Below are 57,671 nucleotides of genomic sequence, written 5' to 3'. Positions count from 1 at the left end.
TTTAACTTTGATTGGCTATCCAAATTACCAAATTATCAGGTTGTGAAAAATCCAAAATAGCTTCCGAAATCTCATCTAAATTTTCACCTGATAATTCTTGAGTTTATGACTCTAACTTTGCAGATTTTGATTGTGATATTTCCTCAAAGCCGTGATAATTTCCCCATTCGCTTCTGGAAAGGTAAAATTATCCAATTCATCTAAACTCACCCAACGAATTTCGTCACATTCTATGGCTTGGGGAATACCTGCTAAATGCTGAGAATGATGGACTGTTAAAGTTACTCGTAAATGAGTATAGGTATGATCAATAGTAATTAGATGTTCTCCAACGGCAATTTCTATGCCTAATTCTTCAGAAATTTCTCGTTTAATACATTCTTGAATAGTTTCACCAACTTCAATTTTTCCTCCCGGAAATTCCCACAAACCACCCATTGCACCTGTAGGTAAACGTCTATCAATTAATATCTGTTTTTGGTCATTCCAAATAACAGCAACACCAATAATTTTATGAGGAATAGAAGGAATACTTTTATTCATATAGGGAACAGGGAATAGGGAACAGGGAATAGGGAACAGGGAACAGGGAACAGGGAATAGGAAATAAATTCTTTCCAATTACCAATTACCAATAAACAAAAAAACTCAGCAGACTAATTATATCTCTACTGAGTTGATATTTATAACAACAGTCAAGGTGTTTAGGACATGAATTGTTCGTGTCAACGTACCGTAGGTATTCATGAAACTCTATTCACAACAGATTTTTACTCCTGACTCCCGCTGTATTTTGGTAATTTTTTTACAAAAACATTATTCAACTTCGCTACTATTAGCTTCTGTTGTTTGCATGACCACATCAAAACCCATTCTTTGTTCTGCATTGCGTAAAAAATAGCCACTAATCATAGCTGATGCTAATAAGCGACCTAAGTTTTCCCGACTAGTAGAAATAGTAATCCCGAATTGTTCAGAAGGTAAATTTCCTAAAAGTCCAATGATGTTCCGTTCCATTACCTGCAAAACTTCCGTAGAATTGGGTTTAGATAATTGATTAACTGTTTCTGGACTTAACGATTTAACATATTGCCATAATAAATTACTTGTTTCCGACTCACTATTAAAAAATTCTGATACTCGATTAGATTTGTTACTCACCTTTGACCTCCTGTACTGCCACTAGTAACGACGGTATTTGTGACTGGAATAACTTGTAGTTATTGCTTATTCGATCTAGTTGACTATTATATATATAATTCATGTCAACCAATCTAACAGTTTATTCCTTTCGAGGGAGTCGGTTTAACCGTACTCAAATGGGAGTGGTTTTCACCTATTGAGTGAGTATACCTGAGTTCGACATAAGATAATTTGTGGAAAACTGCCCTAATTATGAGTTTCAAACCCTTATTCTCTCGTTGAAAAAATCATAACTCCGTTCGCGTAACGTCTCCGAACTCCGAACTCAAATGATTATGGGTGGGGAAACTCCACCCACAAAGCAAAAAATAACTGACCATTAACTAATAACAACTGACTAACTTGCAAGATACTCATTCATAGTTGCTTTAGATTTGCGAAGTTTGTTTAGTGCTTCCCGTTCAATTTGGCGGACTCGTTCCCGGCTAATATTCAGGATTTCACCAATTTTAGCCAAAGTTAAAGATTGTCCATCTACTAAACCAAAGCGGAGACTAATCACTTCCTTTTGCTGGGGTGTGAGTTCTGACATCATCCGTTCTAAGTCATAAGACAGGGAAGTTTGCATGACAAAATCTTCCGGTGTTGCCCCTGTGTCTTCTAGCATTTCTCCCAGTTCGGTGTCATAGTTATCTCCCAGACGTAAATCTAGAGATAATGGTAGACGGGCTTTTTCTAGGTACTCTCGCACCTGTTTGGGTGTTAAATCTAGTTCTTGGGATAATTCCGCTACTGTGGGCGCACGTCCTAGTCCTTGGGATAGTTGACGCTGGGCTTTTTTAATTTTGTTGAGTTTTTCCGTAATATGGATAGGTAAGCGAATAGTCCGCGCTTTTTCGGCGATCGCCCGAGTAATGGCTTGACGTATCCACCAATAGGCATACGTAGAAAATCTGTATCCTTTGGTAGGGTCAAATTTCTCTACACCCCGTTGCATACCAATACTGCCCTCTTGAATGAGATCAAGTAAGTCAACATTACGTTTAATGTACTTTTTGGCAACGGAAACGACTAAGCGGAGATTGGCTTCTACCATTTTCCGTTTGGCTATTTCACCAACTGCGATCGCTTGATTTAATTCTGATACTTCTATATCAGAGGCTGCTGCCCATTCTTCTACAGTTGGTTCATGACCTAACTGGGTAGCCAGACCTTCCCGGGTCTCATGCAAGGCAGTAGATCGTTGCACCTGTTTACCATAAAAAATCTCTTCTTCGTGGGTGAGAAGTGGCACACGGCCAATCTCACGCAGGTAAGTCCGCACGAGGTCGGTGGCTGATTGAGCGGTCTTCATGGCGCTACTCTTGGGTAATGGTGGGTTTGCTGATAGGGTCGTTAACGAAATAATGTTTTGAGATTTGTCGCACCCGATAAACTCAGGTTGCCCATATTTGGGTAAATTAGGTACTTCACTGCCAAACGTTACATCTGTCTCCTTGTTTCCACAAGTATCTGTAGTTAGATACACAGTAGCAAGTCAAACATTTTTTGTGTTTTCGGGAATATTAATAATTGTAACATTTATGAGAATAATTTGACTATAGGGAAACCCGCACTTCGGCAGTAATTTGAGATGACTTCAGACTCTGAAATTACTGAATGGCATACATTTCCTTAAACAACGGCTAATCCTCTAGCGGAGAAATAGCTTCCTCATATTTGTTAAAATATCTCAATGATAACGATAATGATTTTTTTGTAACAATTGCTTAATAATGTCGGACTATGATTTTTAGGATTATTTTGATGAAGATGAGGAAAACGTCTGAACTATGATTTTTCTGATTATTTTGGTTAATATGAGGGATTTTCCCGATAAATCCGCAGGATTCATCATAAAAATCATCAAAGGTCTGAACTATGATTCTTGTGATTCTTTTAATTAAGATGATATATCTGTCGTAAAAATCATAGATTTCTGCGAAAAACTAGCCAAATAATCATAAAAATCATCAAAATCACAAAAATCATAGTTTAGACAATTAACTTCTTGGACAGTATTCTTGGATCACCTTGACATCTAAAGTTGTATTTTGCAGAGAACAGATGGCTGCGGCTGTGGCTCTAGCACCTGCAATAGTAGTAATGATGGGGATTTTGTAGCCTAAGGCGGTGCGACGAATTAACTTAGAATCGGCATGAGCTTCTTCTCCAGAAGGTGTGTTGATGATCAGTTGAATGTTGCCATTTTTAATCGCATCCAGGACATGAGGACGACCTTCATGGAGTTTGAGAACTGATTTTACCTCTAACCCTTGTTCTTGCAGGACTTGGCGTGTCCCTTGGGTAGCCATGATTGTAAAGCCTAACTTAATAAACTCCTTAATCACATCTGCTGCGAGAGGTTTGTCTCTGTCACTCATGGAAACAAATACAGTTCCTTGAAGCGGTAATTTTTCCCCTGCGCCTAATTCTGCTTTGGCAAAGGCGCGACCGAAATCGCTGTCAATACCCATTACTTCGCCAGTTGAGCGCATTTCTGGACCCAAAATAGTATCTGTACCAGGGAACTTACTAAATGGTAAAACCGCTTCTTTGACGGCAATATGAGAAGGAATAACTTCTTTGGTAAATTTCACTTCCTCTAAGGTTTTTCCCGACATAATTAAGGATGCGAGTTTGGCTAATTGTACCCCTGTGGCTTTAGATACAAAGGGAACTGTCCGTGATGCTCTGGGGTTAGCTTCTAAAATATACACTTGGGGAGAATAGCCATTTGCACCGACTACGGCAAATTGAATATTCATCAACCCAACTACAGATAGAGCTTGTGCTAGTTGAACCGTCCATAAACGGATTTGGTTGAGGACAGCGGGAGAGAGGGAAATGGAAGGTAAGGAACAAGCTGAGTCACCGGAGTGAATCCCCGCTTGTTCGATGTGTTCCATGATGCCACCAATGACGACATTACCAGTATGATCGGCGATCGCATCTACATCCACTTCAATGGCGTTTTCTAAGAATTTATCAATTAAAATCGGGTGATCTGGTTCTACTTGCACAGCAAAGGTCATGTAACGTTCTAATTCAGTATCGGAATAAACGATTTCCATCGCCCTTCCCCCCAATACATAACTAGGACGAACTACTACAGGATAACCAATGCGCTTGGCAACAATTAAAGCATCTTCATAGCTTCTCGCCATACCATTAGGTGGTTGGGCGATATTTAATTTTTGCAGAATCTTTTCAAACCGTTCCCTGTTTTCTGCCATATCTATAGAATCGGGAGATGTTCCCCAAATCTTGGTGATACTATTAGCTTTTTGTAAATACTCTTGTAGAGGAACGGCTAATTTTAATGGTGTTTGGCCACCGAATTGGACGATGATACCGACGGGGTTTTCGGCTTCGATGATGTTGAGAACGTCTTCTTTAGTTAATGGTTCAAAATACAGGCGATCGCTGGTATCGTAATCTGTAGAAACTGTTTCTGGGTTAGAATTGACCATAATTGTTTCATACCCGGCATCATGTAGAGAATATGCAGCATGACAACAACAATAATCAAACTCAATTCCTTGACCAATGCGGTTTGGACCACCACCCAAAATCATCACCTTGGGTTTATCTGTTGGTAATACTTCCGTTTCTTCTTCGTAGGTAGAATAGTAATATGGAGTCAGGGCTTCAAATTCAGCAGCACAGGTATCAACAGTTTTGTAAACGGGGATAACTTCTAGCTGTTTGCGATATGTGCGAACTTCGTCTTCTTTGGTTTTTGTAGCATAAGCTATTTGGCGATCGCTAAATCCATTTCTTTTCACATCATACATTTGCGCTTTTGTCAACTGTTTTAAGGGCGTGCGCTTGAGAAATTTTTCTATTTCTAAAATTTCTTGCAATTTATCTAAAAACCAAGGGTCAATTGCTGTCAGTTCGTAGATTTCCTCATTACTCATTCCTAGCTGCATAGCATGACGCACAGAAAAGATGCGTTCTGGGTTAGGTGTTCGCAATTGGGCGCGAATTTGTTCCCCACTGGGCAATTTTTCGGCTTTATCACAACCCCAACCAGCGCGTCCGGTTTCCAGAGAACGTAAAGCTTTTTGAAAGGATTCGTTAAATGTCCGGCCAATAGCCATTGCTTCCCCTACAGACTTCATTTGGGTAGTTAAAATCGCTTCTGAACCGGGGAACTTTTCAAACGCAAACCGGGGAATTTTCGTAACCACATAGTCAATTGTCGGTTCAAAGGAAGCGGGGGTTTTTTTGGTGATATCGTTTTGTAGTTCATTCAAAGTATAACCCACAGCTAACTTCGCCGCGATTTTGGCAATGGGGAAACCTGTCGCCTTGGAAGACAAAGCCGAACTGCGGGAGACGCGGGGGTTCATTTCAATTACCACCACATCACCATTCACGGGATTTACCGCAAACTGAATATTAGAACCGCCGGTTTCCACACCAATTTCCCGGATAATTTTAATTGCCATATCCCGTAACCGTTGATATTCTTTATCAGTTAGGGTTTGGGCGGGGGCGACGGTGATAGAATCCCCTGTATGAATCCCCATAGGGTCGAGATTTTCGATAGAACAGATAATGACGACGTTATCGGCTAAATCCCGCATTACTTCTAATTCATACTCTTTCCAACCCAATAAAGATTGGTCAATGAGAATTTGGGAAACCGGACTCGCGTCAATTCCTACTTGTGCCATTTCTTCAAATTCTTCTTGATTGTAGGCGATACCGCCACCAGTCCCCCCCATTGTAAAGGCTGGACGGATAATTAAAGGATATGTGCCAATTTGCAGAGCGATCGCCTTTGATTCGTCTAAAGTAGAAGCTGTACCACTGGGACATACTGCAACCCCAATTTTAGCCATAGCCTCATTAAACAGTTTCCTGTCTTCGGCTTTTTCAATTGCGGGTAATTTTGCACCAATTAACTCGACGTTGTATTTCTCCAAAACGCCATTTTTGGCTAAGGCTACAGCCAAGTTAAGGGCGGTTTGTCCTCCCATTGTTGGCAATAAAGCATCTGGACGTTCTTTGGCAATGACTTTTTCCACTATTTCCGGTGTCAACGGTTCAATATAGGTGCGGTCGGCGGTTTCCGGGTCGGTCATGATTGTCGCTGGGTTGGAGTTTACCAGCACGACTTCATAGCCTTCTTCTCGCAAGGCTTTACAGGCTTGAGTTCCAGAGTAGTCAAATTCACAGGCTTGACCAATCACAATTGGTCCTGAACCTAACAGGAGAATTTTTTTGAGGTCTTGACGACGGGGCATAGTTTTTACCTTAGATTACAAAAATACAAATCTTGACTATTTTAAGGGTCTTTATGCCTCATCATGCCATTCATTATTAACTTTTCCGGGTTTTGATGACGGTAAGGGGAAGGATTTACAGATATGGGGGATTTTTGGTACTGGTTTTTACGTTTTTTCTCGGCGTTGCATAATTTAAGTATGAATTAAGCTCACGCAAAGGCGCAAAGGCGCAAAGGTAAGAGTTTGAAAAATTAAAGCAAGAGAATTTTATGTCTAAATTCTGAGTTTATTTAATTGTTATGGATTATAACAATAAGACTGCACAGATAATTAATTTATCTTTCTTTATCTGCGTTCATCTCCGTTCATCTGCGTTTGATAATTTATTGTTAGATATATGTAATAAAAATAATTGGTTTTAAGTCCTAATATAAAGAATGGCAGAAAGGATAGGTTACACCTCTCTGCCAAAATTATTAATTTTGTAAAATTCTCAATTACTAAAATTTATTTAGTCTTGATTTAGTTGAATCGAGATTATCAAAAGTTTAATTTTCAGCCCGTTGCACAAAACCTAATGTTAAACTATCTTTAGCCAAAAAGTGAGCTAGATGATAAGCTCTCTCTTCAGTTTTTAAGAGAATTTTCTCGTATAAATAGCGTGTACCTCTATCGCCTAAACTTTCAGCCTGTGCAGCTTGGCGGCGAATTACACCAATTAATGCTTGTTCGGCAACTAGGTCATTTTCTACCATCTTTCGGGCAGAAAATACGCCATCTACTTCTGTTTCAAAACAGCATAATTCAGCTAATTTAGTGAAACTTGCTGCGGGGATGCCACCCAAACCATTTAAGCGCTCGCCAATTTCGTGGATGTGATCTTGTACTTCTTTGTAGCTGGCGTTAAAGAATTCATGCAGTGAATTGAATTCTGCACCTTCAACCACAAAATGATGTTTTTGGTATTGTAAATATAATGCCTGAAAACTAGCTAATACGACATTAAATCCTTCGACAACTGGCGCAGTGACACTGTGATCTAGTAAGACGGGATTGTCATAAACCTGACCAAAGTTGTGTAATATAGTTTGCGTATCAGACATGGTTCTCCTCTTTTTTTACAGTTATAATTTTTAACTGCTTACTCCTCACATATTAGCATTTTCAAAATAAAATCAAGGCTACTAAATCTAAAAAACTTTGGCATTATTAGTAATCGTAAGTATCAATTTTTTTTCATATATCTGTGCTTAAAGATATATATTTGGTATTTATATTGACTTCAATCTCAAAGTGTGCGTATCTCTCAACAAAGAAAAAATGAGATTTTTTCTCAAAATTAATGACAATATTTTGCAGTTAGTGTATCCTAATAAAAGAGGCTAAACTCCGACTAAATCACAAATTTAGACGATGAGTTTTTAGTTTTACTGCAACTTTATGGCATTTTGAGGGCTACTCGCTTGAAATCTTTCAGTTCAGACACAGATAGAAAGCACGTTATTGATATAAATTGGGCAGACCGTTGGCAGGTTTATCAACGCTTACAAGAATTAGATATAATTTGTGTTTGTCAGACTAATCAGCCTTTAACCGTAGAAATAAATAACCCTGCCGCAGCTATTCAGCTTTGGAGTGTAATTCAACAATTCACTGCTTCTCGTCAAAACTTGATTGGGAATCTTGAAAATTGTTGGCGTTGTCGTTACCAAAAATTTTAGTGAGAAAAATAGGTTGAAAAATGAATATATCTACTAATTCAGCAGTCACAGAATTTTGTTTTGAAGGCAGATTTCTAGATTTTGTGATCAAGGATGGATATAAGCTGAAAGGATTATTATTAGGGACTTCTGAGGGTGAATTTTATATAAAATTAGCCAAGCATTTACGGAGTGCTTTTGATTTGCGGTTAGCTAAAGGGACCTGGCTGCAAGTTGTGGGGACAAAACAATATAATCCGAAAAAAGATCAGGTAACTCTCGTAGCAGAAAGAGTTATGGCTGCAAGTTCCGATATGGGAATAGTTGCAGCACAGAATCAAATTAAGACGAAACCTGCTAAAACACAAACAATTTTAGTTTGTCAAAAATCTGATTGTATGAAACGTGGTGGTAAAGCTTTATGTCAAGCTTTGGAGTCTGAGTTAATAAACAGCGGGTTAGAAAATTCAGTCACGATTAAAGGTACTGGCTGTATGAAAAACTGTAAATCTGGTCCTAATTTAGTTATGCCTGATAAAACTCGTTATAGTAAAATTCAAGCTGTCCAAGTTCCCGCTTTAATAGATAAGCATTTTTCTGATAAAAGTCAGGACAAAGCAAAAAATATACCAGAAAATATACCCACTCTTGTTAAAGTTTAGTTATCTTGAGGATGCAGTAGGATTGAGGGCGCAGTCCCTGCGCCCCTACAGGTTTTACAATTTGCTTCTGACTCCTTGACAACTACAACTTATTTTTAGTAGGGATAATAATCATCGAGAAGTAAGGTACATCAAGAGGGTCAATTTCGTCAAGAGGTAATATGCGCTGTTGTGTAGTTGTAGCGCGTTCAATGTATCTAGCCCGTGAAGCTAGTCCTAATTCATGGAGAATATCCCTGACTTTGAGAAAATGGCGACCAAGTTTCATAATAGCTGCCGCGTCAGTGGCTAGGAGTTGGCTAATTAAGGCTTCTCTGGGTAATGGTGCAGGTAAAACCGTGAGGACATCATTGTAATAGGTAAATGGTAAACCTAAAGCCACGGGACAAGCCATGAGAGAGGAAACTCCGGGGACGACTTCTGTTTTATACTTATCAGCCAATCTGGTAAAAAGATACATAAAAGAACCATAGAAAAACGGATCTCCTTCACAGATAACCACCACATCCCGACCTGCTGCTAAATGGTCAGCAATGGGTTGAGTTTCTTGGTCATAGATAGATTTAGCCTTTTCTGGTTCTAAGGCGCGAGGAAGATGAAAGGCTACCTCAATCTGACTATGATCCAAGTATGGAGAGACAATTTTTCTGGCGACACTTTCTTTATTTGTTGCTGATTGATAAGCAATCACTGGGGCAGAACGGAGAAGACGCAAGGCTTTTAAGGTGATGAGTTCAGGGTCTCCAGGTCCCACACCAATTCCATAAAGACGACCTCCAGCGTTAGTCATTATTCTTCCTCACTAGCTAAGGCGTTAACAGCAGCAGCAGCGATCGCACTTCCGCCCCGTCTTCCATGTAAAGTTAAAAATGGTACGTTGCGGCTATCTGCGGCTAATGCGGCTTTTGATTCGGCTGCACCCACGAAACCAACAGGAAAGCCCAAGATTAACGCCGGTCGAGGAACTCCCTCGTCTAGCATTTCTAATAACCTAAATAGGGCTGTTGGTGCATTCCCAATCACCACAATTGCCCCTTCTATGTGGAAACGCCAGAATTCTAAAGCTGCTGCTGACCTTGTATTTCTTAATCTTTTGGCTAGTTGTGGTACTTCTGGATCATTGAGGGTGCAAAGAACTTTATTATTTTTGGGTAATCTTTTTTTGGTAACACCTTCGGCTACCATGTAAGAATCACACAAAATCGGTGCGCCGGCAATTAGGGCTTTTTTCCCGGATACTACCGCTGTAGATGAATATTCTAAGTCATTGACAATATCCGTCATTCCACAGGCATGAATCATGCGAACAGCAACTTTTGCTACATCTTCAGGGAATCTTTCGAGATTGGACTCTGACCGAATAATTTCAAAGGAATTACGATATATTTCGCTACCATCACGGATGTAATCAAACATGATATTTTCAGGTTGTAAAGGTTAAATTGGGCGTTGTTTGGCTAAATAGTTGATTTAATTGATGGCTATGACGATCAATAAATTGTCCAAAAGTTTCGTGTAAACTTAGACGTTGTTTTTGATACACTGTCAGCATTTCTTGAATCAAAATCGGAATTTTCGCTATAGTCACATATTCATAAAGTAAATGACCGAGAACATACACTTGATAAGCGGGAAAAGTTCCTTTTGCGGTTTCTGTAATAATACCAAGTAAGGTAATATCAGCTTGAGTGTGTTGAGCGCAAGATTTACTGCAACCACTAAAGTGAATATTCATAGGTGAGTCTAGAATCATAAGATTTTCTAGGTATTTTGCCAAGTTTATGGCATCATCTTTAGTTTCTGTGGCCGCAGCAGCACAACCCTTTTTACCGGAACAAGCTACTAGGAAACTTTTGATGTTGGTTGGTGATGAGTTTAAACCTAAATTGGCAATTTGTTGATCAACTTCGCTAATTTGATTTTGGGGAATATCGGTTAATAGTAAGTTTTGCCAAGGTGTTAACCTGATATTATCATCGCCATATCTTTTGGCAATATTAGCTAAACCCCTAATTTGCGGAGTTTCTAATTTTCCCAGGGGTAAGACTATGCCGATATAATATAATCCGGTTTGACGTTGGGGATAAATACCAATATGAGTTTTTTCTCGCAGAGGCGCAGAGGCGCAGAGAGGAGTTTTTGTAAAGTTCAATATATCTGAGTTGAGGTTTTCTTGGATTTGATGAAGATATTCTTTGACTGTGATCTTGTTGATGATTTCTCGTAAGCGTAGTTTGCGGCGGTTTTTGGTATCTATGTGTTTGAGGTAAGTTTGCGCTAAGGCTGCTAAAGCTGTTGTTGTCTCTTCTGGTTTGAATAAGATTCCTGTATCCTGTGCTGGTTGTCCTTTTTCTCCATAACTGAGATATAACCGCAAATATACATTACGGTTAATTATTTCTGCTGCCAATATAATATCATTGGGTTGATATTTTACAGCAACTTTGCCTCCACCATCAAAGCAAACGCTAAATTTTGCCGATAATTCGGAAAGTTGAGAATGTGCGGTAATATATTTTTCCCAGGCTTTCACTAAGGGACGAGTATCTAGTAATTCTTCAGTATCAATACCCGCTGTGGGATTGGTCATGATGTTGCGGATATGATCTATGTTGATATTGGTGGAGGCTAAACCTAATGCTTGTAATTTTTTCAGAACCTCAGCATTTATGCTGTTTTTAATTTCTCTAATTTGAATATTGGCCCGGTTAGTAATATCAATATAACCATTGCCATAATTATCAGCAATATCTGCGATCGCCTGAAATTGGTGATAATTGATGATTCCCCCTGGTATTCTCAACCGATAAAGCAGACCATCCTGGGCGGCTGTGTTGTAAAATAATCCTGGACAAGCGGTAAATGGAATTTGCAAAATCATGACTCCTTCTCTGTGTGACGCAGAGACAGAACGGAAGTGAACACTTGAGAGTTAGCATTCTGACTTACTCAACTTGGGATTCTGGATTTTTAGTTAAACTCCAATCATCTCTAAATTGCTTTACAGTTGCGGCACAGTCCCGGAATTGAACCGAAGTTTCCTAACTCTAAGATTTAGTAGCTTATCATGAGATGGTATTTTTGGCTATTATCCATGAATTTTGTTTCGCGCAAAGGTGCAAATACAAGAGTTTAATTCCATACTTTACAAATTTAATCAAACCTCTTTGTGAAGAGGTGCGTTGGTAAACGCACCCTAGAAAATATTAACTGTCAGTTTTCATTTTCCAATCTGGTTTGACCACCTGACGACTTCTAGCAATTACCAAAGAATCATCTGGGACATCTTCTGTCACCGTCGAACCTGCGGCTATGTAGACATCATTACCGACAGTAATAGGTGCAACTAACACAGTATTAGAACCGATTTTGCTGCGATCGCCTATAGTTGTTCTATGTTTCTTCACACCGTCATAATTAGCAGTGATTGTCCCCGCACCGACATTGACCTGAGTTCCGGTTGTGGTATCGCCTAAATACGATAAGTGTGCTACATTAGTGCGATCGCCTAATTGGGCATTTTTCAACTCCACAAAATTACCAATTCTGCAACCTATACCCACCTCAGCATGACCACGTAAATGTGCGTAAGGTCCAATTCGAGTTTGAGATTGAATCACACTATCTGTAATTACAGAATAGAGAACTGTGACATTTTCACCCAATTCACTATTCTCAATTAAACTTCCCGGACCAATGCGACTACCAGCTTGAATTACCGTTCTTCCTCGCAAATGAGTTTGCGGTTCAAGAATCACATCCGGCTGTAATTCCACCGTTTCATCAATAGTAATACTTGCCGGATCAATTAACGTCACACCTGCTAACAACCATTTTTCCTTAATCCGTTTTTGTAAAATATCATTAGCAGTTGCTAATTGCAATCTATCATTAATTCCCAAAATTTCTTGATTATCTTTCACATCTACAGCCATTACCTTACCAACTTGAGTAACAGCATCAGTTAGGTAATATTCTTTTTGAGAATTATTAGCTTGCAAATCTGGTAAAATCTTAGCCAAATCAGGCCAATGAAAACAGTAAATACCAGCATTTACCCGATCATTTTCTCTTTGGTTAGGAGTACAATCTTTATCCTCAACTATTTTTTGGACAATACCCTCACTATTCCGAAAAACCCGCCCATAACCTTGAGGATTTGCTAATTGTGCAGTCAAAATAGTACAGGAATTTTGATTTTCTTGGTGAGTTTGTAAGAGGTTTTTTAAAGTTTCTGTCCGTAACAAAGGTACATCACCATTTAAAATCAATAAATCCCCAGTATAACCCTCTAAATGGGGAAGTAATTGTTGAATAGCATGACCTGTGCCTAATTGTACAGCCTGTTCTACAAATTCCACACCATAAATAGAATCCATAGCTGTTTTTACTTCTGTGGACTGATAACCAACAATCACTAACTTACGGTCAGGTGAAAGAGGTTCAGCACTTTCAATAACGCGTTCAACTAAAGATCTTCCACCCAAGGAATGTAAAACCTTGGGTAGATTAGATTTCATTCTTGTGCCTTTTCCAGCGGCGAGAATTGCTACAACAACCATAATTAAATACTTTTTTGATTAACTCCCTTCCACGCCAGATCATATCAGTTAATCATTGCTAACTGTTGGCTGTTCAAGCAAAATCTCCTACGTTGTTGACGATCTTAACCACCTTTTGCGCCACTGTGAACTTGATTCCAATGTAGAGACTTGAATTTCTTCTTGTCGTCGCTTGAGTATCATTCCCGCGGTATCACTCAAATTAGGATCTCGATAAGGAATAGCAGCACGAGTTAATAAATGTTCGGCTTCAGTTTGGGAAAGAGGCGGCAAATAGGATATAGTTGATTCCTCCTCATATTGAGGATATCCCGCAATAGTCCCCGGAGTCCGCCTTCCTATCGGTGGAGTCGAACTGACAATCAAACCCGCAGCTAACAGCGCAGTCCGTACCGCCGCAGCACAGGAATAAGTAGCTAGTAACCCATTCTCCTGCAAGCATTCTGATACTTTTTGTACAAATTCCACCGTCCATAATTGTGGACATTGCGGAGGTGAAAAAGGGTCAAGAAAAATTGCATCTGCTTGAAAGCCTGATTCATGTACTTGGAGAATTAAGTTTCTAGCATCACCAATTAGTAAAGTAGCTTGCAAATAATCTATTTGGATTTGATGTTCAAACGCTATTTGAGTTAAAATTTTTATATATTTGTCGTCCCAACCATTAAATAACTGATGGTTAATTGCCGCTTGGGGGACAATGGGATTTAGTTCTAACCCAATCAATTCCACATGGCAACGAGGATTTACTTGCCAAATTGTCTGTAAAGCTGCCGCTGTGTTGTATCCTAGACCATAACAAATATCTAACAGCCGCACAAATCCTGTTTCGGCTAATATTGGTAATCGAGTCGGAATCGCAAATTTCAGCAAACTTTCCTGTTTTGCCCCATAGTGACTATGAAAGGCTTCATTAAACTCTGTGGAAAAAAAGGTAAAAGAACCATCTTGCGTTTGTTGGGGTGTAAACATTTTAGGGGTCAGGAGTGCAGGATGTAGGGGCGCAGGGCCTGCGCCCAGTCAGGAGAAAGAAGAAAGAAGAAAGAAGAAAGAAGAATAGTTTTCACCAATTACCAATTACCAATTACCAATTACCAATTACCAATGAATAATCAATTTATTGTTTCTCCAGAATGGCTGGTTGAAAATCTGAATAATTCTCAAGTTGTGATTGTTGATTGTCGGTTTTCTTTAGCTGATAGCCAATTAGGAAAACAACAGTATCAAACTAATCATATCCCAGGATCTTATTATTTAGACTTAAATCAAGATTTATCTAGTCCTGTGCAAGAACATGGGGGCAGACATCCTTTACCAAATATCACAGAATTAGCTGAAAAGTTATCAGCAATTGGGGTAAATTCCCAAAAAACTTTAGTAGTGGCCTATGATGATTCTCGCTTGGCTTTTGCCTCTCGTTTATGGTGGTTATTGCGGTATTTAGGACATGAACAAGTAGCTATTTTAGATGGCGGCTTTGACTGCTGGCAAAAAGCGGGTTATGCCGTTACAGATGTTATTCCTACTGCGGAAAGAGGAACATTTATTCCCCAATTACAAGCGGATAAAGTTGTAGATTTTACTTATGTCAAAAATCACAAAGATAGTGAAAATGTGGTTTTAATAGACTCTAGGGAAGGAGAACGTTATCGCGGAGAAAAAGAACCAATTGATAAAATTGCTGGACATATTCCCGGCGCTGTTAATTATCCTTGGCAAGAAGTAACGGACGCTTCTGGGTGCGTAATTCCCCAGTTAGAACAATCTCAACGGTGGCAAAATATAGATACAAATAAAGAAATTTTAGTTTATTGTGGTTCTGGTGTCACAGCTTGTGTAAATTTACTTTCTTTAGCCATAGCTGGAATTCCCACCGCTAAACTTTACGCTGGTAGTTGGAGTGATTGGATTAGTTATTAGTCAATTCTCAGATCCCCGACTTCTTCTTTGATCATGTCAATAAGTGATGAATCAATCCTAGAAGTCGGGATCTGGTTTTATATTTTTAGTTGTCAGCTACGCTAGATTAAATCTAGGCAATCTGACTATATATAGTTCAACAGCCTATTTTTAGTTAAAAAAGTAGAAATTTATGACTTTTGATTACGACTTGTTTGTGATTGGTGCTGGTTCTGGGGGTTTGGCGGCTTCTAAACGGGCGGCTAGTTATGGTGCAAAAGTGGCGATCGCCGAATATGATTTAGTTGGTGGTACTTGCGTAATTCGTGGTTGTGTCCCCAAAAAACTCATGGTTTATGGTTCTCACTTCCCCGCCCAATTCCAAGAAGCCGCCGGTTATGGTTGGACAGTGGGAGATGTAAAATTTGACTGGGAACATTTCATCACATCCATAGATAAAGAAGTTAACAGACTATCAGCACTTCACATCAGCTTTTTAGAAAAAGCCGGAGTAGAATTAATTTCCGGTCGTGCTACCTTCATAGACCCCCACACAGTTGAAGTCAATGGCAAAAAATATACAGCCGAGAAAATTTTAATTGCTGTCGGTGGTCGTCCCATTAAACCAGAAATTCCCGGTATAGAACATGGTATTACTTCCAATGAAATCTTTCACCTGAAAACCCAACCCAAACATATTGCTATTGTTGGTTCTGGTTATATTGGTAGTGAATTTGCCTGTATCATGCGTGGTTTGGGTTCAGAAGTTACCCAGATTATCCGCAAAGAGCAAATTTTGAACGGGTTTGATCAAGATATTCGTACCAGTATCCAAGAAGGAATGACCAATCATGGTATTCGCATTATCCAAAATACTGAAGTAACAGCAATAGAAAAAGTGGATGAAGGGCTAAAATTAACCTTATCTGGAGACCAAGAACCCATCATTGCTGATGTATTTTTAGTAGCCACCGGTCGCAGTCCTAATATTGAAGGATTAGCCTTAGAAAATGCCCAACTCGACTGTGTTCCCAGTTCTGAAGAAGAACCAGGATACAGCACCTCAGATGCTATAGCTGTCAATGAATATAGTCAAACTTGCCAACCCCATATTTATGCTGTTGGTGATGTCACAGACCGCCTAAATTTAACCCCCGTCGCCATTGGTGAAGGACGTGCCTTTGCTGACAGTGAATTTGGCAACAACCGCCGCGAATTTAGTCACGAAACCGTTGCCACAGCCGTATTCACCACCCCAGAAGCGGCAACAGTTGGGTTAACAGAAGCCCACGCTAGGGACAAATTCGGTGATGACAATATCAAAATTTATCGTACCAGCTTCCGCCCCATGTACTACACTTTGGCAGGTAAGCAAGAAAAAACCATGATGAAGCTAATAGTAGATACTAGCACTGATAAAATTTTAGGCGCTCACATGGTGGGAGATAGCGCCGCAGAAATTATTCAAGGTGTCGCTATTGCAGTAAAAATGGGTGCAACCAAAGCTGATTTTGATGCCACTGTAGGTATTCATCCCTCCGCAGCAGAGGAATTTGTGACCATGAGATAATTGTATTTGGTAGGGGTAAAGCAAAAGCTGATATGTGTCAACTTAACGTAAAACCTGTAGCCCGCCGGGGAATGAATTCCCAGTCTAATAGCAGAAGTCATCTGAAGATGACTAAATAACCCGGAAATTTTTGAGTAAACTTTAGTTTACTTTGTTTGACTATTAGCCCGGAAATATGGCTTACGCCACGCTACGCTATCATTTCTGGATGTGGAAGCAAACAGATAAGCCTTTTCTAACTTAAGTTGACACCAATAAGCACTGCTAAACCCCTACAGAGTCCAATCTTCGATCTTGAGTCCTGGAACTTGAGCAAAATCTCGTTAGTTACGGGTAACAACTGTAGCATTTATAGATAGCGCAATCGCTGCAATTCGCATATCTTTTTGGATGCGATTTTTTCGTAATAGTGGATTATCTTTTAATAGTTTCCTGAGACAATTATCCGCTTCTGGTGTAAAGTCCGATATTTCCATAGTTTGGAGATATTTTACAGTAGTCGAAAATTTTGAATAAAGTTGAGGAAGATTATTTACTTGTGAAGGATCGTTAATTCTGTTAACCCAACCATTGAAGAGTTCTTAAACCGTGATAATTGTGACAGCTACCTGATGTTTTGCCGTGTTAGTGATCAGTTGGGGATGATTATAGAGAATTAGTGAAACACAATCTGTATCGAGAATATATAAATCAACCATCACTAACTTCTATAGATAATAGGAAGGATCAATTTCTGATTCATCATCTATAGTGCGTTCTGCGCGAATTGACTCTATAACGGCTGCAAAATCTGTATCATCTTTAAAGACACCAGCAAATTTCACCCAAGCTGGTTCTGAAGTGTTAATTGGTACTTTCCATGATACCGCTTCTATATTTTTTAATCTTTCTAAAAATGTAGCTTGAATTTGGGCGATCGCTGTTTCTCTTGTATCTGCTTGTACTCGACAGTCGGGAAATTCTCTAATAGATGCCACAATTTTTCCAGATGTGAGCGATTCTAGCAGAAGTGTCACATTGAGGTTGGTAAATACATCAGATTCGGCTAACTCTAAGTTGATCATCTTAAATTTTTTGATAGATGAACTATAGGTTTCCAATTGATTATATCATTAATTATGCGATTCCTACGGAGCGCTTCGCTATCGCTTAATTTAAGATCAAGAGCAATTACTGTGGTAGTTGCATAATTTATATGCTTGCTATACTATAAATTGCGTAAATTATACTTAATCACAACTCTTAACCAAGGATAAAACCGAAATCAAAAAATGATCAAATTTATAGACTTATTTAGTGGTACAGGTGGATTTAGATTAGCAATTGAAAAGATTTGTCATATTTATAAAATTCATTCTCAATGTGTTTTTTCCAGTGATATTGATATAAATGCCCAGAAAATCTATTCAGAAAACTTTGAAGAAACACCCATAGGAGATATTACAAAAATTGACGAAAATGATATTCCTGACCATGACATATTATTAGGTGGTTTTCCTTGTCAACCCTTTAGCATTTGTGGAGAACTAAAAGGATTTGAAGATACCAGAGGAACATTATTTTTTGATATTGCCAGAATTATTAAAAATAAACAACCGTCAGCCTTTATATTAGAAAATGTCAAACAATTACAAGGACATCAACAGGGGCAAACATTAAAAATAATTATTAATACCTTAAAAGAATTAGGCTATTATACAGATTATAAAATTCTCAATGCTCTTAATTTCGGTTTACCACAAAAACGAGAAAGAATTTTAATCGTCGGCTTAAAAAATCAGAATCATTATCATAACTTTAATTGGCCATTAATCAAAATGCCCATGCAGCCCTTGTCAGAAATATTAGAAAAATCCGTTGCTGAATTTTATTATGCTTCCGAAAAAATTCGCCAAAATCGGTTACAAAAAGTCAAAACTGAGCAAAAATATGAGCAACCAACAATATGGCATGAAAATAAATCTGGTAATATTAGTATACATCCTTATTCCTGTGCATTAAGAGCAGGAGCATCTTATAATTATTTATTAGTCAATGGCGAAAGAAGATTAACCGAAAGAGAAATGTTGAGGTTGCAAGGTTTTCCAGAATCTTATAAAATAGTGGGCAGTTACCAAACTATGCGAAAATTAACTGGTAATGCGATCGCTATTCCTTGTGTTGCTACTGTGATTGATTCTGTAATTAATGCAATATTAGTAAATCTGAATGTTAAAAAAAATTCTCATTCCCATACTCTGTATGGGAATGAAGTCTAGAAAGCTCTGCCCTGGCTTCATTTTCTCGTTTTTCTCGTTCCCATACTCTGTATGGGAATGAATTATAGAAGGCTCTGCCTTCATTCTCCATAACAGTAGAGGTAGAGCCTCTGTGATAGTATTCCCACTCAGAGACTGGGAACAAGATATATAATCACCAATTATCAATCAATGACAAATGCTTAAATTTATTCGTTCCGATTTATCCCAACTTAATGCTTATAAAGCTCATCCTGGTAGTGATAGTGCTGAACCAGTCGCCATCCAATTTGACAGACTAGATACTAATGAAAGTCCCTTAGATTTACCATCGGAAATCAAAGAAAAATTAGCTTGGACTTATCAACAACTTATTGAAACTAATCGTTATCCCGATGGTGGACACGAATCTCTAAAAAATGCCATTTCCCAGTATGTAAATGAATCAGCAAATCTGGCAAATTCAGCTTTCACCGCTGCGAATATTTCCGTCGGTAATGGTTCAGACGAATTAATTAGATCCCTATTAATTGCTACCTGTTTAGGGGGAGAAGGTTCTATATTAGTCGCCAATCCTACCTTTTCCATGTATGGAATTTTAGCTCAGACTTTAGGCATTCCTGTAGTTACAGTAGGCAGAAATCACAGCAACTTTGAAACTGATTTAACAGCCGCAAAATCGGCAATTTCCCAAACACAAAATCCGCCCATTCGCGTCGTTTTTGTCGTTCACCCCAATTCCCCTACCGCTAATTCTTTAACAGCAGCGGAACTAGAATGGTTAAAAAGTTTACCAGAAGAAATTTTAGTAGTTATTGATGAAGCTTACTTTGAATTTAGTCAAAGGACTTTAGCCGATGAATTATTACAACATCCTAACTGGATTATATTACGCACCTTTTCTAAAGCCTTTCGTCTTGCCGCCATGCGTGTAGGTTATTGTATCGCTCATCCAGAGGCGATCGCAATTTTAGAAAAAGTTCGTCTTCCCTACAATCTTCCCAGTTTTTCCATCGCCACCGCCCTCATGGCATTAGAAAATCGGCAACTTTTGCTAGAGTCAATCCCCCAAACCCTCAGCGAAAGAACCAAAATGATCACAGCCTTATCCGCACACCCAACCCTGGAAATTACACCCAGCAGCACCAACTTTATTTACTTGCGGATTAAAACCGATGACTCTCAATTATCAACCACCGTTTTAACAAATCTCAACCAAAAACTGAGAAATCAAGGGACTCTGATTAGACTTTTACCCAATGGCTTAAGAATCACTATCGGTACACCCGCAGAAAACACCCGCACCCTGGAGCGAATACAAGCATTATTGTAAAAGTAGCAACTAATTACCACTCATTCATATCCGGTATCAATACCTACACGACGAACAATCGTTACAGTTTGTGTTAACACACCCACTAACATTGCAAAAGCCTCATCTGGGATACAAGCCACTATTTCAGACGGGAAAAATACCTCAAACTGATCAAGAATCTTTTGTACTCGTTCTTTAGCAATCGGACTCTCCGTAATTTGTTTAATCAAGCGAATCCATTGTCGCCTAAGCAAATAAGCTTTCTGACGATCTTCATGGGATTCAGGAGTCAACAAAGAAAGATTGCCTATGGGTAAAATCCCTTGGCAATCACTATCATGATCTCCACCAATCGCTGCTCCAGGTCCGGCAAACTCCGCATGATATTCTTTAAAAAGTATTAACCCATTCCTTCTCCGACTATTAACCATAAAAACCTTGCCACCATGAATTAGTGTGAGGAGATTAGAGCCATTAAATTGCCCATTTCCATCTGGCATGATAATTTGGTTAATAACACTGTTTTGAATGTGATAGTTTGATATAAGTAGGTGAACACAATAAAACCAAACTGTGTAAAGAAACGTAAAATCGCCCAAACCCTCTTCACTCTTGCCTCTTGCCTTTTGCCTTGCCATAACGACAATTTTCAACGCCAACCTACTTACTGTTCTCTGATATTACTTGAACAGTATCATTTATTTCAGAAATAAACACGCACTTTTAGTTATTTTAATTATCCTATTCTATGGGATTAATGCTGGATTTCAATCAATCCAGAGTCAATACTCCTCGGTTAAGCCTAAAAAGTCATTATCCGGTAGGTTGAGTTGTGGAACGTATCCCTGACGGGAGGCGTATCCCTGCGAACTGCTTGCAGCAGCGCTTCGCGATCGCCGGAAGCATCAGCCATAACCCAACATTATCAAGGATTTGGTTGGGTTAAGCGACAGCAAAACCCAACCTTGTATCTTAGAGGGTGTTTGAAAAAGTTGTCTGTGAGGGCTAGAAGTATGGCTAACGCCACGCTATCAGGAGGTAGGGGCGCATGGCTTGCGCCCATTCGGGAGTATGGCTAACGCCACGCTACGCTATCAGCAAACCCTACTTAGGCACTTTCATGGAATCCAAAATGTGACTTTCTTCTGCCTTCCTTCTCTCCGACTTCTACTATATACGTTTATGCAGTAATATCTCCCGTGAGCGATTAAGGAAAAGCGCATCCCAGGGAGATTCAACCTTATGTACGCGATATGCTAACTTAAAATAAAGCTGACGGGCATGATGATTATGTTCTAAAACGTGGAGATATAAATCTTGAAATCCCCATTCCTGGGAAATTTGCTCACAGCGAATCAATAAACTAGAGCCTACACCCAGTCTACGGCAACCCGGATCAACAGCTAAATTAGATATATAAGGGAAACCCGGATTTACACCAATCCAAGGATAATTACCCCTAACACTCATTTCTATAGTTCCCATAATTTTCTGATTTTCAGTGGCAGTATCAACAGCAACTAAACAAATATGATGGGGTGTGGGAGAATTGAGCCGATGCCTTAGATCCTCATAAATACCTATACGAAACAAAGGTAAAGCCCAACTCCACAAACCTTCTTGGGAGTGAAAGCTTTCAGCCACAATTTGGGCAATACTTATTAGATCATCAGGTGTAGCTACGCGAATTTGGAGTTTTCCAATAGTTAGAGTCGCAGTTTCTCGGTTTACTGGGGGTTGGGTTGGGTTAAAAAACCAGGATTTCAAAGCTAGTTAGGGATTAATTTGATTGATTGCAGGAATAAGGTTGAAAGCCTTTTGGTGGCTGTTAATCCACAATATACTAGTACAACACGGCATAAATAAACCAACCATTCTAAATCGTTAAAAAGCCTATACTGTCTTCGTTTTGACTTTTGACTTTTGACTTTTGACTTCCGCCCTGCGGTACTAGCCACTCAGCGGCTTGGCTCCCTGAGAGAGTGAGGGTTGACTACATATTTCAGTTTTTTCTGTTCACCTACCTAGTTAGGATAACTTATTAATAACGTAGTAAAATCTATCTAAACTAGATATTTTAGCGGATGGGAGCTAAAAATTTTCCTAATTGAGAACTGGAGAGGCTGATAAGATAAATACTGAGTAGTGGATATGGGAATAATAACCTATAATGATCGCCATGTTCACCAGCCTGAAAGTAAGAAACTTCCGATTAAAAAAATATCCGGCTCTTGCGTCTCTTTTATGGTGATTGAGGATTGATTATCACAAAACCCTTATGGGACAAGGGTTATAAACAATTATCCCCATATTTTTAATAAAATGCCAACGTTGATCAATAATCATTTAAGCGATAGTTCAATTACATCTCAACCATTGAGACGACATAGTGATCCACCTTGGCTATGGACTGTTGTATGTATTGGTTCTGTCTCTCTTCATTTGTTAGTATTTTGGTTAATGCGTTCATCTAATGAATTTCAGGCTTGGTTTCCTCACTCTAACCAAAGTTCGATTCCCATTGATCTTATTGAAATTGCTTCCGAACCAAAATCCACAATTAAACATCAATCAACAACTCCCAAGATTAAACCGCAATCTTCTTTTTCATCTTCACCAAAATCACCACCCACTACACCCAACAATCAAAATGATGGTGAGATAATTTCTAAACTTCATTTAACAGAACAAGATAAAACTCAAAAGCCTGAAGTTAAAAAGCCTGAAGTTAGAAAAATTGAAGTTAAAAAGCCTGAAGTTAGAAAAATTGAAGTTAAAAAGCCTGAAGTTAGAAAAATTGAAGTTAAAAAGCCTGAAGTTAGAAAAATTGAAGTTAAAAAGCCTGAAGTTAGAAAAATTGAAGTTAAAAAGCCTGAAGTTAGAAAAATTGAAGTTAAAAAGCCTGAACCTGAAAAAACCGAAGTTGAAAAATCACGATTTAGACAACAATTCTATCCCACAAACCCAATACCAGAAGCAACACCAGAAGCAACACCAATAATTCCAGATAGTGAACTTCCCTGGAATCGTCGTCAAGAAGTGAAACTAGGAAAGGGAACTCTCCTCCGTCAAGATATTCCTACTGATTCCCCAACTCCCACAGCAGAACCTTCCGTAAATCCTAACCGAGAACCAGAAGCGTCCCCAACCACCAATGGAGGGGGTGCTATAGCTACCGTTAGTCCTCTACTCAAAGAAGAAGTTAGTGAATTAATACAACAAAAACAACTCATAACCGATGCTTTACCAGATGTTATAGCTGAATACAAAGGAAGTACAGAAAAAGATTTAGAGGCTAGTATACTTCCCAGCGATGAGGATCTCAAACCAGCAAATATACTGGCTAGTTTAGTAATTGATAAAAATGGAAAATTTCAACAAGCGATAATCATCACGATTGAACCCGCCGCACTCCGCAGCCAAGCAAATATTTATGAACAAGCACTTAACCAGATATTTGCACAAGAAAGTTTTCTTGCTGCTTATAATCAAGACGGATCAAAACCAGATTTAAGCAATTTATATATTCGTCTCAAAATTAAATTCATAAATTCTCCATAACTACTTGCAATTTTATAAAAGCCATGTTATCTTAATTAAGTCAGAAGCACGCGGGTGTAGTTTAGTGGTAAAACTCCAGCCTTCCAAGCTGATCATGCGGGTTCGATTCCCGCCACCCGCTTCTTGAGAAAAAAATAGTTCGACTGCTCACCTTATGGAGAAATAAGAGGGAACTCTTAAGTAATTGGACAAAAATATTTACAGTCATTGCGAGGGAAGGGAAGCAATCACAACCCTTGGAATTGCTTCATTTCACTTCGTTCCATATGGCTAACGCCACGCTGCGCTAACGCAATAACATTGTGTAATTAATTCTGTCTCACTACTTAGCTGGGAACAGATAAGAAACACTCATTTGCTGAGTTTAAGGCTTCAGTCAAGAAAAAGATGTTTTTAAAAGATGCGTAGCACGAGAAAAAACAGTGTCATTATTTCAATCTCATATTTTTAAACATGAGTTTTTTCTGTTCCCTGTTGCCAGTTCTCTGTTCCCTTTGAATGAATTTTCAATATATAATTGTCATTTTTTTTCTAAGAATTTATAATAAGTAAAATGTCCGCAAGGGCGGACATTATCAGGGCTTCTGTCACTTTTATTGGCTACAATCATGTCTGAAACATGATGTTTTTATTGTTGATGATGAGAATAAAAAAATCAAGTCTTTCTCAGATATAAACTAGACATAATTAAGAGAGTTATATCTTAAAGGAGTCAGGAGAAAGGAAGAAAGAAGAAGGATATTATGTTTAATAGAAAAAACATCATTCCTGAGAATTATATCGGCGGGAAGTATAAACCCAAATATTATGATCTTGCTGGATTTGTCGAGTGTGGGAAGAACCAATAATAATGACAGTTCGCATATCCGCTAATGCTGGTTCTAATTCCTTTAGAGTCGTAACCTGGACTTCTTCTCCCTTTCTTCCTAAATTTCGTCCCAACACAACTGGGGTATCAGGTTTGCGGTGTTCCATTAAAATCTTTTTCGCGGCGGCTAGTTGCCAAGTGCGTTCTTTTGATACAGGGTTATAGAAAGCAATGACAAAATCACTTTTAGCCGCAGCGGTAATTCGTTGAGCGATAATTTCCCAAGGTTTCAAAATGTCAGAGAGAGAAATCACACAGAAATCATGCCCCAAAGGCGCACCAATAGTGGCTGCTGCGGCTTGCATAGCCGAAATACCAGGGGCGACTTGAATATCAATGGTTTGCCATTCTGGTTTATGATATTGCTCTAAAACCTCAAACACTGCCGCTGCCATTGCGTAAATACCGGGGTCGCCAGAAGATACAACTGCTACATATTTTCCCGATGCAGCTAAATCTAGCGCCTGATATGCCCTCTCTGCTTCCACGCGGTTATCTGATTCATGAACACGCTTACCATCTGCGAGATGTCCAATTAAATTAATATAAGTTTTATAACCGACTAAATCCGTCGCTGATGCCAAAATTTCCTTTACCTGGGGTGACATCCATTGAGATGCACCAGGACCTGTACCAATAATCGCTAATTTGCCCTGGGGTTGTCCAATGGTGTCAGGGTTGATAATTTGCGTGGAAATGGCAACAGCTATCTGGGAAAATGGGGATGATACAATTCGACTATCTGCACCTGTAGCCGCCAAAACCAATTCCGTTAATTCATTGGTGGGTAGGAAGCGGGTAGGAACTCCCAAAGTTGTCGCTATAGAGTGAAGTTGGGAATTGTTCGCCAGTTGTAGCGGTGCAAATATTCCTGACACTGCGGCAGGTGCTAAATTAGATGCTGCGAGGATTTGGTGAATTTGAGTGATTGTATCTGGTTCTGGCTTGGTGAGAGCGATCGCAATTTTCCCAGGATGATAAACTAAACAATTAGGATCAGAATTACCCAAATTTTCAGTAATTTGAATAATTAACTCACCATTTTCATCAATAGGTAAATTACTCTCACTCAACCAAGGTGCTATTCCTTGTAATTTAACTTTTCCCCCAGCTAATAAATCAGCAATAAATTTTTTCCCATGTTCTGGGTTAGCTAAATGATATCCAGCAGGAGGAGATAACAAAGCAGTGTGAAAGCGGATATCTCCCGTTGTGGTAATTGCTGGTTGGATATTCAGTGCTGACCCCACCTGACGCGCTAAATCATTTACACCACTTAAACCACCCAAAAGCGGAACAACAGCGCTACCATCTTCAGCTACAGCTAAAACTGGCGGTTCTTGTCCCTTGTCAGTTAACAATGGTGCAATTGTTCTAATTAGAATCCCCGCCGCACAAATACCAATTATCGGTGTACCAGCAGCGAATAATTCTCTTAAAGTTTCGCCAAAATTGGTAAAGCTAATATCAACATCATGAGTCCGATTAACCAAACCGTATAATTTTGCACCAGCTAAGACATTAGTAATTTTTCGCCCCACTGTAACGCTATTTTGACTCAAGACCACAACCGCAGGGCATACCCTAATATTCATAAAAATTTTTAATCTTGTAAATCCTTAAATTTTGGGCGTTGCTGAATATACTCTAAACGGCTTAATCGTTTGATTCTATAGGTAGGGGTAAAGCAAGAGCTTCATTGGTGTCAACTTAAGCTCAAATCCTGATGATATCTCGTTCCCAGTCTCTGACTGGGAATGCTATTACAGAGGCTCTGCCTCTGTTTTCATAGAAGGCAGAGCCTTCTAGAATTCATTCCCATACAGAGTATGGGAACGAGAAAGGGTGAAACTGATATTTTACAAGGCTTTCACGTTAAGTTGACACCAATGAAGCTCTTGCTTTACCCCTACACATCTAGCTTTTTTGTTATTTTGTAAAAATTCAAATCTCCGCCGTTTTTAGTATAACTTTAGATAACATCCTGGCTCAGTCAACGACAAAAACTTAGGAATGTGAATTAAGGGACTTCCAATTAAAAGAATACCCAAAAATTTCTTGTGGTGCAGGACGAATTGCCCGCTAATCATCAAGGACGGGCAGGATGCCCATCCCACAAAATTGGGTAATTTATTTTTTGGTGTTCCCTAAATTAAATAAATTGCAAAAGTAGGGTGTGTTAGCGACAGCGTAACGCACCATTCCCAGTTTAAATCAGAATTGCAGGTTATTAAATTTGCATTCCTAACTATCCATCAGCTTGATCAAAATTGCTTCTAGTCTTTTTAAAGCAGCATTGGTTGATTTTTGATTCTCTGCAAAATTGCTTTGGAGAGTAGCAAGGTTAGTATCTAATCTTCCTACCGTTTCATTTAGTCCTACTACCACATCGTTAAGGATGGCATTTCTCCCCAAAACACTGGTAGCAGTTCCCATAAAGTCATCAACCTTATATATCAGTTCCGTCAGGTTAACTGCTGTAGTTTCCTGTTGAACTGCCACGCGCTCTAATATCGCTTCTATCCGGTCTAATCTATCTACTGGTGGTGTATTCATATTGTTATTGTTGGGTTTCCTTGCGTCAACCCAACCTACTACTAATTTACTCAGAAAGCATTTTCAAGAACTCTTCTGGCAACATTGCCGGCACTAAGGAAGCTACAAAATCAGCTTTATTGCGGGTGACAATTATTTCTAAACCTGCGGACATTGCTGCTGCACTTGTCACCGCATCTTCAAAATCTTTAATTGGACTTTGCAATACTTGGTGAATTACTTGATTTGTAACGCTGGCAATTTGAATATGTTGCAATAAGTTTTCTATTAATTTACGTGCTGCTTCGCTACCAATTTGACGGCGTAAAATATAGAAAATATTAGTAACAGCGTGTCCAGAAACAAAGCCTTGCACCTGTTTTTTCATAACTGTATTTAATGCTTGTGCTGAAGCAACAACAAACGGTTGACGCTGTGCTAATATATCCAGCAAAACATCGCTGTCAAATAATACCTGTTTCAACTATATTTCTCCTCTAGGTAATTAACATAACTTTCCTCTGGATTTTCTGAATCTAAGCGAATTACACCTATTAGGCTTTGTGTCCAGGGGTCAAGTTCAGATAAGGTTTCTAGGGTAGGTTGAGGAGGAATAGAAGATAGTGTTTCTTGTTGAATTGATGCTAGTAAGGTTTGTACAAGAGTCCAGCGTTCTTTGATTGGTAATTCCAATACCTGTTCTTGCAATTCTTGTAATTTAATCATTACTTTGCGGTTAACTTGATTATTCGCCATTATATACTCAAAACGGCTAGAAGCCGGGCTTTTTTATCATACAAAGAACAAGTTCAAAGCCTCTCCCCGTTGCGGGGAGAGGTTTGGAGAGGGGTTTCATATTTGGTTAAACTATTAACCGTTTTCAGTATAACAGGTCAGAAGATACAGCACTTTGTGTTAATCTGTTCCTAGTAAAGAATAAGGAATAATTTGATTTAAAATTTCTCCTAAATTTCTTTTTGCTGCCATTATTTCATAAGCATTTTGCAATCGTAAGAAATAACCATCTGAAAGTCTAAAATAGCGACAAAGGCGTAAATCTATATCTGCTGTCATTTTAAGTTTACCTGTAATAATTCCTTGAATAGTAGGATAAGTTAAACCTAAATTAACAGCTAAAGTATTTTCGCTGATGTCTAATTCTTCTAAAAATTCATATTTTAAAATTTCACCAGCATGGGGATTATGCAGTAAGTTATTTTCCATGACATTTTCTCCTAATGGTAATCCACTATTTCTACATTATAAGCATTTCCATTTTCCCAAAAGATCCCCGACTTCTTTTCAAGATTTTTCTATTCAACAAATAATTAATCTTAGAAGTCGGGGATCTGAAAAATGATGTTGGGTTTCCTTGCGTCAACCCAACCTACAAATATATAGTTAGTTAATTGCCACAAAAGACGGAATAAGTGATGATAAAAATTCTATTATTTCTTGTATTAATGAATGTTGTTGTAATATCTTAATTTCTTCATCATTGATATTGCTAAATATTTTCTCACTAATTGATTGTTCTTTACCTAAAACTGTCTCTAAAAATTCTTTAGGTTTACTTTGCGCTAGTTGCCATTCTAAATCATTAAATTCACGTTGGGTGATTTTTTCAATTAATAGTTTATTTTGGAGAAATATAATTTCTATTTCGGGAATAGCTAAAGATACTTGAAAAGGGGTTTTAGCCGCAGCACGACGTAATAAATAATTAACTAAATCCCTTTTTTCAAATACTTGAGATTCGTTATCTGTATTAGCATCTAAAATTAATATTACAGGAATATGTCTAGTAGCAATCAGGGAACTTGCTAATGATCTTACTTCATACTGACTTTCACCTACTACTATTTTCACATCTTGAATTAAATTTTTGGGCAGTAATTTTTCTAGGATTTCTTGGTTTTTATTACCTTCTAATACTATATAAGATAAAGTCATGATAGAACCTCTGTTTTAATGTTGTAATTAGCTAGTCCTTGTTCAACACAAATACGATATTTTTTGATTAATGCTCTACGTATACACTCATTTTCTAAAGAATATTGGCTCTTGCGTCTCTTTTATGGTGATTGAGGATTGATGATAACAAAACCCTTACGGGACAAGGGTTATAAACAATTATTTCCATATTTTCAATGAAATGCCTACACAATAGGGCTTTCAATGATTTTGAACCAGGGTTTCCATAAAAATAACCGAAGAACCAGAATATTTAATTTCTTCTCCTCCCCACAATAGAATAGTTTGAGGTGCAACAAATCCAGCTAAGGTTTCCGATGCTTCTGTAAATCCACTACGACTAAATATACTCCCAATAGTTGCTGCTGGTCTGCGTAATAGTTGATTTCTTAACTTGGCTATAGGTTCAATTTTAACAGGTTTTGCTGTATCTTTACATTCTATTATACAAGATAAGCCATCTGCATAAACTACTCCGTCAATTTGTTCTATTTCTTCTCCATCTAAATACACGCTGTAAGGCCAGGTTACTTCAGATTTATTAAGTTGAAATGCTCGTAAAATGAGATATTATAATGCTTTACCTGCATCCCAATTTGGTGTATTACCTGATTCAATTTCTGACCATAATTTGATTAAATCATCCCAGTTATAGGTAGTAATTCTTGCTTTATATTCTGCATTTGTGGTCATGATTCTATCTGAAGTTTCGTATGTTGTAGCTTATTATCATTAATTTTACGTTACGCTGTTATTGATTATTGTTGGGTTTCCTTGCGTCAACCCAACCTACTAAATTACAAAAGCCTAATTACCAAGTAATTCTCTTCTACGTTGCTCCCGTTCCTGTTGCTGAACCCTTGCGCGGGTTTCTTGATATTTGTCTACTGCTTTTTCAGATTCATCATATAGTGAAAATCTCAATTTATCATTTCCTAAAAGAGAAATTACTTCTCTTCTTTGTGGTTTATCAAGTTTAAGAAACCATTCGATAAAAGCTTTTAAAATTACATCTCTTGAACCTGATACTTCCTTGTAAGCCATAACACAAGAAGGGCAAACATATATTTTAACCTCTTATTAGAATTTTAAAATCAGGTTTTTAAGCCTCTCCAATATTAAATGTTATTCCTCTCCTCTTAGAAGGTGTTTGAAAAGTCATGATTGCTGTATCGAATATTTTACCCCTCCCTAACCCTCCACTTATAAAGGCTATCGTGTACACACAAGTTAAATTACCCCCCTTATAAAGGGGGGATTAAGGAAAAATTAGTTCCCTCCCCAAAGCATCGGGGAGGGTTAGGGTGGGGTAAGTAATTGGACAAAAATATTTACAGTCATTGCGAGGGAAGGGAAGCAATCACAACCCTGGCGATTGCTTCATTTCACTTCGTTCCATATGGCTAACGCCACGCAACGCTTACGCAATGACATTGTGTAATTAATTCTGTCTCACTACTTAATTTGAGGAATAATGGTGATTCGATAACTTGTGTGTACACCGTAGCCTTGTAAAGGGGAAAGGGGGTAACAATGTGATGAAAATTACGGGATACCACTTTTCAAACATCCTCTTAGGGACTTCCAAATAAAAAAATACTCAACCACCTAACGCAAAAATCTCTCAAACCCTTATTCCTCTGTGTCCTCTGCGCCTCTGTGGTTCGTTAATCAGGATAATTTATTTCTTGGAAGTCCCTTAGAAGAGGGTTAGGGAGAGGTTCACCAGAGGGGTTAAAAATTATTGGTCGAACCCACGTTTATTTAATTAAAAGCATAAGTGCTTATGCACAAAAGATAATTCTTCACATGTGATGAAAATTACGGGATACCACTTTTCAAACATCCTCTTAGGGACTTCCAAATAAAAAAATACTCAACCACCTAACGCAAAAATCTCTCAAACCCTTATTCCTCTGTGTCCTCTGCGCCTCTGTGGTTCGTTAATCAGGATAATTTACTTCTTGGAAGTCCCTTAGAAGAGGGTTAGGGAGAGGTTCACCAGAGGGGTTAAAAATTATTGGTCGAACCCACGTTCATTTAATTAAAGGCATAAGTGCTTATGCACAGAAGATAATTCTTCACCCCGACTTCTAGCCATAACGAAAAGACTTTTTTAACAAACCCTACTTAGTAATTTTACCCATATAATTACCCCAAAGTTGTGCCGCTTGGCCGCTGCTGCCGGAAGTAGGTGAATTATTATCATTTCCTAGCCAAATGCCGGTGACAAGTTGACGACTAGGAATAAAACCAATAAACCAGAGGTCAACATTATCATTTGTGGTTCCGGTTTTACCTGCTTCGCCTAAACCAATAGCCGCGCTACGACCTGTACCACTGGTAATTACTCCCCGCATCATAGTAGTCATTTGATTGGCAACTGCTGGTTTTAGCACTTGTTTAGAACCATTTGGATCTGTATCGAAGGAGTAAATCACCCGACAGGTTTCAAAATCTTTAAGATCCTTGCAATCACTACTGTCACGGATTTTACTAATAGCATGAGGGGGATTCCAGACTCCACGATTACCAATTGCCCCAAATGCCCCGGTCATTTCTAACACATTAACCACACTTTGACCTAATACCAAACCGGGTACTGCCTCAAGATTGGATTTAACACCCAACCGCTGCGCCATATCTACGACTTTATTCAAACCAATTTCCTTGGCTACCCGCAAAGCAATGGGGTTTTCTGACATTGCCAAACCAGTGGCTATGTCTAAACTACCACCAGCACCAGCCCGACAGGGTTTATAGGTAAAACCTTGCCAAGTTAAAGGACTGCAAGAATAACTTCTATAGGTCGAAAACCCTTTTTCTATAGCCGCAGCGTAGGCAAAAATTTTAAAGGTAGAACCTGGTTGTCTTTGGGCTTGAACGGTGCGATTAAACTGGCTTTTTTTGTAATCAGTCCCGCCTACCATAGCCACAATACTCCCGGTTTTTGAGTCCAGAGTTACCATTCCTCCTTGGGAAAAGCCAAAATTTGAGCCGGCTTTGGTGACGGAATTTTTTAACTCAGCTTCGGCTTTGGCTTGGATAGTTGGATCAAGTTGGGTTTCGATGATATAGTTACCCTCTCTAGCTGCTGCTGGACCTAGCCTTGATGTGAGTTCTTGAAAGACATAATCATAGAAATAGGGGGCAATGGTTTTGGCTTGCCTTTCGCAAACTTTGGGGCTAACTTGAACGGTAGAACGGCGAGCGCGGTTGGCTTCTTCTTGGGTAATTTTGCCCATTTCTAGCAGTCGTTTAATGACTCGATTGCGGTAGTCGGCTGCACCGAGTTTCCGGGGACCACTGCCACAAAAATCGAAGGCATTGGGGGCGGGTAAAATCCCTACTAAGGTGGCTGCTTCCGCTAGGGTTAATTCTTTGGCGGATTTGTTAAAATAATATTTGGCTGCATCTTCAAAGCCGGAAGTGTCTGCACCTAAAAATACCCGATTTAAGTAAGTTAGTAAAATATCGTCTTTGCTGTAAAAGGTTTCTAGTTTGAGGGAGACGACGGCTTCCTTAACTTTCCGTCCTAAAGAGTCTTGACTGCCTACATATTCCCGGAATAAACTTCGAGCTACTTGTTGGGTAACTGTACTTGCCCCCTGTTGAACGTCACCGCTACGACTGTTGATAAGTACGGCTCGCAATACACCCAAGGGGTCTACCCCAAAGTGCCAGTAGTAGCGACTATCTTCCGAGGCTACGACCGCAGCAGCTAAATATGGTCCAAAGTCTGATAATTGTTTCAGGTCTACGTGGGCGATATTACGGGGTTCACGGAGTGGGGTTGAGCCATCACGGGCATAGACAACGACAGGGGCGCGAGTGGCTGTAGGTAGGGGTCTAACGGAAAATTTCAGCCATTCTGCACCTATGGCTAAGGCAATTAAAGCCGTGACACCACCGACTCCATAGGCTGTCCAGGTGGCAGCTTTGACATACCAGGCTGGTGGGTCTATGTATTGAATACTCACAGCATCAGCTAGATCCTGTGGTCCTAAGTTAATGATATCTCCATGACGCAGTTCTAGGGTATTTATCCGCCTTTTGCCAAGATAAATACCGTTGGTGGAGTTTTCGTCTTTGATTGTGAAAACGGGGGTGTTTTGGGTGGAGTCCCGCGATAATGAGAGGTGAACTGTGCTGACAAGTGGATTACGGACGACGATATCACAGGATTTTGAACTCCGTCCTAGTATATAGCGATCGCCTAATAAATCATATTCTTCTTCTTGGTTCCCGCCGGCATCATGGACGAATAGTTTTGGTACTTTAGCATTGGGTTTGAGCTTCATGGAGAAGTTGACTCTAGCATGAATGGTGCTGACCGCTTGAGTTACTTGACCAATTATAGTTTTTGGCTTTTGAGGAGGTTGGGGAAAACTCATAAACAATTGCAAGTTAAAAGTTAAAAATTAACGGGAAAGTAGGGGAATTTCCAAAAGAAGAATTAAATTTTTTAATTACTTGGTGTTTTTTTCCATGAGGCAATTAACAAGCAGACTATACCAATACTAATAAAAGAATCAGCCATATTAAACACGGCAAAATTAATTAACCGAAAATCAAGAAAGTCAATGACATACCCTAGTATAAATCTATCAATACCATTGCCCATTGCTCCCCCTAAAATCAAACCATAACCCATTTGCTCCCAAAAACTTAACAATGGTCCAGTTAATGCAATGGTTATCAATACTAAACTAACACCCAAAGATAGCCAGCGTAACCATTCTACTTTGCCACTTAATAAACTAAAGGCTGCACCTGTATTAGTCACATAGGTAAAATGAAATATCCCGCTTAACAGTGGTAGTGTTTGTCCTGGGTTAAAGGTCTTCACTACCCAGTATTTTGTCAGTTGGTCTAATAGAAATGCTATCAGAGCGGCAATCCAGAAGAAGCGATTTTTTATACGCATGATAAATTTGTTGGGTGTCAGTTGTTCTTTGTCAGTTGTCAGTTGTTTTTTCTTGCTACTGACCAATGACCACTGACCAATGACCACTGACCAATGACCAATGACCAATGACTAATAAAACATTATATGTCGCAGCACATAAGCTACTATGGTAACGGCACAAACAACCACTAGTTGTCCTGGCAGTGCAAAGCAGGAGTATTTAAGAATAGCTTGAATCAGTGATAGATTGTCTGTTCCTCTCCAGGGTAAGATATAACTGATGATTAAATAAGCAATACCGCAGACGTGAACGGTGAATAAGCCACAAAGACAACTAAAAGCTAGAGTTTCTAGCCGAGGTCGAGCTTTAAAGGCTAAATATCCACAAATCCAAGCTCCGGGAATAAATCCCAGTAAATAGCCAAACTGAGATAGTTTAACATAACCGATACCGCCTCCTTCGGCAAATACAGGTAATAAGGTTAATCCCATGACTAAATAGGCAATTTGCGAGAGCGCACCAGCATTTCGACCTCCTAAACAGCCTACCAGTAGGACTGCACCAATTTGATAGCTGACACCTAGTGAAAGGGTTTGAATTCCGTGCTGACTCCAGTTCCAAGGTGAGGTAACACCATAAGCTTCCAGGAAAGTACCACCCATTGTGAGGAGCAAGCCTATCATAGACCATAGCAGTTGATTCGAGGCAGCAAACATTGATTAGGCGCAAGGGTTAATTAACAGTAGGTGCAAGGTCAAGAAGTTTACAATTACACCGTCATTCTCGCAAAGGAGAAAAACGGAAATGATCATGCTTTTTGTCCTCTTTTTCAGGGCTGTCTTTCTCAAGGAGATACTTTTGAAGAAGCGATCGCTAATATAACAGAAATTGTCAAATTATACATTGAAATTCTCCTAAGTAGGGTTTGCTGAATAAGTTGCCTGTGAAGGCAGGGAACAGGGAACAGGGAATAGGCAATAGGCAAGAGGCAAGAGGTAATAGGCAATAGGCAATAGGCAATAGTAAAGACGTTTTCAGCGATTTTACGTTTCTTTACACAGTTTGGTTTTATTGTGTTCACCTACTTAGGGACTTCCAATTAAAAAAATACCCAAAAATTTCTTGTGGTGCGGGACGAAAAGCCCGCTAATCATCAAGGACGGGCAGGATGCCCATCCCACGAAATTGGGTAATTTATTTTTTGGTGTTCCCTTAATGGATAATCAACCTATCTTTAAGAGGATGTTTGACAAGTTTTTAGTGAATATAATGAAATCCCAGATGCACTGACCCGAACTGGAGGCTTGATCAACTCAAATAGGATTGCTCTACTTAAAATCAGTTTCATGAAAAATCATCGCCTGATAGTTGCAATATCTGTATTAACAGTAGTAATTAGTCTATCAGCTTGTGGAGAAACTAACTCAAAGAATCCAACTATAAGTGAGTCTCCTGGTAAAACGACAAATACAACTACTGCCAATTCTAGGAAACTAGATTTAGGAGGTAATATGGAATTAATAGGTGCGGGTGCTTCTTTTCCTGCCCCACTTTATCAAACTTGGTTTACAGAGTTAAACAAAAAATATCCCAATTTAAAAGTTAATTATCAGTCTGTGGGTAGTGGTGCGGGTGTTGAGCAGTTTACCCAAGGAACATTAGACTTTGGCGCTAGTGATGTAGCAATGAAGGATGAAGAAATTAACAAAGTTCCGGCAGAAAAAGGTGTGCTACTATTACCTCTAACTGCGGGTAGTATTGTCCTCGCTTATAATTTGCCAGAAGTTCCTCAACTCCAGTTATCACGAGCAGTTTACACTGATATTTTCTTAGGTAAAATTAAATTTTGGGATGATCCGGCGATCGCTAAAATCAATCCTAATGTAAAATTACCAAAAGAGGAAATCAAAGTTATTTATCGGGCTGATGGTAGTGGAACTACGGGCGTTTTCACCAAACATCTTAGTGCCATTAGTCCAGAATGGAAAACTCAGGTAGGTGAAGGTAAAAGTGTAAAATGGCCGATAGGAGTTGGTGCTAAAGGTAATGAAGGTGTCACCGCCCAAATTCAACAAACTCAAGGTTCTATTGGTTATGTAGAATATGGCTATGCTAAGGAAAGTAAACTCAAATTTGCATCTTTAGAAAATAAATCCAACCAGTTTGTTTTAGCTTCTGAAGAATCAGCATCTAAAACTCTAGCATCAGTAACTTTACCAGAAAATCTTCGTGCTTTTATTGCCGACCCTGAAGGGGCAGAATCCTACCCAATAGTAACTTATACTTGGATTCTCGCCTATAAAAAATATACTGATGCCGGCAAAGCTAAAGCAATGGAAGCAACTATTGAATATGCTTTAACTGATGGACAAAAGATAGCTAGTGAATTAGGATATGTCCCCTTACCAGCCAATGTAATTAATAAAGTCGCAGCAGCGGCTGATCAAATTAGTCCTGATTATCATATTTCTGTTGGTGCTAATTCTCAAGGTAAGAGGTAGGGGCGCAGGGCCTGCGCCCTTGGTCAGGAGTCAGGAGTCAGGAGAATGACTATAAACTTTCCAGAAGATCCATTAACCACGAAAAACCGTTCAGAAATAGATAGAAATCTAGATCAGAGTTTTATTTGGATAACCCGAATTTTTGCCCTAGCGATCGCTGCTATTCTATTATGGATTGCCTTGCAAATTACTACTAGTGCTTTACCAGCTATCCAAAAATTCGGGATTAATTTCTTTTTTACCAGCAGTTGGAACCCTGTTAATAATGAATATGGGGTACTCCCAGCAATTTACGGAACTCTCATCAGTTCTTTAATTGGACTGATTTTAGCCCTCCCTATTGGTGTAGGAACAGCAATTTTATTGAGTGAGAATTTCCTCCCCCCCCAGGTAAATTTAGTCCTGGTATTTTTAGTAGAACTCCTAGCGGCTATTCCCAGTGTTGTTTATGGAGTCTGGGGAATTTTTGTGTTAATCCCTGTGTTAAAAAATCTAGGCACATGGCTACATACTTATCTAGGCTGGTTGCCAATTTTTAGTTCTGCACCCACTGGACCAGGGATGTTACCAGCAGGAGTAATATTAGCAATTATGATTTTGCCAATTATCACGGCTATCTCTCGTGATGCCTTGATTTCTGTGCCTTCAAGTTTGCGTCAAGCCGCTCTAGGAATAGGTGCAACCCGTTGGGAAACCATTTTTCAAGTTATTATCCCTGCTGCCTTTTCTGGCATTGTCAGTGCGGTAATGTTGGCACTTGGGAGGGCAATGGGTGAAACAATGGCTGTGACAATGTTAATAGGTAATGCTAACAATATTCATATCTCTCTCTTAGCACCATCAAATACGATTTCTTCTTTATTGGCAAATCAATTTGCGGAAGCTAATGGGTTACAAGTTGCTGCTTTAATGTATGCAGCTTTAGTTTTATTTATCTTAACAATGATCGTCAATATTCTGGCGGATTTTATTGTGGCACGAGTGGGGCGAATTTAGAATGCATAAGATCCCCGACTTCTTTTATTTATTGTGTCCAGAAACTATAAATTGATGTTAGAAGTCGGGGATCTGAGGATAAACGCAGATAATTTTGTGTTTTATGAAATTAGTAAAAGTTATATTGGTTAAATTATGAATTCTTTGTTTCCGCAAGGAAGCCTAACTCGTTCTCTTTCGTCTCCTCGAACATTGGTTAATATGGTCATGACTGGATTAGCTTTTGTCTGTGGAGTTTTGGCACTGATTCCTTTATTGGCAGTGCTTTATTATGTAGTAATTAGAGGGTTTAGTAGTTTAGACATCCATATTTTTACACAGTTGCCACCTCCTCCCTTTGGTAAAAATGGCGGCTTTGGGAATGCCATTTTGGGAACATTATTAATGGTAGGAATTGCTGCTATAATTAGTGTTCCTGTTGGTGTGTTGGCGGCAATTTATTTAAGTGAGTTTAGTTCTCAAAGAATTGCCAGATGGATACGTTTCGCTACTAATGTTCTCAGTGGAGTTCCCTCGATCATTGCTGGGGTATTTGCCTATGGAATTGTGGTTTTAACCTTGGTAAAGCTGAATTTAGGCTCTTACTCAGCCCTGGGTGGTGGAGTCGCCCTAGCAATTTTGATGTTACCGATTATTGTGCGAACTACAGACGAGGCATTGCAATTAGTGTCTCAAGATTTACGGCAAGCATCTATTGGACTAGGAAGCACTAATTTGCAAACTGTGATCTTGGTGGTATTACCAACTGCATTACCTGCAATTGTCACTGGTTCTATTTTAGCGATCGCTCGTGCGGCTGGAGAAACTGCACCATTAATATTTACGGCTCTTTTTTCTTCTTTTTGGCCAGATAGTATCCTCAAACCAACTGCTTCTCTAGCAGTTTTAGTATACAATTTTGCCACTTCTCCCTATCAAACTTGGCAATCTTTAGCTTGGGCTGCGTCTTTAATTCTTGTATTCATGGTTTTAATTACTAGTATTATTGCTCGCTGGGTTACTAGAAAAAAAGATTTAATTTAGCTATCACCAAAAAAACTTTTCCATCAAGCCCGATTTTATGAATACTATCATTAGCACAATTAATGGAACTGAATCGGTTTTACGCACAGAAAACTTAAATATCTATTATGGCAATTTTTTGGCTTTACAAAATGTTTGGTTAGATATTCCTAAAAATCGAGTCACCGCTTTTATCGGTCCTTCCGGTTGTGGTAAAACTACCTTATTGCGATGTTATAATCGGCTAAATGATTTAATTGACTCATTTAGACCCGAAGGTAAAGTTTATTTCTACGACAAAAATATCTATGCACAGAATATTGATCCTGTAGAAGTGCGAAGACGCATTGGTATGGTATTTCAAAAACCCAACCCCTTCCCCAAGTCAATTTATGAAAATATTGCCTTTGGTGCGAGAATCAATGGCTACAGAGGTGATATGAATGAATTGGTGGAACGGAGTTTGCGACAAGCAGCTTTGTGGGATGAAGTCAAGGATAAATTGCGACAAAATGGTTTATCCTTATCCGGTGGACAACAACAGCGTTTATGTATTGCGCGGGCGATCGCTGTGCAACCAGAAGTTATCCTGATGGATGAACCATGTTCTGCCCTTGATCCTATTTCTACTGCACGGATAGAAGAACTAATTCACGAACTCAAAGAACAATATACCATCGTCATTGTCACCCACAATATGCACCAAGCATCACGAGTATCTGATAAAACCGCGTTTTTTAACGTTAAAGCTTCCGAAACAGGTGGACGTAGTGGCTACTTAGTAGAGTACAACTCAACTGAGATGATTTTCAGTGATCCTCAACAGGAAGACACCAAAGCTTACATTAACGGTAAATTTGGTTAATTCTTTTATCTAAAATTAACTTAAATTGAGCATCTATGTTAACCTTGTGGCTGTAATCCTTGATTTAAGGTGATTTAGAAGTTATTAGATACTAACTTGTTACCAAACGTGATTTTAATAGCAGATTAATTGTGATGAATATAGCTAATTTCCCGTGGCTGACGACGATTATTTTATTTCCCATAGCCGCATCACTACTCCTTCCCATTATCCCAGATAAAGATGGAAAAACCGTGCGCTGGTATTCTCTCATTGTCGGGTTGATAGATTTTGTCCTCATTGTCTGCGCTTTTTATACTGGATACGATTTCTCTAATCCCGATTTGCAACTGGTGGAAAGTTATCCCTGGGTTCCGCAATTGGGCTTAAATTGGTCTTTAGGGGTTGATGGCTTATCCATGCCCTGGTTCTATTAACAGGATTCATTACCACCCTGGCAATCTTAGCAGCTTGGCCTGTAACACTAAAGCCGAAATTGTTTTATTTCCTAATTTTGGCAATGTATGGCGGTCAAATTGCCGTTTTTGCCGTCCAGGATATGCTGTTATTTTTCCTGGTGTGGGAACTGGAACTTGTCCCCATATACTTCCTCCTGTCAATTTGGGGAGGGAAAAAGCGTCAATATGCAGCGACTAAATTTATTTTGTACACCGCTGGCGGTTCGCTGTTTATTTTGCTGTCTTCCTTGACAATGGGGTTTTATGGCGATACAGTGACATTCGATATGCGATCGCTCGCATTAAAGGATTTTGGACTCAATTTACAACTTTTACTCTACGCCGGCTTCCTGATTGCCTACGCTGTCAAGCTGCCCATTATCCCCCTCCATACCTGGCTACCAGATGCCCACGGTGAGGCTACAGCCCCAGTGCATATGTTACTAGCAGGTATTTTGTTAAAAATGGGTGGTTATGCCTTAATTCGCATGAATGCCCAAATGCTACCCGATGCCCACGCTTACGTTGCACCAGTGTTAGTGGTTTTGGGGGTAGTAAATATCATCTACGCTGCCCTAACTTCCTTTGCCCAAAGGAATTTAAAACGGAAAATTGCCTACTCTTCAATTTCCCACATGGGCTTTGTTCTCATTGGGATTGCCTCTTTCACCGACTTGGGTTTAAGTGGCGCAGTTTTACAAATGGTTTCTCACGGCTTAATTGGGGCAAGTTTGTTCTTTTTAGTCGGTGCAACTTACGATCGCACACACACCCTCATGTTAGATGAAATGGGTGGTGTCGGTAAGAAAATGCAAAAGATTTTCGCCATGTTTACAACTTGTTCAATGGCTTCTTTAGCATTACCAGGAATGAGCGGTTTTGTCGCCGAATTAATGGTATTTGTCGGCTTTGCCACTAGCGATGCTTATAACTCGACATTTAAAGTTATTGTCATTTTCTTGATGGCTGTTGGTGTGATTTTAACGCCAATTTATCTCCTTTCAATGTTGCGCGAAATTTTCTACGGACAAGAAAATGAAGAGTTAGTTTCTCATCAGAATTTGATAGATGCTGAACCCCGTGAAGTCTTTATCATTGCTTGTTTGTTGATACCTATTATTGGTATTGGTTTTTATCCCAAATTGCTAACCCAAATGTACGACGCTACAACTGTACAATTAACAGCAAGATTGCGTGATTCTGTACCAACCTTAGCCGCAGCCAAAGCAGTACAAAATGTCTCTTTGAGTGCGCCGATAATTGGTAATTAATTTGTAATTGCAACTGGGGTGGGTTTGATACCTAAACCCCCTGTGGTTGCCCCAAATACCGGGGTAGGCACGGGGGCGATACCCCTACATCTAAATCTAAGTAGGTTAGCATTGAAAATCGTCGTTATGGCAAGGCAAAAGGCAAGAGTGAAGAGGGTTGAGGCGATTTTACTTTTGTTTACACAGATTTGTTTTATTGTGTTCACCTACTTAGGGACTTCCAATTAAAAAAATACCCAAAAATTTCTTGTGGTGCGGGCATCTTGCCCGCTAATCATCAAGGACGGGCAGGATGCCCATCCCACAAAATTGGGTAATTTATTTTTTGGTGTTCCCTTAAACCAATTAATTTTAATTCTCGCCAGAAGTTGACCAAATTATTAATTCACCTTGTTCACCACCAGCGGCTAATAATTGTCCTTGGGGATGCCAAGATAGAGTAGAAACTCCGGCTTCAGTGTCAGTAAAAATCTGTGAAACTTCTTTGTTCTCATTCCACAAACATAGCCAACCGTCAGCACCAGCAGAAGCGAGAATAAAACTTTGGGGTGCAAAAGCGATCGCATTAATGATATCCAGGTGATTAGTTAATACTTGCGCTTCCCAGCCTACAGATTCATCTACCGACTTCTCCCATGCTACTATGCCATCAACGCTAGAAACAGCCAAAATGGGCGCATCTGTGGGAGTTTTTATGTCTGACCAAGCTAGATGACGAATTTTCCCTGGAAAACCCCGCATCACCCAAGGATCAGGATGTTCCCATTGTAAAACAGTCAGAGTCCGGTCCATATTTCCAGATGCCAAATACTTACCATCATCAGACCAAGCCATTGCTGTACTGACGGTAGACAGAGGAAGAATAAATGGTTCATCATCCCAATCTTGAGTAGACCAGATTTTTATGCCTTTATATCCATTAATAGCCAAATATTTGCCATCTTTACGCCAATCAATTCCCAAAATAGAGGAATCATTAAAGTTAAGAGTTGTAACAACTTCTAATGTGTCTGCATCCCAAATTTGCACATAACGACCTAGACTAAAAGCTAATTGGTTATCGGTGTGACTCCATGCTAATTGGTCAACCCAAATCGGGGCATTTTCTAAAGTGCTAATTAATTTATTTCCGCACCAAATTTTCACTTTTCCATCTTGTCCACCAATAGCTAAATATTTACCGTCGTGGGAAAAAGCCAAACAATTTACCGCTTTATCTGTCGCTGTTTGTAAAGTAGTTAATTCGCCATTTTCCCATAAAACAACTTCTCCAGCAGCCGAACTAGCTGCAAGTATTTCACCGTCAGCAGACCAAGCCAAAGCAGTCACATAATCTGCAAGTTTTGTAGAATAATGTTTTGTAAATTCTGGAGATTTATTAATTGTTAAGTTCATAGTTGTGATATTTTATTTTTACAGCAATTCGCCAAACCTTTAGGGGCGAGGAAACCCCGCCTCCATTAGACATCTGGTGAAAATTAAATATGCGTGACATGAAACCCCTGTAGAGACTTTCCATGGAACGTCTCTACAATCTTTACCGGAGATGTCTATTGTATTACTAACTCATACAAGCAAAAAAGTCTGCTTTTAATTTGGCTTCATCTAAATTTCTACCAATAAATACAAGTTCATTTTTGCGAGTTTCATTGACTTTCCAAGGTCTATCCGCTTTACCATCAAATATCATGTGTACACCTTGGAAAACAAAGCGATTATCTTCATTTTCAATATTTAAAATTCCTTTCATTCTGAAAATATCTAGACCTTGATTTCTGAGTAATTCTGTCATCCAGGCATTTAATTTTTCACCGTTAATTGTCCCTTCTGATACTATCGCTACAGAATAGACGCTTTCATCATGGACGTGAGCATCTTCTCCTAAGAAATTAGGATCAATTTCTAAAGCATGATCTAAATCAAATGCTTGCACTCCCAATAAAGCTGACATGGCTAATTCAGAATTATGGGTGCGGTAGATTTTTGCCATTGCATTCATTGAGCGAATGCGAGTTTCTAATTCATCTAAGACTTCCGGTGTTACTAAATCAGTTTTATTCAACAAAATTACATCTGCAAAAGCAATTTGCTCTTGAGCCTCGTCCGCTTCCCAATGTTGCCAAATATGTTTAGAATCAACAACTGTGACTACTGCATCTAATGACAACTGACTTTGTAAATCTTCATCAACAAAAAACGTTTGAATTACAGGTGCAGGATCTGCTAAACCGGTAGTTTCAATGACTAAATGATCAAATTTATCTCGGCGTTTCATTAAATTGCCAATAATGCGAATTAAATCACCGCGAACTGTACAACAAATACAGCCATTATTCATTTCAAAGATTTCTTCATCTGCATCAATTACCAATTGATTATCAATACCTACCTCGCCAAATTCGTTAACAATAACGGCAACTTTTTTACCGTGTTCGTAGGTAAGAATATGATTTAATAATGTAGTTTTACCCGCGCCTAAATAGCCAGTCAAAACGGTTACTGGTACTGAATTGAATGTTTCTGAAATCATCATAGTCTATCCGTTTACTTATTTTAGGAACAGAGTATTAACGCAAGACGGAATGCAAAAGGCGTACAGGGTAAGTTTTACAGTTATTCGCCGTCTTGTAGTGTCCAAATAATAGCTTAGAAGTCACCAAGATTGAATGTCAAGAGAAAAATGTTTGGCTTTCGGTACTTATTATAAGTAGTGAGACAGAATTAATTACACAATGTCATTGCGTAAGCGTTGCGTGGCGTTAGCCATATGGAACGAAGTAAAATGAAGCAATCGCCAGGGTTGTGATTGCTTCCCTTCCCTCGCAATGACTGTAAATATTTTTGTCCAATTACTTACTCAACATGGTTGGGACATGGACTTTTAAGAATTACGAAAAACCTAGATTTGTAGGGGTAAAGCATGAGCTTATTGGTGTCAACTTAACGTAAAACCCATAGCCCGCCTGGGAATGAATTCCCAGTCTCATAGCAGAAGTCATCTGAAGATGACTAAAAATCCCCATAAATCTTTGACTATTAGCCCTTTTTCTAAAATCGCTAAATCATCTAATAAAATAATTTGATAATCTTGTCCAATCTTATTAGAAATTTCTGTTTGTTTAGGGGAATTAATAGCTAGTAAACCTCTCTTGATTTCAAAATAGGTATACAACTTCAGATAAGTTATTAAATTGTTCTTTGGTTAGGTTTTGCTGAACGATATGATATATACTAAACACGGTTGAGACATGGACTTTTACAAAATCACGAAAAACCTAGATTTGTAGGGGTTTAGCACTGCTAAACCCCTACCCACAGAATCAAATTATTAAGCCGTGTTGAGTATAAATGTTCAACCATTTCTCTTGGATTAAGTTCTTCTTTAAACAAAGGACGTTCTTCCATTAAAATAGCCACAATTTTCTCAATTCTGTTGATCATGAATTCTTGTTGAAGTTCTGTTGATAACATAATATTTCCTCCAGGGAAATGTAAATGATATTTATGGAGGTTATCTATTGTAGCATTTTTTAGTTTTGTGATGTCTGTTTATTAGTCCAGTGTTAATTTATGAGTAATAGATTGTGTCAGATTTTGAAGTTAATTGTTTAACTATTAAGTTTTGTATATGATGCCGTTTTAGTTTAGTATAATATTGAAGTGGGTAATTTTTACCTTGTAATTACAAATAAAACAATGCCAGCAAAGGATACTTACCATGATGCGGTTAAAAATGCTTTAATTAAGGCTGGTTGGACGATTACCGCTGATCCTTATCCGATTAAGTATGAAGAAATCAGACTTATCGCTGATTTAGCTGGTGAAAAAACGATTGCTGCGACAAAAGAGAGTGAACAAATTGTTATTGAAGTTAAAAGTTTTTTGAGTCGTTCTCCCATGCGTGAATTTGAAACAGCTTTAGGTCAATACCTGATTTATCAAACTTTTCTTTTGGCTACTCATCCTGAATATAAAGTATTTTTAGCAATCGGTAAAAATATTTATGAAAAGTTTTTTGAACAAGTTGCTATTCAACTGATTTTACAAAAATATCAAGTTTCACTATTAGTTATTGATATTAATCAAGAAGAGGTTATCAAATGGACAAGCTAACTCATTATCAAAACTTAATCAAACAAATTTTAACTGAATATGAAAAAATCTCATCACAAGTAATTGATCCTGATATAGATGAGGTGTTAATGTTTGATGATCAAAGAAGTCAATATCTTTGGTTTAATATTGGTTGGAAAAATGATAAACGAGTAAAAACAATTTCTGTTTATATTCGCATTAAAAATGAGAAAATTTACATTGAGGAAGATTGGACTGAAGAGGGAATAGCTACGGATTTATTAAGAGAAGGTGTACCGAAAGAAGATATTGTTTTAGCTTTTTATGATCCAGAAACTCGGAAATTAACCGAGTTTGCTTTTGCTTAATTCTCCAAATAACTATTTTTTAGTACAATTATAGCAAATGAATATCTAGATTTTCTGGTGTTGTACATTGTAGCATTTTTTAGTTTTGTGATGTTTGTTGATTGTTACAGTGTTAATTTATGAGTAATAGATTGTGTCATAAATTAAACTTGCTGTTTGTATTAAATTCTTGTATAACTAAAAGTTGAAATTGTCCGTTCTCAACTTTATAACAGAAAGTATCAAGCCTCTACCTGTGTGTTATAATTTTTCTAGTCTGTGTTAACAGGAGGATCTCAATGAGCTTAGTCATTTCCGAAGATATTGTCCAAGCTAGTGGACTATCAGAAAAAGAATTAGTTTTAGAATTGATTATTCTATTATTTCAAAGGAAAAAGATTAGTATCGGTAAAGCATCTCAACTGGCTAAAATGCCTTTACTGCAATTTCAAAATGAATTAGCTATGAGAAACATTAATATTCATTATGATGAAACTGATTTAGAGGTTGATTTAAAAAACTTGGGAATTATCTAAAATTTATGATCATAGTTAGCAATACTTCACCTATTACTAATCTATCAGCTATAGGAAAAATTCAATTATTAGAACAACTTTATGGAGAAATTATCATATCATCAGCCGTTTTTCAAGAATTAACACAATGGGGAGATTCAATACCAGGAGCAAAAGAAGTCAAAACTTATGACTGGATTATTGTAAAACCTGTTAATAATGTTAGTTTAGTACAATCTTGATTATCTCATTAATGCTTGAAAACTAGCTTGAATAAAATGCTTATCAAAAGTTAAAGCTTGAGTAACTTTATTTTGTTTCATTACCACAAAAGAAACACAATCAACTAACCCCCAGGACTTATCTTGATGTTGTTTGTATAAATTTAATGCTTCCTCAAATAATTCAGGATTTAACCGGATAACTTCTATATCATCAGAATTTAAAAAAGTTTCCATTAATTCAACTGCTTCACTTTTATAATTACTCGATAAAGCATTACCAACTTCTAATAAAATTGCATCAGTGGTTATCAAAGGATAATTTTCAAATTTTTGAGCTAATTCTAAAGCTTTGAGATGATATTGATCCCGTTTGTTTATTAAGGCTACAATAAACAGCGTATCAATAAAAATTTTATCCCTCACTTACATCTCTCCCTAAACTAACACTAACTTGAATCGAGAAATCTTCAGGAGCATCAATTTTAATTTTGCGTAATTTGGACATGAAACTAGGTTTTTTAACAGCATTTTCTGCATCGCTTAACTGTTCAATAATCCCATAAACTTGATTAAGTTGTTCTTCTGTTAAATTTTTGAGTTTCTCTTGAATCATTTGTTTTGTAATCATAGTAACTTACCGAAAATAACTATTCTTAAGCACAATTATAGCAAATGACTATCTAAATTTTCTGGTTTTGTACATTGTAGCATTTTTTAGTTTTGTGATGTCTGTGTATTACTCTAGTGTTAATATCTGAGTAATAGATTGTGTCATAGGATACTTCACAAATCTATAATTGTATATTTAATACTTAATTAAAAAAATTTGACATTCCTAGACACACTTAAAAATGCCTGTTATATTTATAATTGTATCTATTTTCTATTGTGCTGTTAAAGGATGCGAAGATATGATGGGTTGGTTGTTTGGGGACGTTGCTAAAAAAAATCGGTAAAATTCTATTGGTGTATGTATTTTCAGATTGCGTACAAGTAATATATAGTAGTCCTAAGTATTTGCAAACTAAAACCTCTAAAAAATCCATGAAAACATTCAAAAAAATATTAGCAGGTTCATTTCTCACAATCGGTCTAGCTATCCTCTTATTAGGCACTCTAGGCTTAATTGATACTAATGCTCCCAAAGAAGGGGCATTAGCAGCCCTAATTATATTAGGTTTACCATCAACAGCTATAGGAACATGGATTTTCTGGAGTTTACGCCAACAACATGAAAGGCAACTTAAGGAATTAAATTTAGCTAAAGAACAACTATTTCTGCGCTTAGTAAAACAAGCAGAAGGAGAAATTACAGTGCCAAAATTTGCTTTATCTGCTCAAATATCTATAGCAGAAGCCAAACTATATTTAGACGAAAAAGCCAAACAACTCAATGGTAATTTTGAAATAAGTGATCAAGAAGGAATTATTTATAAGTTTCCTGGATAAATGCCCGCATTTCTCACAAACAATGGAATCGCAATCTATATAATCCTTATAGAGAGACGGTTTCGGGCATTTTTCATGGGGTTGATTTTTGATGCAGTGTGAAAACCCAGAATCCAAATTTTATAAGGGTTTGAGGATTTTGGTGAGAAATCCGGGATAGAGGTTATCGGCATCCGGTTTGTCCTATTCACGATTTTCAGAAAGTTTATCTAAAATTAACTCTGCCTCAACTATCAGCACAAAATCGGGTAAAATAGCCTGTATTCTGGCATTGGAGGCAGAGCCTCCTGGTAGGTATTCCCAGTCAGAGACTGGGAACAAGTAATAAGTAATTGTCGCTTTTATCTGTATAAATACATCTATTAAAAATAATATTCCATAAATTATGCAAAAACCGCAACTACTCTATTCGTTTTTCGCATAATAACCTAAATTTAGTAACCTACTATACGAATCGTTATGAAAAATCACACTAACGTAACAATATCGAAACTGTTACACCACCAACCAGGAAACTACTATCAGTTATTTCCCCAAAGTGGCAAGTACAAAACCGATAAGAACACGGATACACAGTTAATTCAGTCCTGTTTCCCCAAAAAAAGCATAATGATAGAAACAGCAACTACCACAGACAAACTCAATAAATTCGAGAAATTCAAAGCCGAAAAAGACGGACTCGCAGTTAAAAACGAAATAGAGAATTTTGCCCAAATCGGTTGGGAAGCAATGGACGAAAACGACCTCAACCATCGCCTAAAATGGTTAGGTGTATTTTTCCGTCCAGTCACTCCCGGTAAATTCATGATGCGAATGCGTCTACCCAACGGCATTCTCAACAGCAATCAAATGTCTACTTTCGCAGAAGTGGTACAGCGTTACGGTGAAAATGGCAGCGCTGATATTACCACCAGACAGAATATACAACTACGCGGGATCAATTTGGCAGATATTCCCGATATCTTTAATAAATTTCACAAAGTCGGATTGACTACTATCCAATCGGGGATGGATAACGTCCGTAATATTACAGGTGATCCTGTCGCGGGTTTGGATGCGGATGAGTTTTATGATACCAGAGAATTAGTCCAGCAAATCCAAGATATGCTGACTAATAATGGTGAAGGTAATCCAGAATTTAGCAATCTTCCCCGGAAATTTAATATTGCAATTACTGGAGGAAGAGATAATTCAGTTCACGCAGAAATTAATGATTTAGCCTTTATTCCCGCTTTTTGGGGAAATGAAGATCAAGTTCCAATCTTTGGTTTTAACGTCATTGTCGGTGGTTTATTTTCCGCCAAACGTTGTGAAGCAGCCATTCCTCTGAATGTTTGGGTATTGCCCGCCCAAGTTGTATTATTATCCAAAGTCATTGTCGAGATATTTCGAGATCATGGCTTACGCGCAAATAGACTAAAAGCCCGGCTAATGTGGCTACTTGATGAATGGGGGATAGAAAAATTCCGCGCCGAAGTAGAAAAACGTTTTGGTCAATCATTATTACCCGCAGTAGATAAAGATCAAATTGACTGGGAAAAACGGGATCATGTGGGCATATATAAACAAAAACAATCTGGATTTAACTACGCAGGTTTAAATATTCCCGTGGGAAGATTGTCTGCTGATGATATGTTTGAAATTGCCCGATTGTCTGAAGTTTATGGAAGTGGAGAAATCCGGTTTACCGTTGAACAAAATATCATTATCCCAAATATTCCTGATTCCAGTTTAACAGCATTTTTCACAGAATCAGTATTAGAGAAATTTTCAGTTAATCCTGGCTTATTAATGCGATCGCTAGTATCATGTACAGGCGCACAATTTTGCAACTTTGCCTTGATAGAAACCAAAAATCGTGCCTTAGCAATGATAAAATCATTGGAATCTGAACTAACTTTATCACGTCCTGTGCGAATTCATTGGACAGGATGCCCTAACTCCTGTGGACAGCCCCAAGTAGCAGATATTGGCTTAATGGGAACTAAAGTGCGTAAAAATGGACAAATGTTAGAAGGTGTGGATATTTATATGGGTGGAACAGTCGGGAAAGATGCACATTTAGGAACTTGTGTTAAAAAAAGTATTCCCTGCGAAGACTTACAACCCATATTAAGAGATTTACTTATTCATAAATTTGGTGCAAAACTTAAGTAACAGGCTTTGATTCCTCCTTAAATTAATTTAATCGCCAAAATCCAGAGATAACTGCAAACCCAAATTAAAATTAATCAAGAGTTTCCCATGAGCAATATTTCTCGCAGAAAATTTATTATTACCTCAAGTGTAGCAACCGTAACTTCTATCTTGGCGCACGGCTGTTCATCTAGTAACTCTGATTCAGTAAAAACAGATAGTGCTTCTTCCAATAGCAAACTAGCTAATAATTCCAAAGTTAGTAATGCCCCAAAAGTTGAAACAACCACAGCCAAATTAGGATTTATTGCTTTAACAGATTCCGCACCTTTAATTATTGCTAAAGAAAAAGGTTTCTTTACTAAATATGGTATGACTGATGTAGAAGTCAGCAAACAAAAATCCTGGCCAGTCACCCGCGATAACTTAAAAATTGGCTCATCTGGTGGTGGTATTGATGGCGCACATATTCTTACCCCTATGCCCTATCTGTTGACCATGAATGATAAAGTGCCAATGTATCTTTTGGCGCGGTTAAATATCAATGGTCAAGCGATTTCAGTTGCTGAAAAATTCAAAGATTTGAAAGTTGGTTTACAAAGTAAATTACTGAAAGAGTCTGTAAATAAAGCCAAAGCCGATAAAAAATCTATAAAAGTTGCTATGACTTTTCCCGGTGGTACTCATGATTTATGGATGCGCTATTGGTTAGCAGCAGGGGGTATTAATCCTGATCAAGATGTAATTTTGCAAGCAGTACCACCACCACAAATGGTAGCAAATATGAAAGTTGGAACTGTTGATGCTTTTTGTGTAGGAGAACCTTGGAATGCTCAATTGGTAAGTCAAAAATTAGGTTATACAGCTTTATCTACAGGTGAACTATGGAATAACCATCCAGAAAAAGCCTTTGCTATGCGTCAAGATTGGGTTGATAAAAATCCCAATGCTACACAAGCATTATTAATGGCAATTATGGAAGCACAACAATGGTGTGATCAGGCAGAAAACAAAGAAGAAATGTGTAAAATCTGCGCTGATAGGAAATACTTTAATGTCGCCGTAGCTGATATTTTAGAACGGGCTAAAGGTAATATTGATTATGGTGATGGACGCAAAGAGCAAAACTTTGCATATCGCATGAAATATTGGGAAGATAATGCTTCTTATCCCTATAAAAGTCATGATACTTGGTTCTTAACTGAAGAAATTCGTTGGGGTTATTTACCTAAAGATACAAAAGTGAAGGAAATTGTTGATCAGGTCAATAGAGAAGATATATGGAAACAAGCTGCTAAGGCTTTGGGTGTGGCTGCTGCGGAAATTCCAGCAAGTTCTTCTCGCGGTGTGGAAACATTTTTTGATGGGGTTAAATTTGACCCTGAAAAACCAGAGGAATATTTAAAGAGTTTGCAAATTAAGAAGGTGTGATTTAAATTTGGGTTGAGCAAAAGTGTAACCCAAGAAAATTTAGTAAATTAATTAGATTTTTGAGGCTCACGCAAAGACGCTCCAGGTGCAAAGAAGAGAAGGAAAAGAGATTCTTACTGAGGAGAAATAAATGGCTGCTATTGTTGGAAGTCGTAGGGTTAGTAGTAAACAGCAGAAGGTAATTAATAAGTTTTTGATTAACAAGGTTATACCGCCGCTGTTTGGATTATTTATTTTTCTGATGTTGTGGGAACTACTTTGTTTAATTCCTAGTTTTCAATTACCTGGACCGATAGAAACAATTCGGGAAACTTGGGACCCTTTTGTTATCCATCCTTTTTTCGATAATGGTGACAGTGATAAGGGTTTAGGCTGGCAAATATTGACAAGTTTAGGACGGGTTGCTTTAGGTTTTTCTCTAGCAGCAGTTGTCGGGGTTGTTTTAGGAATATTAATTGGTTCTAATACTTTTCTTTATAATGCTGTAGATCCGATTTTTCAGGTATTAAGAACTATCCCTCCCTTAGCTTGGTTACCAATTTCTTTAGCGGCTTTCCAACAAGCTAATCCTTCGGCAATTTTCGTGATTTTTATTACTTCGATTTGGCCGATTGTGATTAATACAACTGTGGGCGTGCAGAATATTCCTCAAGATTATGTAAATGTCGCTCGTGTTTTGCGTTTGCAGAAGAGCAGTTATTTCTTGAAGATTGTGTTTCCGGCAACTGTTCCTTATATTTTTACCGGGTTAAGGATTGGCATAGGTTTATCTTGGTTGGCAATTGTCGCGGCGGAAATGTTAGTTGGTGGTGTGGGTATTGGTTCGTTTATTTGGGATGCCTATAACACAACTACCGAAACTAATATGAGCGAGATTATTATCGCCTTGGTATATGTCGGTTTAGTGGGATTAGTTTTAGATAGAATGGTGGCTTTTGTTGCTAATAAAGTTGTCACAACAGAACAAAAATAATTCTTAGTTCGTCGTAATTTCTGAGATTGCCAATTATCCATTACCATTCATCATGAATACTTTTTTAGAGATTGACCATGTAGACCGAATATTTGACCTCCCCAATGGTGGTAAATATATTGCTTTAAAAAATATTGAATTAAAAATTTCTGAAGGTGAATTTGTTTCTTTAATTGGACATTCTGGTTGTGGTAAATCCACCTTACTAAATATTATTGCTGGCTTAGATCAAGCTAGTATTGGTGGTGTAACTTTGGCAGGTCGGGAAGTGAGAGAACCAGGTCCTGATAGAATGGTGGTTTTTCAAAATTACTCCTTACTTCCTTGGCTAACTGTAAGGGAAAACATCGCCTTGGCTGTAGATGAAGTCCATCAAAATCTACCTAAAGGAGAACGTCGGGGAATAATAGAAGAACATATTGATATGGTGGGTTTACGACGGGCAACTAATAAGCGTCCTAGTGAATTATCCGGGGGAATGAAACAGCGAGTTGCGATCGCTCGTGCCTTAGCTACCCGTCCCAAGTTATTATTGTTAGATGAACCTTTTGGTGCTTTGGATGCATTGACAAGGGGCAATTTACAAGCACAATTAATGACAATATGTAATCAACACAGAATTACCTGTGTGATGGTGACCCATGATGTAGATGAAGCTTTATTATTAAGCGATCGCATTGTGATGTTGACCAATGGACCAGAAGCACACATTGGCCAAATTATCGAAGTACCTATTCCCCGTCCCCGTCACCGTTTAGAAGTAGTTAACAATCCTTTTTACTATAACTTACGGAACGAAATAATTTACTTTCTCAATCAACAAAAAAAAGCAAAAAAACGCCAGAAACAACCTACTGCACCTGCTATTATTTCTAACAACAACTTAGAAAAAGTTCATTTGGAAATTGGCTATATTCCCCTGACTCAAGCTGCACCCTTAATAATTGCAAAAGAAAAAGGTTTCTTTGCCAAATATGGTTTAGAAGTCAACCTAAACAGCGAAACTAGCTGGAAAGACATAGGGAAAGGTGTAGTAACTGGTAGACTTGATGCCGCCCAGATGGTTGCAGGTATGCCCCTAGCCCTGACATTAGGTGCAGGAGGTAAAAATCCGGTGTCAATGGTAACAGCCATGACCCTTTCTCGCAACGGTAGCGCCATTACTTTCAGCCAAGAATTATTCAACAGTGGAGTAAAAAACTTAACAGACTTTCAAGCCATTATTAAGGCTGACTTAGACAAAACCCATACTTTGGGAATTGTCCATCCCGCATCCATGCAAAACCTATTATTGCGCTATTGGTTAGCAGCAAGTGGAATTAAACCTGATGTAGATGTTAGTTTGATGGTAATTCCACCACAAGAGATGGTAACTGCCCTCCAAGAAGCAAAAATTGATGGTTACTGTGTCGGTGAACCTTGGAACTCTCACGCAGTTGATCAGAATTTGGGTTTTATTATTGCTATCACCTCAGAACTTTGGCATGGACATCCAGACAAAGTATTAGGAGTAAGAGAAAATTGGGCGCTGGAAAATCCCCAAACACATCTAGCATTAGTCAAAGCCCTATTAGCAGCTTGTGAATATTGCGACGATATTCGCAACCGGGAAGAAGTTCTCAAATTAATTTCTCAACCTGACTATCTTGGCAGTAATTCCCTTCATCTTCCTCCAGGTTTAATAGACAATTACAAGCATGGTAATCACAACCAACCCCAAACTTCCCATCAGTTTTATTTCAACAAAGCCAACTATCCGGATCGTCATGAAATGCTATGGATTTTAACTCAATTAGCCCGTTGGGGTGTAGTAGCTTTCCCTAAAAACTGGGTAGAAGTCATTGACAGAGTTTGCCGTCCAGATATATTTGGTGCAGCCGCACGAGAAAGAGGCATTTTAGATATTGGCAGGGAAGAAATAATTCAATTATTTGATGGCAAAGTCTTTAATCCTTCTGAACCAATAGAATATCTAAAAAGTTTGGAAATTAAACGCCAGCTTCGAGTAGAAGAAGTATTTATCTAGTCATACCAATTCTGTATAAAGATGCGCCAAATTTAAAAAGGAACGAACCGCAGAGGCGCAGAGGACACAGAGAAGAAAAAGATAAGGTTACAAAATTAAGCGTAGCCTCATAAAGAAATGGTATCAGTTGTCAATTCTCAATTGTTATTACCAATTATCCATTCCCTATTACCAAAAATATCATGACAACAGTAAACTATAATAACAAAACTCAACAGTTACAAACCCAGAAAAAGGAAGACTTCTTAGTAATTGATGGTGTCAACAAAATTTACCCCACTGATAAAGGATCATACACCGTCCTAGATGACATTAATCTCAAAGTTAGTGAAGGTGAATTTATTTGTTTAATTGGCCATTCCGGCTGTGGAAAATCAACACTGCTCAACATGGTTTCTGGATTTAATAAACCTACCAACGGGGTCGTGTGGTTACAAGGTCAACCCATAACTGAACCCGGTCCAGACCGAATGATGGTATTTCAAAACTATTGTTTACTACCTTGGTTAAATGTTTTTGATAATGTTTATTTAGGTGTTGATTCCGTATTTCCTCACAAAAGCAAATCGGAAAAACGGGCAATAGTCAGAGAACATTTAGCAATGGTAGGACTAACAGAAGCAGCCCAAAAGAAACCCAGTCAAATATCTGGAGGAATGAAACAAAGAGTAGCTATAGCCCGTGCCTTAGCCATCCGTCCCCAACTCCTGATTTTAGATGAACCATTCGGTGCTTTAGATGCCATCACAAAAGAAGAATTACAAGAAGAACTCCTGCAAATTTGGTCAGAACATCAAATCACAGTTTTGATGATCACCCATGATATTGATGAAGCACTTTTCCTCGCAGATAAATTAGTGATGATGACAAATGGACCAGCAGCAAATATTGGCGAAATATTAGAAATACCCTTTTCTCGTCCTCGTAACCGTCGCCGAATTATGGAAAATCCAGAATATTACAACCTACGAAACTATACCTTAGACTTCCTCTATCGTCGCTGCGCTCATGTTGATGAGTAATTGGCATAATACGTAATTGGGAAAAGTCCCCAAAGAACCATTTGTATCTGATAAAGAAAATGAAGCCGAAATAATTAATCCTCAACCGATTTTAATAGCAGAAAAATAAATATCTCACGCAAAGGCAAGAATACAAAAAACCAGAAATTAAAAATATTTCTCCTCTTATGAAATTATCTCTGAGTCCTCTGCGGTTCGTTTCTCATAAAAAATTTTGCACAATAGTGTGAAATCCCATAAATATCATGAATGAATTCACAAAAACACTTTGTCCTTATTGCGGTGTTGGTTGCGGTTTAGAAGTTTCTGCACCAGCCCAATATGGAAAAGCCACAAATCGAGATAGTGAAGGAATTCCTATTTGGCGAGTTAGGGGTGATAAATCTCATCCTTCTAGTCAAGGAATGGTATGTGTTAAAGGTGCAACTATTGCTGAATCTTTGGATAAAAGTAGATTGCATCATCCAATGGTACGCGATTCGTTAGATGCAGAATTTCGGCGTGTGAGTTGGAATGAAGCCTTTGATATTATTACCCAACGGATTCAAACATTGCGCTTGAATCAAGCCACAGATTCTATCTGTATGTATGGTTCTGGACAATTTCAAACTGAAGATTATTATATTGCTCAAAAGTTACTCAAAGGTTGTTTAGGAACTAATAATTTCGATGCTAATTCCCGGTTGTGTATGTCTAGTGCGGTATCTGGGTACATTCAAAGTTTTGGTGCTGATGGGCCTCCTTGCTGTTACGATGATTTAGAATTAACTGATTGTGCTTTTTTAATTGGTACAAATACGGCGGAATGTCATCCCATTATTTTTAATCGGTTAGCAAAATATCATAAAAAAAATCGCCATGTTAAAATGGTTGTGGTTGACCCTCGGCGTACCCCAACAGCCGAAGCAGCAGATTTACATTTAGCTATTCGTCCAGGTACAGATATTGATTTGTTAAATGGTATTGCCTATTTATTAATGAAATGGAATTATGTTGATCTAGCTTTTATTGATGATTGTACTAGCAATTTTCCGGCTTATGCTGAGGTAATTCGGCATTATTCGCCGGAGGTAGTGGCGAGTCGTTGTGGTATTAGTATTGAAGATTTAGAAACGGCTGCTAAATATTGGGGAAAATCTAAATCTGTACTTTCTTTATGGTCAATGGGTGTTAATCAATCTTCTGAAGGTACGGCTAAAGTTAGAACTATTATTAATTTACATTTAATGACGGGACAAATCGGTAAACCTGGTGCAGGTCCTTTTTCTTTGACTGGTCAACCTAATGCTATGGGTGGCAGAGAAGCGGGAGGTTTATCCCATTTGCTACCGGGTTATCGGTTGGTAAAAAATGCCCAACATCGGGCGGAAGTTGAGAATTTTTGGGGTTTAGAAAAAGGACAAATTTCCCCTGTTCCTGGTTTAACTGCTTGGGAAATGATCACTGGTTTGGAAACTGGAAATGTAGGTTTATTATGGATTGCTGCGACTAATCCGGCTGTGAGTATGCCAGATTTGGAAAGAACGAAAAAGGCGTTATTAAAATCTCCTTTTACTATTTATCAAGATGCTTATTACCCAACAGAAACATCAGCTTATGCTCATGTTTTATTACCTGCGGCGCAGTGGGGTGAAAAAACTGGGATTATGACTAATTCGGAAAGAAGGGTAACTCTATGTTCGGCTTTTCGGGAACCACCAAGAGAAGCAAAACCTGATTGGGAAATCTTCGCGGAAGTAGGAAAAAGATTAGGTTTTACTGATAAGTTTACTTTTAATAATTCTGCGGAAGTTTATGCTGAATTTGTTCAATTAACTCGTCAGCGTCCTTGTGATATGTCGGGTTTAAGTCATGGGTTTTTAGCCGCACAAGGTCCAACTCATTGGCCTTATCCACAAGGTAGTAATTCAGAAATTAAGCGTCTATATACTAATTTACGCTTTCACACAAATGATGGACGCGCCCAGTTTGGTGCATATTATTCAAGAGGACTTGCTGAACCACCTGATGATAATTATCCTTTTATATTAACTACTGGTAGATTGTATGGTCATTGGCATACACAAACACGCACCGGCAGAATTGAGAAAATTCGCAAACTGCACCCGCAACCATTTATCGAGATTCATCCCCGTGATGCTGCTGCTTTAGGTATTGTTGATAATCAGTGGTTAGAAGTGCGATCGC

Annotated in this window: 57 protein-coding genes, 1 tRNA gene and 1 pseudogene (1 of these 59 cut by a window edge); 26 read left to right on the top strand and 33 right to left on the bottom strand. The window is 38.4% G+C overall.

Going from position 1 to position 57,671, the window contains the following annotated elements; all coding sequences use genetic code 11:
- Window position 1: 1 nt before the first annotated feature.
- From NG743_RS26790 to dpsA, 6 genes are all read right to left on the bottom strand, one after another.
- Window positions 2-70 carry a hypothetical protein gene (locus NG743_RS26790; RefSeq protein WP_071992861.1) on the bottom strand — a complete coding sequence of 23 codons (69 nt, stop codon included), beginning with the start codon at window positions 68-70 and terminating at the stop codon, window positions 2-4.
- Window positions 71-111: 41 nt separating this feature from the next.
- Complete coding sequence (mutT, locus tag NG743_RS02825; RefSeq protein ID WP_027404957.1) at window positions 112-543, bottom strand: 8-oxo-dGTP diphosphatase MutT; 432 nt, start codon at window positions 541-543, stop codon at window positions 112-114.
- Between the two features lie 273 nt (window positions 544-816).
- Window positions 817-1,161: a DUF760 domain-containing protein gene (locus tag NG743_RS02820; RefSeq protein ID WP_257121490.1), complete on the bottom strand. Its 345-nt coding sequence runs from the start codon at window positions 1,159-1,161 to the stop codon at window positions 817-819.
- 379 nt (window positions 1,162-1,540) lie between these two features.
- A complete protein-coding gene (locus NG743_RS02815) occupies window positions 1,541-2,497 on the bottom strand; it encodes an RNA polymerase sigma factor, RpoD/SigA family (RefSeq protein WP_027404959.1) in 957 nt (318 codons plus the stop codon).
- 688 nt (window positions 2,498-3,185) lie between these two features.
- Window positions 3,186-6,440: a carbamoyl-phosphate synthase large subunit gene (gene carB / locus NG743_RS02810; protein ID WP_257121489.1), complete on the bottom strand. Its 3,255-nt coding sequence runs from the start codon at window positions 6,438-6,440 to the stop codon at window positions 3,186-3,188.
- A 530-nt stretch (window positions 6,441-6,970) separates the two neighbouring features.
- Window positions 6,971-7,525, bottom strand: a complete 555-nt coding sequence (gene dpsA / locus NG743_RS02805; RefSeq protein WP_027404961.1) for a DNA starvation/stress protection protein DpsA — start codon at window positions 7,523-7,525, stop codon at window positions 6,971-6,973.
- Window positions 7,526-7,885: 360 nt separating this feature from the next.
- Here dpsA and NG743_RS02800 point away from each other — a divergent pair, with 360 nt between their 5' ends.
- On the top strand, window positions 7,886-8,143 hold the full coding sequence (locus NG743_RS02800; protein WP_027404962.1) for an Asr1405/Asl0597 family protein: 258 nt from the start codon (window positions 7,886-7,888) through the stop codon (window positions 8,141-8,143).
- Window positions 8,144-8,163: 20 nt separating this feature from the next.
- A complete protein-coding gene (locus NG743_RS02795) occupies window positions 8,164-8,784 on the top strand; it encodes a (2Fe-2S) ferredoxin domain-containing protein (RefSeq protein WP_027404963.1) in 621 nt (206 codons plus the stop codon).
- An 82-nt stretch (window positions 8,785-8,866) separates the two neighbouring features.
- Here the strand turns inward: NG743_RS02795 and NG743_RS02790 are convergent, their stop codons facing one another.
- From NG743_RS02790 to NG743_RS02770, 5 genes are all read right to left on the bottom strand, one after another.
- Window positions 8,867-9,574, bottom strand: a complete 708-nt coding sequence (locus NG743_RS02790) for a precorrin-2 C(20)-methyltransferase (protein ID WP_257121488.1) — start codon at window positions 9,572-9,574, stop codon at window positions 8,867-8,869.
- A complete protein-coding gene (locus NG743_RS02785; protein WP_027404965.1) occupies window positions 9,574-10,200 on the bottom strand; it encodes a precorrin-8X methylmutase in 627 nt (208 codons plus the stop codon). Before NG743_RS02785 ends, NG743_RS02790 begins: the two co-directional genes overlap by 1 nt.
- 7 nt (window positions 10,201-10,207) lie before the next feature.
- Entirely contained in the window at window positions 10,208-11,665 is a 1,458-nt protein-coding gene (gene cobG, locus NG743_RS02780; RefSeq protein WP_257121487.1) for a precorrin-3B synthase, read from the bottom strand.
- A 325-nt stretch (window positions 11,666-11,990) separates the two neighbouring features.
- On the bottom strand, window positions 11,991-13,346 hold the full coding sequence (glmU, locus tag NG743_RS02775; RefSeq protein WP_027404966.1) for a bifunctional UDP-N-acetylglucosamine diphosphorylase/glucosamine-1-phosphate N-acetyltransferase GlmU: 1,356 nt from the start codon (window positions 13,344-13,346) through the stop codon (window positions 11,991-11,993).
- Window positions 13,347-13,433: 87 nt separating this feature from the next.
- Window positions 13,434-14,318: a tRNA (5-methylaminomethyl-2-thiouridine)(34)-methyltransferase MnmD gene (locus tag NG743_RS02770; protein ID WP_027404967.1), complete on the bottom strand. Its 885-nt coding sequence runs from the start codon at window positions 14,316-14,318 to the stop codon at window positions 13,434-13,436.
- A gap of 132 nt (window positions 14,319-14,450) precedes the next feature.
- Here NG743_RS02770 and NG743_RS02765 point away from each other — a divergent pair, with 132 nt between their 5' ends.
- Window positions 14,451-15,266 carry a sulfurtransferase gene (locus tag NG743_RS02765; protein WP_027404968.1) on the top strand — a complete coding sequence of 272 codons (816 nt, stop codon included), beginning with the start codon at window positions 14,451-14,453 and terminating at the stop codon, window positions 15,264-15,266.
- 172 nt (window positions 15,267-15,438) lie between these two features.
- Complete coding sequence (gene gor, locus NG743_RS02760; protein ID WP_257121486.1) at window positions 15,439-16,815, top strand: glutathione-disulfide reductase; 1,377 nt, start codon at window positions 15,439-15,441, stop codon at window positions 16,813-16,815.
- Between the two features lie 323 nt (window positions 16,816-17,138).
- Here gor and NG743_RS02755 read toward each other — a convergent pair whose 3' ends face one another.
- Together NG743_RS02755 and NG743_RS02750 are read right to left on the bottom strand one after the other, a co-directional pair.
- Window positions 17,139-17,291, bottom strand: coding sequence for a hypothetical protein (locus tag NG743_RS02755; protein WP_257121485.1), 153 nt, complete (start codon window positions 17,289-17,291; stop codon window positions 17,139-17,141).
- Window positions 17,292-17,522: 231 nt separating this feature from the next.
- Complete coding sequence (locus NG743_RS02750) at window positions 17,523-17,879, bottom strand: hypothetical protein (protein WP_027400637.1); 357 nt, start codon at window positions 17,877-17,879, stop codon at window positions 17,523-17,525.
- Window positions 17,880-18,086: 207 nt separating this feature from the next.
- Here NG743_RS02750 and dcm point away from each other — a divergent pair, with 207 nt between their 5' ends.
- Window positions 18,087-19,073, top strand: a complete 987-nt coding sequence (gene dcm / locus NG743_RS02745; RefSeq protein ID WP_257121484.1) for a DNA (cytosine-5-)-methyltransferase — start codon at window positions 18,087-18,089, stop codon at window positions 19,071-19,073.
- 178 nt (window positions 19,074-19,251) lie between these two features.
- The gene (locus tag NG743_RS02740; protein WP_257121483.1) at window positions 19,252-20,385 is read left to right on the top strand and encodes a histidinol-phosphate transaminase; all 1,134 of its coding nucleotides are present in this window, start codon (window positions 19,252-19,254) and stop codon (window positions 20,383-20,385) included.
- A 20-nt stretch (window positions 20,386-20,405) separates the two neighbouring features.
- Here the strand turns inward: NG743_RS02740 and NG743_RS02735 are convergent, their stop codons facing one another.
- Window positions 20,406-20,912 carry a hypothetical protein gene (locus NG743_RS02735; protein ID WP_371316525.1) on the bottom strand — a complete coding sequence of 169 codons (507 nt, stop codon included), beginning with the start codon at window positions 20,910-20,912 and terminating at the stop codon, window positions 20,406-20,408.
- 285 nt (window positions 20,913-21,197) lie between these two features.
- Here NG743_RS02735 and NG743_RS02730 point away from each other — a divergent pair, with 285 nt between their 5' ends.
- A complete protein-coding gene (locus tag NG743_RS02730) occupies window positions 21,198-21,446 on the top strand; it encodes a hypothetical protein (RefSeq protein ID WP_257121481.1) in 249 nt (82 codons plus the stop codon).
- A gap of 91 nt (window positions 21,447-21,537) precedes the next feature.
- Here NG743_RS02730 and NG743_RS02725 read toward each other — a convergent pair whose 3' ends face one another.
- Complete coding sequence (locus NG743_RS02725; protein WP_027400639.1) at window positions 21,538-22,134, bottom strand: GNAT family N-acetyltransferase; 597 nt, start codon at window positions 22,132-22,134, stop codon at window positions 21,538-21,540.
- A gap of 555 nt (window positions 22,135-22,689) precedes the next feature.
- On the opposite strand from NG743_RS02725, the gene NG743_RS02720 reads away from it, so the two are divergent.
- Together NG743_RS02720 and NG743_RS02715 are read left to right on the top strand one after the other, a co-directional pair.
- On the top strand, window positions 22,690-23,928 hold the full coding sequence (locus NG743_RS02720; protein ID WP_257121479.1) for a hypothetical protein: 1,239 nt from the start codon (window positions 22,690-22,692) through the stop codon (window positions 23,926-23,928).
- 50 nt (window positions 23,929-23,978) lie between these two features.
- Window positions 23,979-24,049: transfer RNA gene (locus NG743_RS02715), tRNA-Gly, on the top strand.
- Between the two features lie 641 nt (window positions 24,050-24,690).
- Here the strand turns inward: NG743_RS02715 and cobJ are convergent.
- The 12 genes from cobJ to NG743_RS02655 all read right to left on the bottom strand — a co-directional run bounded on the left by cobJ (window position 24,691) and on the right by NG743_RS02655 (window position 34,931).
- Window positions 24,691-26,391, bottom strand: coding sequence for a precorrin-3B C(17)-methyltransferase (gene cobJ, locus NG743_RS02710; protein ID WP_257121478.1), 1,701 nt, complete (start codon window positions 26,389-26,391; stop codon window positions 24,691-24,693).
- A gap of 649 nt (window positions 26,392-27,040) precedes the next feature.
- Window positions 27,041-27,352 (bottom strand): hypothetical protein, encoded by a 312-nt coding sequence (locus tag NG743_RS02705; protein ID WP_027400642.1) that lies wholly within the window; start codon window positions 27,350-27,352, stop codon window positions 27,041-27,043.
- 46 nt (window positions 27,353-27,398) lie between these two features.
- Window positions 27,399-27,815, bottom strand: a complete 417-nt coding sequence (locus NG743_RS02700; protein ID WP_257121477.1) for a PIN domain-containing protein — start codon at window positions 27,813-27,815, stop codon at window positions 27,399-27,401.
- Entirely contained in the window at window positions 27,812-28,087 is a 276-nt protein-coding gene (locus NG743_RS02695) for a hypothetical protein (RefSeq protein WP_080683807.1), read from the bottom strand. Before NG743_RS02695 ends, NG743_RS02700 begins: the two co-directional genes overlap by 4 nt.
- Window positions 28,088-28,246: 159 nt before the next feature.
- On the bottom strand, window positions 28,247-28,555 hold the full coding sequence (locus NG743_RS02690; protein WP_027400645.1) for a HigA family addiction module antitoxin: 309 nt from the start codon (window positions 28,553-28,555) through the stop codon (window positions 28,247-28,249).
- A gap of 177 nt (window positions 28,556-28,732) precedes the next feature.
- Complete coding sequence (locus tag NG743_RS02685) at window positions 28,733-29,284, bottom strand: hypothetical protein (RefSeq protein ID WP_257121475.1); 552 nt, start codon at window positions 29,282-29,284, stop codon at window positions 28,733-28,735.
- Window positions 29,285-29,506: 222 nt separating this feature from the next.
- Window positions 29,507-29,818 (bottom strand): restriction endonuclease, encoded by a 312-nt coding sequence (locus NG743_RS02680; protein WP_236630438.1) that lies wholly within the window; start codon window positions 29,816-29,818, stop codon window positions 29,507-29,509.
- Window positions 29,819-29,875: 57 nt separating this feature from the next.
- A complete protein-coding gene (locus tag NG743_RS02675) occupies window positions 29,876-29,998 on the bottom strand; it encodes a hypothetical protein (protein WP_257121474.1) in 123 nt (40 codons plus the stop codon).
- Between the two features lie 114 nt (window positions 29,999-30,112).
- Window positions 30,113-30,349, bottom strand: a complete 237-nt coding sequence (locus NG743_RS02670; protein WP_027400647.1) for a hypothetical protein — start codon at window positions 30,347-30,349, stop codon at window positions 30,113-30,115.
- Window positions 30,350-31,431: 1,082 nt separating this feature from the next.
- Window positions 31,432-33,699 carry a transglycosylase domain-containing protein gene (locus NG743_RS02665; protein ID WP_257121473.1) on the bottom strand — a complete coding sequence of 756 codons (2,268 nt, stop codon included), beginning with the start codon at window positions 33,697-33,699 and terminating at the stop codon, window positions 31,432-31,434.
- Window positions 33,700-33,770: 71 nt separating this feature from the next.
- The gene (gene lspA, locus NG743_RS02660; RefSeq protein ID WP_027400649.1) at window positions 33,771-34,232 is read right to left on the bottom strand and encodes a signal peptidase II; all 462 of its coding nucleotides are present in this window, start codon (window positions 34,230-34,232) and stop codon (window positions 33,771-33,773) included.
- A gap of 111 nt (window positions 34,233-34,343) precedes the next feature.
- Complete coding sequence (locus NG743_RS02655) at window positions 34,344-34,931, bottom strand: biotin transporter BioY (protein ID WP_027400650.1); 588 nt, start codon at window positions 34,929-34,931, stop codon at window positions 34,344-34,346.
- Window positions 34,932-34,961: 30 nt separating this feature from the next.
- On the opposite strand from NG743_RS02655, the gene NG743_RS02650 reads away from it, so the two are divergent.
- The 6 genes and pseudogenes from NG743_RS02650 (at window position 34,962) to NG743_RS02625 (ending at window position 41,287) form a co-directional block, all read left to right on the top strand.
- Entirely contained in the window at window positions 34,962-35,147 is a 186-nt protein-coding gene (locus NG743_RS02650) for a type II toxin-antitoxin system HicB family antitoxin (protein WP_035081131.1), read from the top strand.
- A 414-nt stretch (window positions 35,148-35,561) separates the two neighbouring features.
- Window positions 35,562-36,716 carry a phosphate ABC transporter substrate-binding protein PstS gene (gene pstS, locus NG743_RS02645; RefSeq protein ID WP_193962748.1) on the top strand — a complete coding sequence of 385 codons (1,155 nt, stop codon included), beginning with the start codon at window positions 35,562-35,564 and terminating at the stop codon, window positions 36,714-36,716.
- A 45-nt stretch (window positions 36,717-36,761) separates the two neighbouring features.
- Window positions 36,762-37,712: a phosphate ABC transporter permease subunit PstC gene (gene pstC / locus NG743_RS02640; RefSeq protein WP_193962749.1), complete on the top strand. Its 951-nt coding sequence runs from the start codon at window positions 36,762-36,764 to the stop codon at window positions 37,710-37,712.
- Between the two features lie 135 nt (window positions 37,713-37,847).
- On the top strand, window positions 37,848-38,735 hold the full coding sequence (gene pstA / locus NG743_RS02635; RefSeq protein WP_257121471.1) for a phosphate ABC transporter permease PstA: 888 nt from the start codon (window positions 37,848-37,850) through the stop codon (window positions 38,733-38,735).
- A gap of 37 nt (window positions 38,736-38,772) precedes the next feature.
- On the top strand, window positions 38,773-39,579 hold the full coding sequence (gene pstB / locus NG743_RS02630) for a phosphate ABC transporter ATP-binding protein PstB (protein WP_027400654.1): 807 nt from the start codon (window positions 38,773-38,775) through the stop codon (window positions 39,577-39,579).
- 134 nt (window positions 39,580-39,713) lie between these two features.
- Window positions 39,714-41,287 (top strand): annotated as a pseudogene (locus NG743_RS02625) (NAD(P)H-quinone oxidoreductase subunit 4).
- A gap of 351 nt (window positions 41,288-41,638) precedes the next feature.
- Here the strand turns inward: NG743_RS02625 and NG743_RS02620 are convergent.
- From NG743_RS02620 to NG743_RS02605, 4 genes are all read right to left on the bottom strand, one after another.
- Window positions 41,639-42,682 (bottom strand): WD40 repeat domain-containing protein, encoded by a 1,044-nt coding sequence (locus NG743_RS02620; RefSeq protein WP_027400656.1) that lies wholly within the window; start codon window positions 42,680-42,682, stop codon window positions 41,639-41,641.
- 166 nt (window positions 42,683-42,848) lie between these two features.
- The gene (locus NG743_RS02615) at window positions 42,849-43,820 is read right to left on the bottom strand and encodes a CobW family GTP-binding protein (protein ID WP_027400657.1); all 972 of its coding nucleotides are present in this window, start codon (window positions 43,818-43,820) and stop codon (window positions 42,849-42,851) included.
- Between the two features lie 462 nt (window positions 43,821-44,282).
- Window positions 44,283-44,459: a PIN domain-containing protein gene (locus NG743_RS02610; RefSeq protein WP_199924434.1), complete on the bottom strand. Its 177-nt coding sequence runs from the start codon at window positions 44,457-44,459 to the stop codon at window positions 44,283-44,285.
- A 128-nt stretch (window positions 44,460-44,587) separates the two neighbouring features.
- Window positions 44,588-44,758 (bottom strand): hypothetical protein, encoded by a 171-nt coding sequence (locus NG743_RS02605; RefSeq protein WP_257121467.1) that lies wholly within the window; start codon window positions 44,756-44,758, stop codon window positions 44,588-44,590.
- A gap of 225 nt (window positions 44,759-44,983) precedes the next feature.
- Between NG743_RS02605 and NG743_RS02600 the strand changes: the two genes are divergently transcribed.
- The 4 genes from NG743_RS02600 to NG743_RS02585 all read left to right on the top strand — a co-directional run bounded on the left by NG743_RS02600 (window position 44,984) and on the right by NG743_RS02585 (window position 46,465).
- The gene (locus NG743_RS02600) at window positions 44,984-45,400 is read left to right on the top strand and encodes a XisH family protein (protein ID WP_257121466.1); all 417 of its coding nucleotides are present in this window, start codon (window positions 44,984-44,986) and stop codon (window positions 45,398-45,400) included.
- On the top strand, window positions 45,388-45,729 hold the full coding sequence (locus NG743_RS02595) for a XisI protein (RefSeq protein WP_053539158.1): 342 nt from the start codon (window positions 45,388-45,390) through the stop codon (window positions 45,727-45,729). The genes NG743_RS02600 and NG743_RS02595 overlap by 13 nt, the downstream gene beginning before the upstream one ends.
- A 278-nt stretch (window positions 45,730-46,007) precedes the next feature.
- A complete protein-coding gene (locus NG743_RS02590) occupies window positions 46,008-46,244 on the top strand; it encodes a UPF0175 family protein (protein WP_027400660.1) in 237 nt (78 codons plus the stop codon).
- A 5-nt stretch (window positions 46,245-46,249) separates the two neighbouring features.
- Window positions 46,250-46,465 carry a PIN domain-containing protein gene (locus tag NG743_RS02585; RefSeq protein WP_257121465.1) on the top strand — a complete coding sequence of 72 codons (216 nt, stop codon included), beginning with the start codon at window positions 46,250-46,252 and terminating at the stop codon, window positions 46,463-46,465.
- On the opposite strand, the gene NG743_RS02580 is transcribed toward NG743_RS02585, so the two are convergent.
- Together NG743_RS02580 and NG743_RS02575 are read right to left on the bottom strand one after the other, a co-directional pair.
- Entirely contained in the window at window positions 46,466-46,870 is a 405-nt protein-coding gene (locus NG743_RS02580; RefSeq protein ID WP_257121463.1) for a type II toxin-antitoxin system VapC family toxin, read from the bottom strand.
- Complete coding sequence (locus NG743_RS02575; protein WP_257121462.1) at window positions 46,860-47,075, bottom strand: hypothetical protein; 216 nt, start codon at window positions 47,073-47,075, stop codon at window positions 46,860-46,862. Before NG743_RS02575 ends, NG743_RS02580 begins: the two co-directional genes overlap by 11 nt.
- A 416-nt stretch (window positions 47,076-47,491) precedes the next feature.
- Here NG743_RS02575 and NG743_RS02570 point away from each other — a divergent pair, with 416 nt between their 5' ends.
- From NG743_RS02570 to NG743_RS02540, 7 genes are all read left to right on the top strand, one after another.
- A complete protein-coding gene (locus tag NG743_RS02570) occupies window positions 47,492-47,896 on the top strand; it encodes a hypothetical protein (RefSeq protein ID WP_257121460.1) in 405 nt (134 codons plus the stop codon).
- 609 nt (window positions 47,897-48,505) lie between these two features.
- On the top strand, window positions 48,506-50,053 hold the full coding sequence (locus tag NG743_RS02565) for a ferredoxin--nitrite reductase (RefSeq protein ID WP_257122114.1): 1,548 nt from the start codon (window positions 48,506-48,508) through the stop codon (window positions 50,051-50,053).
- Window positions 50,054-50,140: 87 nt separating this feature from the next.
- Complete coding sequence (locus NG743_RS02560) at window positions 50,141-51,463, top strand: CmpA/NrtA family ABC transporter substrate-binding protein (protein WP_053539151.1); 1,323 nt, start codon at window positions 50,141-50,143, stop codon at window positions 51,461-51,463.
- Window positions 51,464-51,593: 130 nt separating this feature from the next.
- Window positions 51,594-52,436, top strand: a complete 843-nt coding sequence (gene ntrB / locus NG743_RS02555; RefSeq protein WP_027400665.1) for a nitrate ABC transporter permease — start codon at window positions 51,594-51,596, stop codon at window positions 52,434-52,436.
- Between the two features lie 52 nt (window positions 52,437-52,488).
- Window positions 52,489-54,462 (top strand): ABC transporter ATP-binding/substrate-binding protein, encoded by a 1,974-nt coding sequence (locus NG743_RS02550; RefSeq protein WP_257121458.1) that lies wholly within the window; start codon window positions 52,489-52,491, stop codon window positions 54,460-54,462.
- Window positions 54,463-54,644: 182 nt separating this feature from the next.
- On the top strand, window positions 54,645-55,484 hold the full coding sequence (locus NG743_RS02545) for a nitrate ABC transporter ATP-binding protein (protein ID WP_027400667.1): 840 nt from the start codon (window positions 54,645-54,647) through the stop codon (window positions 55,482-55,484).
- 245 nt (window positions 55,485-55,729) lie between these two features.
- Window positions 55,730-57,671: the 5' portion of a molybdopterin oxidoreductase family protein gene (locus NG743_RS02540; protein ID WP_257121456.1), read on the top strand. Its footprint extends 239 nt past the window's final position; only the first 1,942 of its 2,181 coding nucleotides appear in the window; its start codon is at window positions 55,730-55,732; the stop codon falls past the right edge of the window.

It is taken from the genome of Dolichospermum heterosporum TAC447, from assembly GCF_024584745.1.
Classification (GTDB): Bacteria; Cyanobacteriota; Cyanobacteriia; order Cyanobacteriales; family Nostocaceae; genus Dolichospermum; species Dolichospermum heterosporum.
The sequence above is the reverse complement of the archived record's forward strand: the minus strand, read 5'-3'. Positions and strand labels throughout refer to the sequence as shown.

What these genes read in the sequence shown, in the direction of transcription:
- mutT (WP_027404957.1), bottom strand. Translation starts at nt 543, where the DNA reads ATGAATAAAAGTATTCCTTCTATTCCTCATAAAATTATTGGTGTTGCT.
- NG743_RS02815 (WP_027404959.1), bottom strand. Translation starts at nt 2,497, where the DNA reads ATGAAGACCGCTCAATCAGCCACCGACCTCGTGCGGACTTACCTGCGT.
- carB (WP_257121489.1), bottom strand. Translation starts at nt 6,440, where the DNA reads ATGCCCCGTCGTCAAGACCTCAAAAAAATTCTCCTGTTAGGTTCAGGA.
- dpsA (WP_027404961.1), bottom strand. Translation starts at nt 7,525, where the DNA reads ATGTCTGATACGCAAACTATATTACACAACTTTGGTCAGGTTTATGAC.
- NG743_RS02795 (WP_027404963.1), top strand. Translation starts at nt 8,164, where the DNA reads ATGAATATATCTACTAATTCAGCAGTCACAGAATTTTGTTTTGAAGGC.
- NG743_RS02790 (WP_257121488.1), bottom strand. Translation starts at nt 9,574, where the DNA reads ATGACTAACGCTGGAGGTCGTCTTTATGGAATTGGTGTGGGACCTGGA.
- NG743_RS02785 (WP_027404965.1), bottom strand. Translation starts at nt 10,200, where the DNA reads ATGTTTGATTACATCCGTGATGGTAGCGAAATATATCGTAATTCCTTT.
- cobG (WP_257121487.1), bottom strand. Translation starts at nt 11,665, where the DNA reads ATGATTTTGCAAATTCCATTTACCGCTTGTCCAGGATTATTTTACAAC.
- glmU (WP_027404966.1), bottom strand. Translation starts at nt 13,346, where the DNA reads ATGGTTGTTGTAGCAATTCTCGCCGCTGGAAAAGGCACAAGAATGAAA.
- NG743_RS02770 (WP_027404967.1), bottom strand. Translation starts at nt 14,318, where the DNA reads ATGTTTACACCCCAACAAACGCAAGATGGTTCTTTTACCTTTTTTTCC.
- NG743_RS02765 (WP_027404968.1), top strand. Translation starts at nt 14,451, where the DNA reads ATGAATAATCAATTTATTGTTTCTCCAGAATGGCTGGTTGAAAATCTG.
- gor (WP_257121486.1), top strand. Translation starts at nt 15,439, where the DNA reads ATGACTTTTGATTACGACTTGTTTGTGATTGGTGCTGGTTCTGGGGGT.
- NG743_RS02755 (WP_257121485.1), bottom strand. Translation starts at nt 17,291, where the DNA reads ATGGAAATATCGGACTTTACACCAGAAGCGGATAATTGTCTCAGGAAA.
- NG743_RS02750 (WP_027400637.1), bottom strand. Translation starts at nt 17,879, where the DNA reads ATGATCAACTTAGAGTTAGCCGAATCTGATGTATTTACCAACCTCAAT.
- dcm (WP_257121484.1), top strand. Translation starts at nt 18,087, where the DNA reads ATGATCAAATTTATAGACTTATTTAGTGGTACAGGTGGATTTAGATTA.
- NG743_RS02740 (WP_257121483.1), top strand. Translation starts at nt 19,252, where the DNA reads ATGCTTAAATTTATTCGTTCCGATTTATCCCAACTTAATGCTTATAAA.
- NG743_RS02720 (WP_257121479.1), top strand. Translation starts at nt 22,690, where the DNA reads ATGCCAACGTTGATCAATAATCATTTAAGCGATAGTTCAATTACATCT.
- cobJ (WP_257121478.1), bottom strand. Translation starts at nt 26,391, where the DNA reads ATGAATATTAGGGTATGCCCTGCGGTTGTGGTCTTGAGTCAAAATAGC.
- NG743_RS02705 (WP_027400642.1), bottom strand. Translation starts at nt 27,352, where the DNA reads ATGAATACACCACCAGTAGATAGATTAGACCGGATAGAAGCGATATTA.
- NG743_RS02695 (WP_080683807.1), bottom strand. Translation starts at nt 28,087, where the DNA reads ATGGCGAATAATCAAGTTAACCGCAAAGTAATGATTAAATTACAAGAA.
- NG743_RS02690 (WP_027400645.1), bottom strand. Translation starts at nt 28,555, where the DNA reads ATGGAAAATAACTTACTGCATAATCCCCATGCTGGTGAAATTTTAAAA.
- NG743_RS02685 (WP_257121475.1), bottom strand. Translation starts at nt 29,284, where the DNA reads ATGACTTTATCTTATATAGTATTAGAAGGTAATAAAAACCAAGAAATC.
- NG743_RS02675 (WP_257121474.1), bottom strand. Translation starts at nt 29,998, where the DNA reads ATGACCACAAATGCAGAATATAAAGCAAGAATTACTACCTATAACTGG.
- NG743_RS02670 (WP_027400647.1), bottom strand. Translation starts at nt 30,349, where the DNA reads ATGGCTTACAAGGAAGTATCAGGTTCAAGAGATGTAATTTTAAAAGCT.
- NG743_RS02665 (WP_257121473.1), bottom strand. Translation starts at nt 33,699, where the DNA reads ATGAGTTTTCCCCAACCTCCTCAAAAGCCAAAAACTATAATTGGTCAA.
- lspA (WP_027400649.1), bottom strand. Translation starts at nt 34,232, where the DNA reads ATGCGTATAAAAAATCGCTTCTTCTGGATTGCCGCTCTGATAGCATTT.
- NG743_RS02655 (WP_027400650.1), bottom strand. Translation starts at nt 34,931, where the DNA reads ATGTTTGCTGCCTCGAATCAACTGCTATGGTCTATGATAGGCTTGCTC.
- pstS (WP_193962748.1), top strand. Translation starts at nt 35,562, where the DNA reads ATGAAAAATCATCGCCTGATAGTTGCAATATCTGTATTAACAGTAGTA.
- pstC (WP_193962749.1), top strand. Translation starts at nt 36,762, where the DNA reads ATGACTATAAACTTTCCAGAAGATCCATTAACCACGAAAAACCGTTCA.
- pstA (WP_257121471.1), top strand. Translation starts at nt 37,848, where the DNA reads ATGAATTCTTTGTTTCCGCAAGGAAGCCTAACTCGTTCTCTTTCGTCT.
- pstB (WP_027400654.1), top strand. Translation starts at nt 38,773, where the DNA reads ATGAATACTATCATTAGCACAATTAATGGAACTGAATCGGTTTTACGC.
- NG743_RS02620 (WP_027400656.1), bottom strand. Translation starts at nt 42,682, where the DNA reads ATGAACTTAACAATTAATAAATCTCCAGAATTTACAAAACATTATTCT.
- NG743_RS02615 (WP_027400657.1), bottom strand. Translation starts at nt 43,820, where the DNA reads ATGATGATTTCAGAAACATTCAATTCAGTACCAGTAACCGTTTTGACT.
- NG743_RS02605 (WP_257121467.1), bottom strand. Translation starts at nt 44,758, where the DNA reads ATGTTATCAACAGAACTTCAACAAGAATTCATGATCAACAGAATTGAG.
- NG743_RS02600 (WP_257121466.1), top strand. Translation starts at nt 44,984, where the DNA reads ATGCCAGCAAAGGATACTTACCATGATGCGGTTAAAAATGCTTTAATT.
- NG743_RS02595 (WP_053539158.1), top strand. Translation starts at nt 45,388, where the DNA reads ATGGACAAGCTAACTCATTATCAAAACTTAATCAAACAAATTTTAACT.
- NG743_RS02590 (WP_027400660.1), top strand. Translation starts at nt 46,008, where the DNA reads ATGAGCTTAGTCATTTCCGAAGATATTGTCCAAGCTAGTGGACTATCA.
- NG743_RS02585 (WP_257121465.1), top strand. Translation starts at nt 46,250, where the DNA reads ATGATCATAGTTAGCAATACTTCACCTATTACTAATCTATCAGCTATA.
- NG743_RS02575 (WP_257121462.1), bottom strand. Translation starts at nt 47,075, where the DNA reads ATGATTACAAAACAAATGATTCAAGAGAAACTCAAAAATTTAACAGAA.
- NG743_RS02570 (WP_257121460.1), top strand. Translation starts at nt 47,492, where the DNA reads ATGAAAACATTCAAAAAAATATTAGCAGGTTCATTTCTCACAATCGGT.
- NG743_RS02565 (WP_257122114.1), top strand. Translation starts at nt 48,506, where the DNA reads ATGATAGAAACAGCAACTACCACAGACAAACTCAATAAATTCGAGAAA.
- NG743_RS02560 (WP_053539151.1), top strand. Translation starts at nt 50,141, where the DNA reads ATGAGCAATATTTCTCGCAGAAAATTTATTATTACCTCAAGTGTAGCA.
- ntrB (WP_027400665.1), top strand. Translation starts at nt 51,594, where the DNA reads ATGGCTGCTATTGTTGGAAGTCGTAGGGTTAGTAGTAAACAGCAGAAG.
- NG743_RS02550 (WP_257121458.1), top strand. Translation starts at nt 52,489, where the DNA reads ATGAATACTTTTTTAGAGATTGACCATGTAGACCGAATATTTGACCTC.
- NG743_RS02545 (WP_027400667.1), top strand. Translation starts at nt 54,645, where the DNA reads ATGACAACAGTAAACTATAATAACAAAACTCAACAGTTACAAACCCAG.